Source organism: Pseudokineococcus basanitobsidens, assembly GCF_037482545.1.
Lineage (GTDB): Bacteria > Actinomycetota > Actinomycetes > Actinomycetales > Quadrisphaeraceae > Pseudokineococcus > Pseudokineococcus basanitobsidens.
The window spans coordinates 1-54,415 of record NZ_JBBIAA010000007.1 but is presented as its reverse complement, the minus strand read 5'-3'; the positions used below and the strand labels follow the sequence as shown (position 1 = coordinate 54,415).

Below are 54,415 nucleotides of genomic sequence, written 5' to 3'. Positions count from 1 at the left end.
GACGTCCTCGGACGTCCGCCGGAGCGCCGGTCGCTCATCGCCGAGCTCGCGTCCTGAGCAGGATGTCGTCGACGACGCGCGCCAGCGGTGCGGTGGCGTCGACGGCGATGCCGTCGGGCGTGGCCTGCCCGGACCGGTGGAGCCGTTCCACCAGCTCGCGCTCAGCCGGCCGCGCGCCGAACTCCCCCTCGGGGCGGTGGTCGAGGCGCCGGGCGAGGGTGTCGCGGTCGACGGTGAGGACGAAGACGGCGTCGAAGAGATCGACGAACGTCGGGACGTTGCGGGAGCCCCCGCAGACGAACGTCGCCTCGTGGTGCTCGTCGGCGACGAGGGCCTCGACCTGGGCCACGTCCCAGAGGTGGTGCTCGTGGCCGCCGACGTCGACCGGTGCGCCGGTGGCCGGGTCCCCGCGGTAGGCCAGCTCTCTGTCGCCGTGGACGACGTGGTGGCCACGACGCTCCAGCTCCTCGCCGACGGAGGTCTTGCCGCTGGTGGAGACGCCGTCGACGAGGTAGTTCCTCCTGGCCACGCGCCGACGCTAGACCTCGGCGCCGCGGACGACGCCGACGTCCCGGTACCGCGGCCGTGCGGATGACCCTGCTCCTGCTGTCCCTGGCCGCAGCAGTGGTGCTGCTCGCAGTCAGCCGAGTCGTCGTCGGCTGGTGAGGGCGAGCACGAGCAGGCAGGTGCTGACGGCGGTCAGGAGCGCGAAGCCGCCCCGGGCGCCGACTGTGTCGATGAGGACGCCGGCCAGCGCTCCTGCGGCGGCGCTGCCGGCGGCGCTGGCCGAGCTGGCCCACGTCAGCGCTTGGGTCAGGACCGCCCGGGCCAGACCGGCTTCGGTCAGGACGGTCAGCTGCACGACGACCACGGGCACCATGACGCCGGTCAGGGCGATGCAGGCGCCGAGGGCGAGTGCCCGCGTCACCAGGGGTGCGTCGTGGTCGTCGAGGCCGCTGACGGCGGCCGCGCCGGCGCAGCCGAGCGCCATGACCGCGGCAGCGCAGCAGAGCTGGACGACGGGCGGCGCCTGCCAGCGGCGCAGGCCGTACGCCCAGGCTCCGATCGGGCCCGCTGCGCTGGAGGCCCCGATCAAGCCCGTGGCCGTCGCTGCGCTGCCCTGCTCGGTGGCCCAGGCGGTCATCGACAGCGTCACCGCACCGAAGTGCAGTCCCAGCACCCCGGTGAGGGTGACCAGCAGCGCGAGGCGAGCACTGCGCAGGCCGTGGCCGACGGCGTGCCCGCTGCTCCGCCCGTCACCGGTGCACGGGCCGGTGGTCGGTGTCGCGACGGGGGGCGCGGTGCGGGGCTGGAGCGCCAGCGCTGAGCCGCCGCCGACGACCACGACGGCCGCACCTGCCGTGCCGGCCCACGCGGGCCCGGTGGTCGCGGCCACGCTGACCAGGACCGGGCCGAGGAGGAAGGCGACCGCGTTGGCCAGGGACTCCAGGGCGAAGGCGCGCGGCAACCACCCGCGACGGTCGGCCAGCAGGGCGGCCCACCTGGCCGTGGACAGCGCCCCGAGCTGGGGGGTGCTGGCGCCGGCGACCGCGCCGGCCATGAGCAGGACGACGACGGGGGACCCTGCGAGCACGGCGGTCACCGTCGCCACCACGGCCGCGGCGTGGACGGTGAGGACCCACGGCAGGACGCGGGTCTGCCCCCACCGGTCGACCAGTCGCGCGACCTGCGGGCCGATGAGCGCCTCGGCGGCGGCGAAGGCGCCGACGACGAGGCCCGCGACGGCGAAGGCGCCACCAGTCCCGGTGACGAGCCAGATCAAGCCCAGGCCGGTGGCGGCCACACCGACCCGGCCGCTGTTCGCGGCGAAGAAGAATCCGGCCGCACCGGGCAGGGCCAGCAGCGCGCGGTAGGAGCCGTCGCCCTGCACGGCAGGCACAGAGGGCGAGTCAGAGCTCGGGGACGTCGTCGACACGGGCGGAGGCCTCTCGCGGCCCGGCCGGACGTGAAGGGTCGCCAGCGCTCGAGGGCGCTGGGTCTCACGTCAGGAGCCACCACGGCGACGACGCTGACGACGCAGCGGACGGCGCGCAGGCTCCCTGGCCGGGCGGTCTCGATGCGGCCAGGCAGACACCTGACGCCGCCGAGCATGCCACTCGCCGCGAGCAGCGGGACAGGTGACCTCGAGGTGCTCGGCGACCGTCGACCACGCCGCCCGTCGGCTGGGGCGCCGACGCGTGGAGGCCGCCCACGTCGACGCGGGCCTGGAGCCGGTGGCGCACCACAGCGTCCGGGGCGTCCCCGACCTGGTGCCCGACGCCGGCCGAGAGCACGGACCGGGCGTCGACGCCGGCCGCCTCCGTCTCGAGCCGGCCCTGTGCGACCGCGACCCCTTCGCCGGACGGTGCTCACCGGCGGGTCGGCGTCACGGCGGCGGACGTCGCCCGCGGCCGCGACCCCGACCACCGCAGGTCGGCCGCCCGTGACCGCCCGAGGGTCTCCGCCGTGAGCTGGTCGAGCAGCCCGGTGCCGGCGGCCCCGGCGGCGAGCACGGGCAGCCACAGGACGGCCACCGTGGTGGCGAGGTGCTCCAGCGCCGCGCCGACGTCCGTGCCGAGGCCGGCGACGGACAGCAGGCCGCCCGCGGCCGCGGCCCCGCCGACGGCGGCCGCCGCACCGCGCGAGGCCCGTCGCAGGGCCCGGGAGCAGGCGGACCACCCGACCTGCAGCATCGCCCAGGCCGCCGCGCCGAAGCCGACGACGGCGGAGCTCGTGTGGACGAGGTCCTGCGCGGTCGCGCCGGTCGTGAGCGGGACCGGGCACCCGGCCGTGCAGGTCACGCGGGAGGCGGCGGCGAAGGCGAGGCACGCGGCGGCGAGCGTGGCGCTCGTCGACCACGTCCTCAGCAGGGGCTCGCAGGCGCGGTGACCGCGGACGGACCAGGCGACGAGCCCGCCTCCCACGGCCAGCGCGAGCAGCGCGGTGTTGAAGGCGGCCGCCGTCGGCATGCCGTCGGCGCCCAGCTGGCTGACGTAGACGCCCTCCCCGTCCACCTGCAGGCGCGCGACCCAGAGGACCGCCAGCGCTGCGAGAGCGGTGAGGGCCCCCAGACCCGCCGCGGCGCGGCGCCGGACGAGCGCGGGCGGCAGGACGAGCGCGGGCGGCCGGGCGGGAGCGGGCGGCAGGGCGGGAGCGGGCGCCACGGCGGCGCGGCGTCGGGCGACCGGGCGCGGGGCACGGGGGCCGACGGTGGTGGGCAGGTCCTGGTTCATGCCCTCGACGCTCTGCAGCAGGCCCGGACCGCGTCGTCGGCCGTACGGCCGTCGCGGCAGGGCCGCGGGGCGCTCGCGCGCGGGCCGGGCGGGGGAGACGTCCCGCCGTCCGGACCGCTCCCTCGTCGCGGCCGCCCGAGGCAGGGCGGAGGAGGTCCGACCGGACCGGGTCCGTAGCCGTCCGGACGCAGCGCGCGGCCGACGCGGCGTCCTACCGTCGCGCTGTGCCGACGCGCGTGCCGACGACCGACCCGATCCCGAGGACCGGGGGGACCCGCCCACGGACCGGCCACAGCGGCGGCGGGCCGTGCGTGAGGTGGTCGTCGTGGGCCTCCCGGCGCTCTCGATGACCTTCTCGCTGGGGATCGAGCCGCGCGAGGAGGTGGCACCACGGCTCGCGACCGCCGCCGTCGTCGTCGTGCTGCTGCTCCTGCGGCGACGGGCGCCCCTGCTCGTGACGGCCGGGACGGCGTCCCTCATGCCCACCGGCCAACCGGTGCAGGTCGCGGCCCTGGTGGTGCTCCTCGGCGTCGCCGTCCGCAGCAGCTGGCGCCGGACGCTCGTGGCGGCGGGCGTGCTCCTGCTCGGGTACACGGCCACGCTCGCCCTGCGCCGGACGCTGCCGTGGGCGGCGTGGCTCGAGAGCACCTCCGTCCTCGTCACGGTCGCCGCGCTGCTGCTGGGCGCCACGGCCGGTGTCGGCCTCTACGTCGGTGCCCGGCGCCAGCTGCTCGTCGAGGCGCGAGAGCGGGCCCACCGGGCCGAGGCCGACCTGGCGCGGCACGCCGAGCAGGCGCGCGACCGCGAGCGCAGGCGGATCGCCCGCGAGATGCACGACGTGCTGGCGCACCGCCTCTCGGTGCTCGCGCTCCACGCCGGGGCCCTGGAGTACCGGGTGGGCGCCGCCGGTGGCGAGGTGGCGGGAGCGGCCGGTGTCGTCCGGGAGAGCGCGCACCAGGCGCTGCAGGAGCTGCGGGACGTCCTCGGCGTCCTGCGCGCCGCGTCCGACGACGGCCGCGTCGAGGACGTCGAGGACGGCGCCGGCCTGCGTCCCCGGCCCGCGCTGCCCGAGGTCGCCGCGCTCGTCGACGAGGCCGCGGCCGCCTCGGGCTCGCCGGTCCGCCTCGCCGTGGACGGCGAGCTCGCGACCGTCCCCGCGGCGACAGGTCGGGCGGCGTACCGGGTGGTGCAGGAGGGGCTCACCAACGCCCGCCGCCACGCGCCGGGCGCCCCCGTCCTCGTGACGGTCCGCGTGGCACCCGGTGATGGGGACGTCGCCGTCGCGGTGCGCAACGACCGCCCCCCGCGGGCCGCGGGTGCCCCGCGCGCCCCGCTCGGGGGGCGGGGCAGCGGGCTGCTCGGCGTCGCCGAGCGGGCGGCCCTGCTGGGCGGCCACGTCGAGCACGGCGCCACGCCCGACGGCGGCTTCCGCCTCGCCGTCCTGCTGCCCGGGGCGGGGCACCCGGTCGCCGCGGGCCCCGGCGGCGACCCGGCCCCGACGCCCGAGGGGTCCGGCGCGTGAGCCTGCGGGTGCTGCTCGTCGACGACGACGCCCTCGTCCGGTCCGCCCTCCGGATGGTGCTCGCCGGGGCGGACGACGTCGAGGTCGTCGGGGAGGCCGTCGACGGCGCCCGGGCCGTGGCCGCGGCCCGCGACCTCGAGCCGGACGTCGTGCTCATGGACATCCGGATGCCCGGCACCGACGGCCTCGCCGCCACCGAGGAGCTCCTGCTGCGCGGCCCGCGGGACGGGCACCGACCGGTGGTCGTCGTCCTGACCACGTTCGACGCCGACGACCACGTCCTGCGGGCCCTGCGCGCGGGGGCCGCCGGCTTCCTCCTCAAGGACACCCCGCCGGCGCTCCTCGTCGAGGGGCTGCGCACGGCCGTCGCGGGCGCGCCCGTCCTCTCGCCGTCCGTGACGCGGCTGCTCATCGCCCGCGCCGTCCGGGAGAGCGGCGACGACCGTGCACGGGCCGTCGTCGCCGGCCTCAGCCCGCGCGAGCGCGACGTCGTCGCCGGCGTCGGGCGAGGGCTCTCGAACGCCGAGGTCGGCGCCGAGCTGCACCTGTCTCCCGCGACCGTCAAGGCGCACGTCTCGCGGCTGCTGACGCGCCTGGACCTCGAGGGGCGCGTGCAGCTCGCCGTGCTCGCGCGCGACGCCGACCTGCTGTGACGGCGCTGCGAGGACCACCGCACGCTCCGAGCACCCCGGTCGGGCCGCCGCCCTGGACCGCCGGCGACGTGCTCGGAGGCCCCCGCCACGGTGCTCGCGACCGTAGTGCTGCCGGAGCGCCGAAGGGCGCCCAGGTGCCGGTGGCACCATGCCGGACGTGAGCACGCCGCCGTCCGACCCCGCCGCACCGGAGCGGGGCGGGCCCGCGCAGCGCCGGGTCGTCGTCCTCGGCTCGACGGGCTCGATCGGCGTGCAGGCGCTCGCCGTCGTCGCGGCCGCGCCGGAGCGCTTCCGCGTCACCGCGCTCGCCGCCGGCGGGTCCGACCCCGCGCTGCTGGCCCGCCAGGCGCTCGCCACCGGGGCCGAGCACGTCGCCGTCGCCGACGAGGCGGCGCTGCCCGCCCTGCGGGAGCACCTCGCCGCCGCCGCCCGTGCGGCCGGGCGGACGGGCTGGTCGCCCGAGGTCGACGCCGGGGCGGACGCCGTCGTCCGGACCGCCGCCCTGCCCGCCGACGTCGTCCTCAACGGCATCACCGGCAGCGTGGGCCTGGCCCCCTCCCTGGCCGCGCTCGAGGCCGCGGCGCCCGGCGGGGCCGCCGAGGGGGCGGTCCTCGCGCTCGCCAACAAGGAGTCGCTCGTCGTCGGCGGCCCGCTGGTGCTGTCCGCCGCCGAGCGGGCGGGGGGGATGGCGCGTGCCGTCGTGCCCGTGGACTCCGAGCACTCGGCGATCGCCCAGTGCCTGCGCGGCGGACGCGCCGACGAGGTGCGTCGCCTCGTCCTCACCGCCAGCGGCGGCCCCTTCCGCGGCCGGACCCGCGCGCAGCTCGAGGGCGTCACGCCCGAGCAGGCGCTCGCGCACCCCAACTTCGCGATGGGCCGGGTCATCACGACGAACTCGGCGACCCTCGTCAACAAGGGGCTCGAGGTCGTCGAGGCCCACCTGCTCTTCGGCGTGCCGATGAGCCGTGTCGACGTCGTCGTCCACCCGCAGCAGGTCGTGCACTCCATGGTCGAGTTCGTCGACGGCGCGACGCTCGCCCAGGCCTCGCCGCCGAGCATGCTCATCCCCGTGGCCCTCGGCCTGGGCTGGCCCGACCGGGTGCCGGACGCCGGTCCGGGCTGCGACTGGACCCGGGCGCAGAGCTGGGACTTCGAGCCGCTCGACGACGACGCCTTCCCGGCCGTGCGCCTGGCCCGGGAGGTCGGTGCCGCCGGCGGCACCGCCCCGGCCGTCTACAACGCCGCGAACGAGGAGTGCGTCGAGGCCTTCCTCGCCGGCAGGGCCCGCTTCACGAGCATCGTCGACACCGTGGCGCGGGTGGTCGACGACGCCGCCTCGGCCCCGGACGCCTCGGCCGGCGTCCCCGACGGGCGGCTCGCCCTGGACGACGTCCTCGCCGCGGAGCGCTGGGCCCGGGCCCGGGCGCACGAGCTGCTCGGCACCGCGACGAGCGCCGGGGCGGGCCGGTGACCGGCGGCACGGTGCTCGCCGCGGCGACCGCCGGCAGCGGCCTGACGATCACCTGGTCCGTCGGGACGGTCGTCCTCGCCGTGGTCGCGGTGCTCGTGTTCGCCCTCGGGCTGGCGGCCTCGATCGCGCTCCACGAGATCGGCCACCTCGTGCCGGCGAAGCGCTTCGGCGTCAAGGTCACCCAGTACATGGTCGGCTTCGGCCCGACGGTGTGGTCGCGGCGCCGGGGCGAGACCGAGTACGGGGTCAAGGGCGTCCCGCTGGGCGGGTACATCCGGATGCTCGGCATGTTCCCGCCGCACCGCGGGGAGGACCCCTCCGTCGTCCGGGAGTCCTCGACCGGGATCTTCCAGACGATGGCCGACGACGCCCGCCGCCTGTCCGCCGAGGAGGTCGGCCCCGACGACGACCACCGCGTCTTCTGGCGCCTGCCGGTCTGGAAGCGGGTCGTCGTCATGCTCGGCGGGCCCGCCATGAACCTCCTCCTGGCGGTGGCGCTGCTGGGCGGGGTGGCCGTCACCGCGGGCACCGTCGTCGTGCCGACGACGACCGTCGCCGTGGTGCAGGAGTGCGTCCTGCCGGCCGGCACCGGCCGGGACACCTGCCCCGAGGACGCCCCGCCCACGCCCGCCGCCGAGGCCGGCCTGCTCGCGGGGGACCGGCTCGTCTCCTTCGACGGGCGCCCCGTGACCGGGTGGGACGCCGTCCGCGACGACATCCGGGACGCCGCGGGCCGCCGCGTCCCGCTCGTCGTCGAGCGTGACGGCCGGGAGGTCACGACGACCATCACGCCGATCGCGACGCGGGTCGCGCGCGTCGACGAGGACGGCGAGGTGCTCCTGGCGGACGACGGCCGGCCCCTGACGGAGGAGGTCGGCTTCATCGGCGTCCGCCCCGAGCAGGTGCAGCCCGCCCAGCCGCTGTCCGACGTCCCGGGCGTCGTCCTCGACGCCTTCACGGGCACGGCCTCGGTCGTCGTGACCCTCCCGGTGCGGATGATCGACGTCGCGCAGGCCGCCTTCGGCGACGCGCCGCGGGACCCGGACGGGCCCATCGGCATCGTCGGCGTCGGTCGTCTCTCCGGCGAGATCGCCGCCATCGACCAGATCTCCTCCGTGGACAAGGTGACCGGGCTGGTGTCGATTATGGGCAGCCTCAACATGGCGCTGTTCGTCTTCAACCTGCTGCCGCTGCTGCCCCTGGACGGCGGCCACGTCGCCGGGGCCCTCTACGAGGGCGCGCGCCGCCGCGTGGCCGCGCTGCGCCGCCGCCCCGACCCCGGCCCCTTCGACGTCGCCCGCCTCATGCCCGTCGCCTACGTCGTCGGCGGCCTGCTCGTCGCCATGTCGGTGCTCCTGCTCTACGCCGACATCGTCCGCCCGATCTCGCTCCTGGGCTGACCCGCTCCTGGGCTGACCCGCTCCTGGGCTGATGCAGACCTAGACCCAGCAGCATCTCCTCCGGCGACGCGGGACGAGCGGGACGGGTCGGCCGCGGCGCCAGAGCCACGCGCGCGAGAGGTCGGGCCGGGTGACGCCCCGGGCACGTCAGGCCGGCGCCCCGCGCCTCCCGTGACCGGACCACCGCGCGCCGAGGCAGTGCCCGGGGCGCCACGCGGCCCGACCGGCCCCAGCCCGGCGACAGCACCGCACGGCCCGCTCAGGGAGAGCCGGCCGCCGGAGGGGGATACTGCGCCCATGAGCCCTTCGGTCCCGATCTCCCTCGGCATGCCCGCCGCCCCGCCGCCGGTGCTGGCCCCGCGGCGCAGGAGCCGCAAGATCAAGGTGGGCACCGTGGACGTCGGGGGGGACGCGCCGGTGAGCGTCCAGTCGATGACGACGACGCCGACGACCGACATCAACGCGACGCTGCAGCAGATCGCGGAGCTGACGGCGACGGGCTGCGACATCGTCCGGGTCGCCTGCCCGAGCCAGGACGACGCCGACGCGCTGCCCGCCATCGCGCAGAAGTCGCAGATCCCGGTGATCGCCGACATCCACTTCCAGCCGAAGTACGTCTTCGCGGCGATCGACGCCGGCTGCGCCGCGGTGCGCGTCAACCCCGGCAACATCCGCAAGTTCGACGACCAGGTGGCGTCCATCGCGAAGGCCGCCAAGGACGCCGGGGTGAGCATCCGCATCGGGGTCAACGCCGGCTCGCTCGACAAGCGGATCATGGACAAGCACGGGAAGGCGACGCCCGAGGCGCTCGTGGAGTCCGCCGTCTGGGAGGCGTCGCTGTTCGAGGAGCACGACTTCCACGACTTCAAGATCTCCGTCAAGCACAACGACCCGGTCGTCATGGTGCGGGCCTACGAGCTGCTCGCGGAGCGGGGCGACTGGCCGCTGCACCTCGGCGTCACCGAGGCCGGGCCAGCCTTCCAGGGCACCATCAAGTCCGCCACGGCCTTCGGCGCGCTGCTGTCGCGCGGGATCGGCGACACCATCCGGGTCTCCCTGTCGGCCCCGCCGGTCGAGGAGGTGAAGGTCGGTGCGCAGATCCTGCAGTCGCTGAACCTGCGCCCGCGCAAGCTGGAGATCGTCTCCTGCCCCTCCTGCGGGCGCGCGCAGGTGGACGTCTACACCCTCGCCGACCAGGTGACGGCCGGGCTCGAGGGCATGACCGTGCCGCTGCGCGTGGCCGTCATGGGCTGCGTCGTCAACGGCCCGGGGGAGGCCCGCGAGGCGGACCTCGGCGTCGCCTCCGGCAACGGCAAGGGCCAGATCTTCGTCAAGGGCGAGGTCGTCCGCACCGTGCCGGAGGACCAGATCGTCGAGACGCTGATCGCCGAGGCCGAGCGCCTCGCCGAGGAGATGGGCGAGCCGGCGGGCGAGGCCGCGGGCGCGGGCGCGCCGTCGGTCCGCGTGGGCTGAGCGTGCCGCTGCGCTCGTCCGCCCGGACCGCCCTGCGCGGGCTCGCGGTCACCGACCACGTCGTCGACGTCCCCCTGCGGTGGGACGTGGGGCACGGGCGTCCCGTACCGGCCACCGGGCCCGTCGCGGCCGCGGACCCCGGCCCGACGCTGCAGGTGCTGGCGCGCGAGGTCGTCGACGTGCGCCGCGAGCACGACGACCTGCCCGTGCTCCTGTTCCTCCAGGGCGGTCCCGGCGGGAAGTCGCCCAGGCCGGTGCCCGGGCAGGGCTGGCTGGCGCGGGCGACCCGCACGCACCGGGTCGTCCTGCTCGACCAGCGGGGGACCGGGCGCAGCACCCGCGTCGACGCCAGCCGGGTCGACGAGCTCGGGCCCCCCGGACCCGGTCGGGACGCCGCCCTCGCCGAGCACCTGCGCCACCACCGCGCGGACGCCGTCGTGGCGGACGCCGAGCACGTGCGCCACTCCGTCTACGGCGGTCGGCGCTGGGAGTCCCTCGGCCAGAGCTACGGCGGGTTCCTCACCCTCACCTACCTCTCCCGCGCCCCGCACGGCCTCGCCGCCTGCTACGTCACCGGCGGCCTCGCCGGGCTGACCGCGAGCGCGGACGAGGTCTACGCGCGGCTGTACCCGCGGGTCCTCGAGCGGGGCGAGCGCCACCGGGCGCGCTTCCCGGGCGACGGCCCGCTGCTGGACGCGCTGGCCGAGCGGCTCGACGCCGAGGACGTCCGGCTGCCGTCGGGGGACCGGCTGACGACGCGGCGGCTCCAGTCGCTCGGCATCGCGCTGGGCCGCGGGGACGGCTCCGACGAGCTCCACTGGATGCTCGACGAGGCCTTCCGGGACGGCCCCGCGCCCACGGACGGCCCGCTGGCGCCGTCCTTCCTCGCCGCGGTCGAGCAGGCGACGTCGCACGCCGACGGGCCGCTCTACGTCGTCGTGCACGAGTCCATCTACGCCCAGGGCCGCGAGCGCGGGCAGGGGCCGACGGCGTGGGCGGCGCAGCGGCTGCTCCCGGACGCCCTGCGCCCCGGCTCCCGCCCGCTGGGCCTGCTGGGGGAGACGACCTACCCCTGGCAGCTGGAGGAGACCCGCGCCCTGCGCCCCTTCCGCGGCGCCGCCGAGCTGCTGCACGCGGCCGACGACTGGGAGCCGCTCTACGACCTCGACGTGCTCGTGGCCAACGAGGTGCCCCTCGCGGCGCTGGCCTACCACGACGACCTCTACGTCGACGTGGACCTGTCGCTCACCACGGCCCGGGCCGTCGGGTCCACCGACGTGTGGGTCACCAACGAGTGGCAGCACGACGGGCTGCGGGCCTCCGGCGGCGCCGTCCTCGACCGGCTGCTCGCCTCCGTCGCCGACCGCGGCGGCCCGCTGCGCTGACGCCCTGCTGCGCCGCGGCCCGCTGCGTCGCGCGCGGCCCGGACGGCGGGGTGGTGGGATGACCGGCGTGCTGCGGACCGGGGCGAGGGTGCTCGACGACGGCGACCGCGAGGAGCTGCTCGCGCTGTGCGCCCGCGACCCCGTCGCCAACGTCTTCGTCGCCGGCCGGGTCGAGGCGCACGGGCTCGACCCCCGCCGTGTCGGCGGCGAGGTCTGGGGCCACGGTCGCCCTGGCTCGCTCGAGGCCGCCTGCTGGTCCGGGGCGAACCTCGTCCCGGTCGAGGCGGGCGAGGACGCCCTGGACTCCTTCGCGGCCCGCGCCCGCTCCCAGGGCCGCCGCTGCTCGTCCATCCTGGGCGCGGCCCCGGCCGCCCTGGGGCTCTGGGACCGGCTCTCGCCGTCGTGGGGCCGCGCCCGGGAGGTGCGCGAGCGCCAGCCGCTGCTCGTCCTCGACGGACCTGCGGCGGTCGAGCCCGACCCGCTGGTGCGCCGCTCGCTCGAGGAGGACCTCGACGTCCTCGTCCCGGCCTGCGTCGCGATGTTCACCGAGGAGGTCGGGTACTCGCCCGTCGCCGCCGACGGCGGGCGCGCCTACCGCGCCCGGGTGGGCGAGCTCGTCCGCGCGGGGCGCTCCTTCGTCCGGCTGGACGCGGGCGAGGGGGACGAGCTGCACCCCGTGCTGGAGCCGCGGGCGGCGCGCCGCGTCGCCTACAAGGCCGAGCTCGGAGCCGTGTCCTCCACCGCCGTGCAGGTGCAGGGGGTCTTCGTGGACCCGCGGCTGCGAGGACTCGGCCTGGCGGCGCCGGGGACGGCCGCGGTGGCGGCGCTCGCCCGCGAGCGGTCACGCGTCGCCGTCAGCCTCTACGTCAACGACTTCAACACCGCCGCCGTCGCCGCCTACCGGCGGGCCGGCTTCCGCGAGGTCGGCACCCTGGCCACGGTCCTGTTCTGACCGGCACGCGCGAGGCGGGCGCACCTCCACCAATCCGGCACGGCCCGCGGGCCGAACCGGGGGCGACCAGCCGTCCGGCGGACGCACGACCCCGCAGCGTGACGGGCGGTCGCCCGAGGGGCGGCCGTCCACCCGCACGGGTGACGCGGAGCGTCGGACCGGCGGTTCTCTCGACGGCGGCGTGACCCCCGTGTGACCATGGGTCATACGGAGCGTCGAGGAAGCCGCTGCATCAGAGCACGACTCTCGCTCCACGGAGGCTCCTCGACATGGCTGACGCCGCGAGCCCGACACCGGGCTTCCCGCGCACGAGCACGGCCCACCGCTCCGACACGACCACGCACCGCGACCTCCTCCCCGGTCCGCGCAGCCGCGCCGCCTCCCGTCTGGCGGGCATCGTCGAGCGCTCCGCCGGCCGGGAGGAGACCGCCCGCAGCGCCGACGCGGAGGGCATGCTCGCCGCGGCCGCCGCGACGGGCGGGCGTCGCCGCCAGCCCTTCGACGTCCGCGCCGTGGCCGCCCTCGGCGTCGACCTCGCCGTCGCGGTCGGGGCGGGCTTCGCCGTCGAGCTGCACAGCCTCATGGCGGTGCTCACGACCGCCCTGCTCGTCTTCGCCCGCACGACCCTGGGCCTCTACCAGCGCCGGCTCGGGCTGAGCGTCCTCGACGAGTTCCCCCGCGCCGTGCAGAGCACCGTGCTGACGCTCGGGGTCGCGAGCATCTCGGTCGTCCTGGCGGGCAGCGCCCAGCTGCTGGCGCCGACGACGGTGTTCCTGGCGCTGTTCCTCCTCGTCACGACGGTCCTGCGCGCCGGCCTGTACGCGGCGCTGCGCCGGCGGTTCCGGCACGACCCGTCCACGCGGCGGCGGACGCTGGTGCTGGGCGCCGGGGCGGTGGGCCGCGACCTGGTCGCGGCGATGCAGCAGCACCCGGAGCGCGGGCTGCTGCCCGTCGGCTTCATCGACGGCCACAGCCGCAGCCGCGGCGCCGAGCAGGACGTGCCCGTCCTGCTGGAGGATGAATCCCGCCTGCACGAGGCGCTCGACCGCCACCGGGTGGACACCGTCGTGGTCGCCTACTCCAGCCAGCCGGAGGCGGAGGTCGTCGACAGCGTCATCGTCGCGGCCTCCCACGGCTGCGAGGTCCTCGTCGTGCCGCGCCTGTTCGAGCTGCAGCACGACGGGCAGGACGTCGAGAGCCTGCGCGGCACGCCCCTCGTGCGGCTGCGCACGGACGTCATGTCCTCGCCCACCTGGTTCGTCAAGCGCCTCGTCGACCGGGGCCTGGCCGCGCTGGCGATCCTGGTGCTGTCGCCCGTCCTGCTCGCCGTCGCCGTCGCCGTCGTCGTCGACTCCGGCTTCCCCGTCCTGTTCCGGCAGGAGCGCGTGGGCCTGTGGTCCCGACCCATCACCGTGCTGAAGTTCCGCTCGATGCGTCCCGCCACCGAGGAGGAGAGCCGCACCAACTGGAACATCGCGAACGACGCGCGGCTGTCCGGCATCGGGAAGTTCCTGCGCAAGACCTCGCTCGACGAGCTGCCGCAGCTGTTCAACATCCTGCGCGGGGACATGAGCCTCGTCGGCCCGCGGCCCGAGCGCCCGACGTTCGTGCGCCAGTTCTCCCGCGACCACGACCGCTACTGGGCCCGCCACCGCGTCCCGGTCGGGCTCACCGGCTGGTCGCAGGTCAACGGGCTGCGGGGGGACACCTCGATCCAGGACCGCTCGCGCTACGACAACTACTACATCGCCAACTGGTCGCTGTGGCTGGACGCCAAGATCGTGCTCCTGACGCTGCGCGAGGTCCTGCGCGGTGGCGGCGGGTGAGCGCGGCGACCACCCGTCCGGCGCCCGGCGCCTCGGACCCCGCCCCTCCGCGTCGCCGCCGGCGGGCGCTGCTCGTCGGGACGGCGGCGGTCGTCCTGCTCGCCGTCGTGGCGGTCGTCGCCTGGCTGGCGACCCGCCCCGAGGAGGTCCGTCCCGAGGACTTCGGCGCCGTCGGCGACGGCAGCGCGGACGACACCGCCGCGGTGCAGGAGGCCCTCGACGCGCTCGAGCCCGGTCAGCGCCTCGAGCTCGCCGACGGCGCCGTCTACGCGACGTCGGACGTCCTCGTGCTCTCCGTGCCGGACGTCGAGGTCACCGGCGACGCCGAGCTGCGGGCCACGGACGAGGAGCGCTCCTCCTTCCGGGTCGAGGGCGACGACGTGACGATCTCGGACGTCACCCTCACCACCCCGCAGACCACGCGGCGGTGGGACGCGCTCGAGCAGCAGCGCCTGCTGCTGGAGGGGACGCGCGGCGTCGAGCTGCGCGACGTCACCGTCCGCGGGTCGGCCGCCGCCGGGGTCTTCGTGGCCGGCGGGTCGAGCGACTTCCTCCTCGACGGTGTCGTCGTCCAGGGCACGAGGGCGGACGGGATCCACATCACCCAGGGCTCCTCGGACGGCCGGCTCGTCGACGTCCGCACGCAGGACACGGGGGACGACGGCGTCGCCGTCGTCTCCTACGCCCAGGACGGCGCCCCCAGCGCCCGCATCGAGGTCGACTCGCCGGTCGTCGACGGCACCGACGCCCGCGGGATCTCCGTGGTGGGCGGCGAGGACGTGACGTGGACGGACGTCGACGTCTCCGGCACGGCCGCCGCGGGGATCTACGTGGCGACCGAGGGCGACCCGTACTTCACGACGGACACCCGCGGCGTCGTCGTCGACGGCGGGCGGGTGACGGACGCGAACACCGACGAGGGGACCGACCACGGCGCGGTCCTCCTCTTCGACGGCAGCGACGACTCCTCCCTGGCCGACGTCGTCGTGCGCGACGTCGACGTGCGGGGGACGCGGGAGAGCGCCAGCCGCCAGGTCGGCGTCATCGGCGAGCAGCCGGTCGAGGGGGTCGAGCTGGACGGGATCTCGCTGGAGGGCGGGCCCTCGGACCTGCTGTCGGCCCCGGCGGCGCAGGACCTCCAGGTCGAGGGCTGGACCCACGACGGCGAGCCCGTCGACCCCGTGGACGGCGGCGGCTGACGCCCGGCGGCTGCACCCGTCCGGGGGTGCCCGCGCTCGCCGCGCCCCCCGGCGCAGCCCCGCGGGCTACCCTCGCCCTTCCGGGAGCCGCGACCGCAGGCACGACCGCCGCCGGGACCGCGACCCGCACGCCGCCGCGACACGCAGGCACCACGACCCGCCAGACCGGGCCGGCCCCACCCCCCGAGAGGACACCCACCGTGCGCCGACCGACCGCCACCCGGCTGGGGGCGACCCAGGTCGCCCTCGTCGCCGTGCTCCTGGCCGCCCTCGTCGGCGCCCTCGTCGGCGGTCTCGTGGGCGCCTCGCGAGCCGTCAGCTCCACGGCGACCACCCTGCTCGCGCTGCAGCCCGACAGCTCGGTCAGCTCGGACGCGGACGCCAGCCTGGACCCCTCCGTGGACGTCTCGGACGCCTTCCTGCAGACCGAGCTGGTCTACCTCAACTCGGACCGCTTCGTGTCGTCCGTCGAGGACACGGTCGGCGACGACGTCGACGTCGAGGCCACCCGCGTCAACCAGTCCAACGTCGTCCAGGTGTCCGCCACCGCGGACTCGCCGGAGGTGGCGCTCGCCGCGTCCGAGGCGGCGGCGAGCAGCTACGTCGACCAGCGCACCCAGGCGGCCTCGGACCGCCTCGACACGCAGGCCGCGGCGGTCCAGGACCAGCTCGACATCGTGCTGCAGCAGATCGCCAGCGCGACCGACGGCGCGGTGCTCCCGCCGGACTCGAGCCAGTCGACGGCGCTGCAGGGTCGCTACGAGAACCTGCTGACCCTCTCGAGCAGCATCGCCCTCGCCCGTCAGGCGTCGGACCAGGGCGCGACGGTGCTCCAGCCGGCCGTCCTCGCCGAGCCCGACGGCGTCTCGCCCACCGCTCTCGGCGTCGTCCTCGGCGCCCTGCTCGGCGCCCTCGTGGGTGCGGGCGGCGCGCTCGTGTGGCGCCAGCGCTCGACGACCCTGCGGGGGGAGTCCGACCTCGTCGGCGTCGAGCGCGTCCTGGCCCCCCGGGCGCCGGCCACGGGGGCCGACCTCCTGCTCCCGGCCGGGGCCGGCGCGACCTCCGCCCTGGCCCGGGCCGCGCAGCGCCAGTCGGCGCAGCTGCTCGCGGGGCGGGACGACGCACCGGTCGTCGTCGCCTTCGTCGGGGCGACGGAGGGCGCCGGGACGAGCGTCGTCGCCGTCCACCACGCGGCGGCGATGGCGCGACGGGCCCCCGTCCTCCTCGTCTGCGCCGGTGACGCCGCCCCCGACGCGGGCCCCGCGCCCGCCGGCCGGCTGCCCGGCGTCGACCGGCACGCGCGCGGGCTGCTCGACCTGGGGGTGGCCGGGCGCGAGCCGCTCACCGCGCAGGACGTCATGGCCGTCGTCCAGGCCAGCGAGGTGGACGGCCTCCTCGTCGTCACGGCCGGCACGCGGCCCGGGAGGGTCGGCGACCTCGAGCACCTCGTCGGACGGGGTCTCGTCGCGGCGCTGCGCGGCACCGGTCACGACGTCGTCGTGGACGCCCCCTCCCTGGACCGCTCCGGCGCCGGGCCGCGCCTCGCGGACGCCGCCGACGTGACGGCGCTGGTGGTCGGCGTCGGCGCCTCCAGCCGCGACGACGTGCAGGTCGGCGTGCGGGCGCTGACCCGCGACGGCGTCGCGCCGGCGGTGCTCCTCGACGAGCCCATTACCGGTCGGCGGCACCGCTCGCCCGGGCGACCGGCGCCGGCGGCGGCCGAGCCCGCCGGGGGCGCGCGGCCCGCGCCCCGGGCGGACCGCGGCGGCGCCGGGGGTCTGCGCGGCGACCTCGGGCTCGCCCCGGGTGACGCGGAGGTGTCCGAGGGGTCGGCCGGCCCGCAGGACCGCGGCCAGGACCCGCGCCACGAGCGCACCGGCAGCGGCGGGCGTCGATGACGGAGCCCGCGCTGTCGTTGGTCGTCACGACGGTCGGCCGTCCCCAGGAGTTCGAGCGGCTCGTCCGGTCGGTCCTCGCCTCCGAGGCGGCCGACCGCGTCGAGCTCGTGCTCGTGGACCAGAGCGCGGACCAGTCGTGCGCCGCGGTGCTCGACCGGCTCGCCCCGCCGTCGGCGCCGGGACGGCTGGCCCGCACCGCGAGGACGACGTCCGGCCGCGGCGCCTCGCACGGCCGCAACACGGGCATGGGCCTCGTCACCGCACCGGTGGTCGGCTTCCCCGACGACAACTGCTGGTACCCGCCGGGGACACTCCTCCAGGTCGTCGACGCCTTCACCGGCGAGCCCGGGCTGGCCGGCCTCTCCGGCCGTCAGCTCACCGAGGGCGGGGCGCCGTCCATGCTGCGGTGGAAGGCCTCGGCCGGGCCGATCACGCGCCACAACTTCCTGCGCACCTCCATCATGTCGACGATGTTCTTCCGCCGGGCGGACATGGACGCCGTCGGCCACTTCGACGAGACGATGGGCGTCGGGTCCTTCGGCTGGTACGGCGCGGGGGAGGAGTCCGACCTCGTGCTCCGTGTCCTCGCGGCCGGCGGGCGGGTCCGCTACGACCCCGCCCTCGTCGTGCTGCAGGAGGAGCCGCGCGACGCCCCGGACGACCGCTTCGTCGCGAAGATGCTCAGCTACGGCTGCGGCATGGGGAACCTCTGGCGCCTGCACGGGCTCTCCCGCGTGCAGCTCGCGTACTACGCGGTGCGCAAGGTCGGCGCCGTGGTGCTGCGCGGCGCGCGCGGCCGACGGGTCACGGCCCGGGCCGACGCCGCCTACCTGCGCGGCCTGCTCGCGGGCCTCGTGGACCGTCCGCCGCGCGAGCTCCGGGAGCGCGCGGAGGTCGCCGGCACGGCCCGCCCACGCCCGCGCCCCGAGGTCGGCGGTGCCTGAGCCGCGGGCGGCGGCCGGCCGGTCCCTCGCCCGACCGGGGGCGACGTCGTGGCTGCCGGGGGGGCTGTGGTGGGTGTCCCCGGTGGGCGCCATCGCGCTGATCGTGCCGGCCTCGCTCTGGTACGCCTCCTCCCTCGGCGACGAGACGTACCGCCTGCTGTGGCGCACGCCCAAGGTGCTCACGGGGGACACGACGGCGCTCGCGGCGGCCGCGGCCCTCGCCTTCGTCGCCGGGGCCGCGGTCGTCCGCGCGCTGGCCCGCCGTCGCGTCGTCCGCCCCTGGCCGGGGCTGGACCCCGAGGGCCTGCGCCGGCTGGAGAAGGGCTCCTCGGTGGTCTTCTGGCTGACCGCCGTCGGCTACCTCGCCTTCGCCGCGGCGGCGGCGGCGCGCGGGCTCTCCCTCTCGGCGCTCGTCCGGTCGGTCGTCGACCAGGACAACTACGGGTCGGAGTTCCGCGAGCAGCTCGCCCCCGTGCCCGGCGTCACGACCCTCACGCAGTGCGGCCTCGCGTACGTCGCGATGGCCGGGATCCTGCTCGTGCACCGCTGGGACGCGCGGACGGCGCGCCGCCTCGGCGTCGTCCTGCTCCTCGCGCTGGTGCGCTCCTTCGTCAACACCGAGCGGCTCGCGCTGCTGGAGCTCCTCGTCCCCCTCGTCGTGGTCGGCGCGGTCGCGCTCCGGCGCCGGGGACCGGTGGTCGCGCGCCGCGCGGTCGTCCTCGCCCCGGTGGTGCTGCTGCCCGTCGTCGTCGCGATCTTCGGCGCCTTCGAGTACTCGCGGAGCTGGCAGTTCTTCCAGGGCCGCACCGACCAGGGCTTCTGGGGCTTCGTCCTGGCGCGCATCGCCGGGTACTACGCCACCGCGTACAACAACGGGGCCATCCGCCTCGACGAGGGCACCTACCCCGGACGGCTGCCCTACGAGAGCGTCCAGCTGCTCTGGGACGCCCCGGGCGTCTCGTCGCTCGGCCTGTACGAGCGCTGGTCGGCGGCCACGCCGCTGGCCGCGCAGGACCTCCTCGAGCGCTTCGGCAACCCGGAGTTCAACAACCCGGGAGGGCTGACGGTGCCGCTCGTCGACCTGGGCGTCGTCGGGGGCCTCGTCTACCTCGCGGTCGCCGGCGTGCTGATCGGCCTCGCCTACCAGGCCTTCGTGGAGGGCCGCCTGATCGGCCTGCTGCTGTACCCGATCGCCGCCACCGGCGCCTTCGAGCTGCCGCGGTACGTCTACTGGAGCCAGGGGAGGGTCCTGCCCGCCGTGCTGTGCGTCGTCGTCGTCACGCTCTACGTCGCCCGGGCCGGACGCCGGCGTCCGGCCGGACGGACGGCGCCGGCCGTCGCGGGCCCGCGCGAGCGGGTGCCCTCGTGAGCGCGTCGCCGCAGGGTGCGAGCGGGCCGCCCCCGCTGCGCTGGCTGCTCATGGCGGCGCACGTCGGCCCGGACGGCCAGGGCGGCGGCATCGTCCGCTACACCACCCAGCTGGCGGCAGCGCTGGAGCGGCGGGACGACGTCGAGCTGCACGTGCTCGCGGGCGAGGCGGCGGACTGGTTCCGCGCGTGGCTGCCCGCGGACCGAGTGCACGCCGCACCGAGGCTGCCGCGGGTCGCCACCGCCCTCGTGGAGCGCCTCGGCGGCGGCCCGCTGGGCCGCGAGGGCCTCGACGTCGTCCAGGGCACGAAGCACCTGCTGCCGCTGCGCCGCCGAACCGGCCGGGCGACGTCCGTGCTCACCGTGCACGACATGATCCTGCTCGACCGGCCCCGCGACTTCGACCGCGCCAAGCGGACGCTGCTGCGCCGCCCGTACCTGGCCAGCCTGCGCGAGGCCGACGTGCTGGCCGCCGTGAGCCGGGCCACCGCCGACGCCGCCGCCCGGTGGGTGCCGACGGCGCCCGCCCGCACGGCCGTCGTCCCCCTGGCCACCTCGCCGACGCTGCTCGACGCCGTGCCGGAGCCGGTGCCCGGGCTCGAGGGGCGCCCCTTTGCCCTCGTCGTCGGCGACCCGAGCCCGCGCAAGAACCTGCCGCTCGTCGTGGACGCCTGGCCGGACGTCGTCCGTCAGGTGCCCGGCGCGGTGCTCGTCGTCGTGGGTCCCGACAGCTGGGGGGCGACCGTCCACGGGGCCCGCTTCGCCGAGCTCGCGGCCGAGGGCAGCCTCGTGCGCCTCACCGGCCTGCCGGACGCGCCGCTGCGGTGGTGCTACGAGCACGCGGCCGTCGTGCTGTGCCCCAGCGTGGCCGAGGGCTTCGGCCTGCCGGCGCTGGAGGGCCTCGACCTCGGCGCGCCCGTCGTCACCTCCCGCGACGCCGCGCTCGTCGAGGCCACGGGCGACGCCGCCCCGCACCTGCCCGCCGACGACCCCGGCCCCTGGGTCGAGGCGACGGTCGCCGCCCTGCGTCGGGGCCGGGCGGCCCACGACGTGGCGCGCGGAGCCGTGCGCCGCCCCCGCACGTGGGACGACGTCGCGGCGGAGACCGTCGCCGCCGTCCGGGCCCGCCGGGACCGCTAGCCGCGTCGCCCCGCCCGGGGACCGGGCCCGGGGATGGCGTGCGAGGTGGTCACCTCCCGCGGTCGCCGGACGGCCGGAGCCCCGGGGCGCCGGCCGGACAGACGGAGCAGTCGCTCGTCCGGCTCCGAGGGGCCGCGCCGCAGCAGCTGGAGCCCCAGCAGCACCGCAGCCTTCCCCGCAGCGGCGGTGCCGCGACCGTCGCCGCGCCGGGCCTGCTCCGCCGTGTCCCGGGCGGAGGCCAGCACGAGGCGGTGCTGGAGGGCCCGCCACGCCCGCGCCGCGGTCCGGCGCTGGGCGGGTGTGTTGTGCTCCGACATCCACGTCTTGCGCCGGACCACGTCCTGGAAGAAGACGCTGCGGGCGGTGTCGCGGGTGATGTTGCTCCCGTGCTGGCGGTACCACGCGACCTGCTCGTCGACGAAGACGAAGTCGCCCGCACGGCTGCTGCGCAGGTAGAGGTCCCAGTCCTCGTGGAGCGGGAGGTCCTCGTCGAAGCCGCCCGCCTCCTCCACGACGCGGCGGTGCAGGAGGACGACGGCGGCGGGCCAGATCGCCCCCGAGACGACGAGCGAGCCGAACCCCGTCGTCGCCTCGGCGGCCGGCACGCTCTCCAGGTCGAGCCCCCGCACACGACGGCGGTCGCGCTGACGCGACGGGTGCTCGCCCGGTCGGACCGGCGTCCCCTCCTCGTCGACGTACTCCGCGGTCCCGTAGGCGCCGACGGCCGAGGGCGCCGCCCGGACGGCGGCCACGAGGCGCCCGAGGGCGTCGGGGAGCCACACGTCGTCGCCGTCGAGGAAGGCGAGCAGCTCCACGCCCGGGGCCAGCTCCGCGATGCCCCGGTTGCGCGCGGCTGCTGCGCCGGCGCCGGTGTGGCGGACCACGGAGAAGCGCGCGTCGCGACGGTAGGACTGCGCCACCTCCCACGTCCCGTCCGTGGAGCCGTCGTCGACGACGACGCAGTGCCACCGCGCGTGGTGCTGGGCGAGCACCGAGTCCAGCGCCGCGGCCAGGTACCGCTCGCCGTCACGCACGGCGACGACGACGCCGACGCAGGGTTCGTCCTCACTCCCCGTACGACGGGGACACAGGTCTTCCGTCCCGGTGTGGCGCTTCCGCCGGCTGCTCATGTGACGCAGAGTAGGCGTCGCCGCGCGCGGCGGGGGAGCGGTTCAGGTCCTTCCGCTCCGACGGGTGAGGACGAGAACCCGGTCGGCGGCACGCGCGGCGCCCGGGAGAGGGGCCGGCCTCAGAGCGCCCGTCCGGTCCGAGCGATCGCGTCCGCGTCCGGCAGCGGGGGCCGGGAGCCGAGCATCTGCGCGCAGAGGGTCAGCGTCGCGCGGAGGGAGTGCGCGGTCGCCCGTCGGTCGCGTCGCTCGAGCGCGGCACGACCGCGCCGCGCGGAGGCGAGGACCCGCCGAGCCTGCAGCGCCCGCCAGGCGCGCACGGCCTCGTGCCGCTGCGCGGCCGAGTTGGCGGCGTCGGCCCAGGTCTTGCGGCGCACGGCGTCCTGGAAGTAGACCCGCTGGACGGTGCGGTGGGTCACGTTCGTCCCGTGCTGGCGGTACCAGGCCACCTGCTCGTCCAGGACGGTGAAGTGGCCCGATCGGCTCTGGCGGATGTAGAGGTCCCAGTCCTGCTGGAGCCGCAGGCGCTCGTCGAAGCCCCCGACCCGACGGACCACGTCGTGGCGGTGCAGGGCCACGGCCGAGGGCCAGATCGGGCCGGAGACGAGCAGGACACCGAAGTCGGTGTCCTCACCCCGCGGCACGGAGGCGATGCGGTGGCCCCGCATCCGCCGCCGGTCGCGCTGCCGCCACGGGTGCTCGCCGACGCGGACGGGCCGCGACGCCTCGTCCATGTACTCGGCGAGGCCGTAGGCGCCGACCGCGCGGGGGTCGGCCAGGAGCGCGTCGGCCAGCCGCTCCAGGGCGTCGGGGAGCCAGGTGTCGTCGCCGTCCAAGAAGGCCACCAGAGGCACCTCGGGCGCGACGGCCGCGAGCCCGGCGTTGCGCGCGGCCGCGGACCCGGCCTGCGGCTGCTGGAGGAGCCGGACGCGCTGGTCGTGCAGGTAGGGGGCCAGTGCCTCGGCGGTGCCGTCGCGGGAGCCGTCGTCGACGACGACGCAGGACCACCGGGGCCAGGTCTGGGCGAGCAGCGAGTCCATCGTCTCGGCCACGTACTGCTCCACGTCGTGGACGGCGATGACGACGGCGATCTCGGGGGCCCCGTCAGCCCCGTCCGCCTCGTGCGCAGGTGGGCCGAGACGGTCGCCAGCGGGGCGGCCCGCGTGCGGACGTCGGTGGTGCGGGGGCTCCGTCATGTCTCGTCCTCGGAAGTCGGCCTGCGGGCCGGTCGCCCACGGAGAGGGCCACCGGTAGTGGCCGCCGCGGCTGCTGCACGGCGGGCGACACGCTAGTGCGGGCTTCGCCCGCCACGGACGTCCCCCGGCAGCAGCTCGCCGACGAGGTCCGCGACGGCGCGGGTGGACGCCTCGGGGCGGAACCGGGCCTCGTACAGCCCACGGGCGCGCGCCGCCATCTCCTCGGCGCCCCGCGGGTCGCGGTGCAGGTCGAGGAGCGCGTCGGCGGCGGCGTCTGCGCTCTCGCGCACCAGGAGGTGCTCGCCGTCGCTGGCGCCGACCCCCTCGCAGCCGAGCGCCGTCGAGACGACCGGCACGCGGTGCGCGAAGGCCTCGAGGACCTTCAGGCGCGTCCCGCCGCCGAAGCGCATGGGCACCACGACCGCGGTTGCTCCGGCCAGCTCCCCGGCGACGGAGTCGACCGGACCGACGAGGTCGAGCCCGTCGAGACCGCGGAGGTCGTCGAGGCGGTCGGCCTCCCGGCCGACCAGCCGCAGCCGTGCCGCCGGGGCGCGCGAGCGCAGCGCGGGGAGCACCCCGAGCGCGGCCGCCCGGGCGGCGTCGAGGTTCTGCGGGGTCGCGTAGTTCGCCACGACGAGGGCCACGGGGTCCGGCGGCGGGCGGCGCGCGACGAGTGGTCCCGGGTCCGGGTAGGTGTTCGGCACCACGGCGACCCTCGCCGGCCCGCCGAGCCGCTCGGCGTCGACGTCGCTGCACACGACGACCGCGTCCGCCCAGGAGGTCACGTCCCGCTGGACACGGCCCCACAGCGGCAGCTCCAGTCGCCGCTGCACCCGCTCGGAGCGGTCGACGCCCGTCGAGGGTCCCCGCAGGTAGGCGCGCCACTTCTCCGTCTCGACGTCGTCGCAGTCGACGACGCGCACGGGCGCCCGCAGGTCCGCCCGCAGCGCGGCGGCGTGGTCGAGCCCTCCGAACCACACGAGGTCGTAATGCTCGTCGGCCCAGGGCGCGAGGTCGGCCCGGACCTCGTCCCATCGCTGCGCCGAGACGTGGACGGGAAGCCGGTGCCGTAGGGCGCGCCCGGCGGCTCGGGGACGGGGCAGCGGCGGTGGGGAGGAGCGCAGCCACCGCCGTACCCGGACGTCGGGGGGCACGGGCGCGACGTCTACGGGCGCCCGGGAGTGCAGGACCGCGAGGTCGACGTCGGCGACCTCGGCGAGACCGCGGAGGACGCCTGCGCAGCGCAGCCGCTTGCCCCCGTCCAGGGGCCACGCGACGTCGGGGAGGGTCACGAGGGCGTGGGGGCGTCGTGACGGCACGCCGGGACGGTACCGGTCGTCGGGAGCGCGACCCGCCGGTCGGCGCGTCCCCGACCGGGTGGTGGGGACCGCGTGCGGGGCGGCCGGGTCCGGGCGCGGCGTACGTTGCGCCGCGTGGTCAACGGTGACGCGCACGAGAGCGGACCGGCGAGCCGGCCCCTGCGACGGGCCGCGAGGACGGCGCGGGCGGTGGCGCGGCTCGTCGAGCTGGAGCAGGCGCAACGGGCGGCGGCCGGGTCGCGCGAGCCGGCGCTGTGGCGACGGGGGTTCGTGTCCAGCCGCCGCGCCCTGTACCCGGGCATCGAAGATCGACGGGTGCGGTACCTGAGCGACCTGGACGTCGAGGAGAAGCTGCGCCGCGTCAACACCGCGACGGGCCGGACGCTGCTGGAGGACAAGCTCGTCTTCGCCGAGGCGCTGGCGGCGAGGGGGCTCGCCGACCGTGCCCCCGAGGTGTACGGGACCGTCCTGCGCGGCACCTTCCGACCCCGCGCCGGTGGTGCGCTCGAGCGCCTCCACGAGCAGGAGCGTGTGGTGCTCAAGCCGGTGCGGGGACGCGGCGGGCGGGGAGTCCGGCTCGTGCGACCGCAGGAGCTGGGGCAGGGGGCCGCCCGCGGGCTCGGCGAGGACGTGCTCGTGCAGGAGGTCGTCGCACCGGACCCGGCGTGGTCGGCGATCAACCCGGCCTCGCTCAACACCGTGCGCGTGATGGCCCTGCGTCCCGTGGGCGCGCCCCCGGTGCTGGCCGCGGCGGTCCACCGCTTCGGCACGGCGGCGTCCGGGGCGGTCGACAACCTGACGTCCGGCGGCGTCGCGTGCCGGGTCGACCTGGCCTCCGGCGTCCTCGGGCCGGCCGTGGGGATGCCGTCCGCGGGGCGTCGCGTCGAGCACGACGCGCACCCCGACACCGGGGTGGTGCTCCGCGGACGGGTCGTGCCGGGATGGGCAGCCGTCCGGGACCTCGTGCACGAGCTCATGGCCGCCTTCCCCGAGGTCGACCACGCGGGGTGGGACGTGTGTGTCTCGACGACAGGACCCCTGGTGGTCGAGGGCAACGGCGGGACGCCGAACCTCAACCTCGTCCAGATGCACGGCTCCTTCCTGGACGATCCCCGTGTCCGCGGGTTCTACGCCGCGCACGGCCTCCGGCCCGCGTAGCGCTGCGCCGACCACCCCGCCCGCGACGGACGAAGCTCCGTGTCCCCACCACCACCCGAGGAGCGCAGTGCTGCCCTTGCCCACGGCCGTCGTCAACCGCCTGCCCGTCGCCTGGCGCCGGGCCCGGCAGTTCCGGGAGGTGCACGGCTACCGGCCGAGCACCCGGTCGCCGTCCACCTTCAGCGAGAAGGTCAACCACCGCGTCCTGCGCGACCGTCGCGCGCTCCTGGTCCCGCTCTGCGACAAGCTGGCGATGAAGGATGTGGCCGCCGCCAGCGGGGCGGACGTGCGGATCCCCCGCACGTACTGGGCGGGGGCGGACGCAGGCGAGCTCGCGGGCGTCGAGGTGCCGGGGGGATGGGTCCTGAAGCCGAACCACAGCACGAACGGCCGCGTCCTGCTCGGGACCGGGGCCCTGCCCGCGGCCGACGACCTGCGTGCCGCGACCGCGGGCTGGTTGGACGAGGACGGGCACGCCCGCGGGCAGGGCGAGTGGGCCTACGCCTTCGCGCGGCGGCTGCTCTTGCTGGAGGAGAGGGTCGGTCCCGGCGACGGGACCCCGGCCGACCTCAAGGTCTTCGTCTTCGACGGCGAACCCGCTCTGGTGCAGGTGCACGACGACCGCTTCGGGACCCACACCAAGCGCCTCTACCGCGCGGACTGGACGCCGCTGCCGGACCAGCCCGGCTACCCCGTGAGCGAGCCGTCCTCTCCGCCGCCGGAGCTGGACGCCCTGCTGGAGGCCGCGTCCGTGCTCGCCGCCGGGTACGACTTCATGCGCGTCGACCTCTACGTGTGGCGGGGGGAGGTCTGGTTCGGCGAGTACACGCCCTACCCCTCCAGCGGCCTGCGGCGGCTCGCCCCGGCCGCCCTCGAGGACGAGCTCGGGGCCCTGTGGAGGCTGCCGGCGAGGGGGCGCCGCCGGCCGGCGGACGTGCTCAGGGCAGCAACCCGTGGGAGCGGTAGAACTCGCGCACTCCGGGATCGTGCGTGAAAGGCCCGTGGAGCTGGTAGAGCTTCACGCCGACGAACCGGGCGTTGCCCTCGACGACGACCGGGCCGTCCTCGGAGACCGCCATGTCCCAGCCCACGTGGACGGCGTCGGGGAAGGCGTCCATCAATCGGTGGACGAGCGCGACGAGGTCGCGCCAGCACGGGACGGTGCGGCCCGTGATGCGCACGCCGGTCTCGGGGTGGTCCTCGAAGAGGACGCGACCGGGCCGCCGCACCCGGCTCATGACAGGCCCGAGGACGCCGTCGGCCGGGTCGACCGGGACCACCATGCCGCCCGAGCTGTAGTTGTCCACGGCACCCGTGGTGCTGCGCCCCACGCGCTGCACGGCGCTCGGCAGCACGACGCGGCCGTCGGCGGTCCGCACGGCCAGCACCCGGACGGTGTTGAGGCTCCCCGGCCACAGCGCGGCCGAGCCAGGGTGCTGGCGCACCGCCTCCTGCAGGAGGTGGTCGGTCGAGAGGTCCGTCGCGGCGACCGCCGCCGGGACGTCGTCGAAGCGGCGGACGCCCCGCCCGCCCGACCCGCCGGTGGGCTTGGCGACGCACGGCCCACGGGCACCTGGGGTGATCTGCCAGCGCCCGCCGCGCAGGGTGCCGAGGGTGCGGGGGGCGGCGTCCACCAGTCCTCGGTCGGCCAGGGCCGCGGCGAAGGCGGTCTTGTCGGTGAGCAGCTCCTGGAGCGCGTCCGGGTTCATCCGGTGGGCGACCCGCGCGTAGGGCAGGTCGGCGATGTAGCCGGTGCGCCGGGACGCGCCCTCGGGCAGCAGCCACCGGCGGTCGGAGTGGAAGCCGCGCGCGAGCATCGACGGTGACCGGAACGCCACGTCGAGGGCCCGCTCCGTGCGCAGGAAGTAGCGCACGGCGCCGGCCGTGTCCCGCAGCTCGTGCCGCAGCCGCCGTCGGTGCCGGGATGGGCTCACGCCGCAGGACTCTAGGGACCCGCCGCGCCGGTCGTCCCGTCGTCCGTGGCCCCGTCCGTCCCGTCCGTCGACGGGCCCCGCCGCGACCGGTCGCGCAGCAGGCGCAACGGCCAGACGAGGGCCTTCGTCATCTGCACGCCGGCGGGCAGCAGGGCGCCCCCGCCGACGCCGCGGCGCCCGCCCACGAAGGTGAACAGGTAGGACGAGACGACGTACGAGGCGACCGTGGCGACGGCCGCACCGCGGATGCCCGCCGCGGGTATGAGCACGAGGTTGAGGCCGACGTTGACCAGCGCGCCGGCCGCCTGCCGGGAGAGCGTCTGCAGCAGGTGGCCCTCCGCGACCACCCACTTGCCGAGGACCGCCGACATGAAGACGAAAGGCAGCGCCAGCACGTGGATGCGCAGCACGCCGGCGGCCTCCCCGTACCGGCTCCCGTACAGCAGGTCGATGACGGGCGGGCCGAGGACGAACGTGACGGCGGCGATGGCGACGCCGGCCCAGCACGCCCGGTCGTAGGACCGCTGCACCGTCGCGCGATAGCGGGCGCTGCCCGCGCCCCACTCGCGGCGGGCGGCGAGCAGCGCCGGGAAGGTCGCCGTCGTGAAGACGATGGGCAGGAAGTAGGCGATCTCGCTGAGGCGCGCGGCGACGGTGTAGATCCCCGCCGCTCCCGTTCCCGCGAGCCCGACGAGGAGCACCACGTCCGCGCGCAGGTTGATCTGCCGGGCGAGGTTGGCGAGCAGCAGTGGCCACGAGCGGACGACGACCCCCCACGCGCGGCGCGGCTGCGGCCGCCCGAACCCCGGGCTGCCCGCGGACCGCAGGTAGGTGAGCGCGACGGCCCCCGCGGACAGCACGGCCTCGGCGACGTAGAGCAGGAGGAACGTCGTGATGGTGGGGGAGACGAGGGCCGCCACGACGCGGGCGGCGAGCAGGACGAGCACGACGCCGATGCGGACCAGGGAGACGGCCCCCGTCCGCACGCGGGACTGGAACCAGGCGTCGGTGCAGTCCAGCCCTTTGGCGAAGAGGGCCAGGCCGGCGACCGCCGCGGGCACGGTCGTCGCGGGGTCGGTCAGCTGCGCGACGCCGACCAGCGCGAGGAAGGCGACAACGGCGAGCAGCTCGCGGAGCAGGAGGAAGGCGCTGACGGACCGGTTCTGGGCGTCGGGGTCGTCGAGCAGGATCTTGATGCCGAGGGTGCCGATGCCGCCGTTCGCGACGGCCGTGCCGATCGCGACGAGCGAGACGACCGCGCTGTAGAGGCCGAAGTCGGACGTCGTCAGCGCCCGCGCCACGACGACGCCGACGACGGCGCTCGCGACGAGCGAGACCGTCTGCTGGGCGCTCCCGAAGCTCGCGCTGCGCAGCTCGCGGCGGCCGAGCACCCGACGGACCCGCTGCCACCACGCGGCCGCCGTCACCGTGGCGCCGTCCCGGTCCCGCCGGCGACGACGGCGGGGGGCGGACGCACGCGGACGACCGTACCGCCGGTACGGCGGCGTCCCGGCCGGCTCCTCACCGGGTGCCCCGGCCCGGGTCTAGCGCCGGCTCACCGCGGGCAGCAGCCGGCCCAGCGGGCCCGGGAGCACCTCGGCCAGCCAGCGGCCGTCCTCAGCGCCGAGAGGGCGGAGCACCCGTGCGGCGGCGGCGAGGACCACCACGAAGAGGGCGCCGCCGACCACGACCGCGGGCCAGGGCGCAAGGAGCGCCGCCGGAACCGCAGCCGCGCCGCCGGCCGCCGCGGCGACCACGAGGGGCCGCAGGAGCAGGGACGGCCGCAGGGAGCGGGTGGACGGCTCGCGACGCGAGGCGAGAACGAGCGTTGACAGGTAGACCACCTGAGCCGTCACGCTGGCGACGACCGCTCCCGCGGCCGCCAGGGCGGGGACGAGGGCGAGGCACAGGCCCACGTCCGTCGCGGCGGCCGCGAGACCGGCGCGCACGACGACGTGCACGCGCCCGACCCCCAGGTGGACGGCGGCGAGCGCCCCCGCCAGCGGGGCGGCCAGAAGGACCAGAGCCAGCCCGCGCAGGAGAGGGCCGGCGTCGGCGAGCCCCGGCCCGTAGAGGGCGACGACGGCGCTGGGCCCCAGCACGACGAGGCCGACGACCAGGACCGGGCTCCCGGCGGCGAGCACCCGCAGCGCTCGTCCCACGAGGACGTCGAGCTGCTGGGCGCCGCCCGCCGCGTGGGTGCGGGCCACGGCGGGCATCGCGGCGCCGGTCACCGCCGCGCTGGCGGCCACGGCGACGGAGACCAGCGTGAAGGCGGCCGAGAAGAGGCCGACCTGCCGGGCGCCGGAGAACAGGTCGAGGAAGACGAGCTCGACCCTGCGCTCGACGACCTGCGTCAGCGCGAGGGTGAGGACGAAGCCGAGCCACACGCGGGCCACGGGCGCTACCGGTGGCCGCGGGCCCCCGGCCGGGGCGCGGGGCACGCGCCGCTGGAGGACCAGGAGCGCGACGAGGAGGTAGAGGGAGCCGACGGCCTGGCCGACGAAGACGCCGGTGATCCCCAGCCCGCCGAGGACCGCGGCGACGCCGAGCAGCGGCCCCAGCCCCTGGCTCACGAGCCGTCGCCGGCTCACCCGGGCCCAGCCGTCGTAGGTGACGACCCGCACCGTGAACGCGTACGCCACGGCGTCGACGAGCGCCGTCCCGGCGATGACCCCCCAGAGCAGCGGGGACTCGTCCCGCAGCCCGCCGAGGCCGAGCAGGAGCCCGGCGAGGACGACGCCGACGATGGCGTGCACCTGGAGCGACCAGCGGCGCAGCCAGTGCAGCGCGGCCCGGTCGTCAGCCCCGCGCGCCCGCGACAGGAGCTGGATGCCGGCCTGCGAGAGCGAGAGCACGAAGGTGTTGAGGACGAAGCCCTGGATGTACGACAGGAGGCTCTGGAGGCCGAGCGCCTCGGCCCCGAGCGTGCGGCTCACCGCGACGGACAGCGCGAGGGCCGACACCATCGGCAGGAGAGTGGCGGCGGCCCGCCAGAGGCCGCCGAGGACGACCTCCCGGCTGCCGGTGGCCCGGGACCGCCCGCCCGGCCCCGGCGGGGCAGGAGCAGCCACTACGGGAGGCCCGGGCGGGAGCGCAGCAGGTCCTCGAGGAAGCCCGCGAGGACGCGGGCGCGCCCGCTCCAGTCCATGCTCCGGGCCGCGGCGACCCCTTCGGCGTTGACCTGCGCGGACAGGGCCCGCTCCACGACGCCGTCGTCGGCCCCCGGCTCGTGGACGTGCACGCCGGGAGGCTTCGGCGTCACGGACGGGGGGATGGTCGTGAGGACCTGGAGCCCGGAGGCGAGGTACTCGAACAGCTTCATCGGGCTCCGCCCCCGGTTGGCCGGCGTCGACGCGAAGGGCAGGAGCCCGACGCGCGCCCGCCGCAGCAGCGAGGGCGTTCGGTCGTAGGCGACCTGGCCGTGCACCTCGACGTTGGCGGGCAGCGGGGGCACAGGCACGGTGGGGGGCCCGTAGACGTCGACGGGCTCGTCCGGGCGCTCCTGCGCGACGTCCCGGACGGCCTCCCAGTCGAAGCGCTCGTCGATCGCGCCCACGTAGACGCTGCCCCGGCGCTCCTGCGTCCCCGTGGCCTCGAAGCGCGAGAAGTCGACGCCGTTGTCGAGGACGAGGTGCGGCAGGTCGGGCCGCCGCGCGCGCAGGATCTCGAGCACGGCGGCCGAGGTGGCCACGAGGGCGTCGGCGCGGCGCAGGAGCCGCTCCTCCGCCCGCCGCTTGGCCGTGCCGGCGACGACGTCGGTCGACCGGTACACGACGAGGCGCGCGCGGACGATGCTCTCGATCCCGGCGGCCAGGGGCTGGTCGACGAGCAGGACGTCGACCTCGTCGACCCCGGCGGACCGCAGGGTCCGGCGCAGGGACGGCAGCGCCGTCCTCAGGGCGAGGCGCCCGGTCGCGAGCGGGCCGACCGACAGGGGCAGCAGCGTGAGAGGGAGCAGGCCGGCGGCGCCGGGCGCCGCCTCGTGGGCGGTGCGGGACAGGCGCACCCGGCGCCGCACCTCCGGGTCCCTCCACCTCAGCAGGTGCACGAGCGAGACGGGCGACGAGAGGTGGACGACGTCGTGGCCCTGGAGTGCCAGCTCCCGGGCGAGGTGGTGGCTGCCGACCGTGAAGACGCCGCCCGGGGCGGTGTGGCCGACGATGAGGACGCGCACTCAGCCACCTCGTCGGGGGGACAGGAGGGTGAGGGCGCGGGCGGCGGGCGCGGGGAGGGTGCCGGCGAGCCACTCGCGGTCGTCCTCGACGACGAGGCCGACGAGCCGGAGGCCGACGGCGGTGACGAGGACGAAGACGGCACCGCCGAGCAGGAGGGCGGGCCAGGCGCCGAAGGGCAGCTCGACGGCGGTGGCCAGGCCGGCGGCCACGACGGCGACGGCCGCGACCCGGGCGACCGGTGCCGCGCGCACCCTCAGCCGCAGCCCGGTACGGACGGTGTGGGCGATGATCAGCAGCGCCGCCGTCCCCTGGCCGCTCAGCGTGGCCACGAGTGCCCCGCCCGTGCCCAGCGACGGGATGAGGACCGCCGCCAGGGTGATGTCGATGACGGCCCCGGTGCCCCCGGCGACGAGGACGGGCCTCAGTCGGCCCGTGCCGATCCAGTAGGCGTTGCAGAGCGCACCCGTCGGGGTGATGAGGAGCGCGACGGCCAGCACGCGGACGATCGCGGACGCCTCGGCGAACTCCTGGCCCCAGAAGGCCAGCACGACGGAGGGGCCGACGGCGACGACGGCGGCGCACATGAGGACGCTCACCGCGACGACGACCCGGGCGGCACGGCTGAGCCCCGAGACGACGCGGTCGTGCTCCCCGGCCCCGTGCGCGGCGGCGACCGCGGGCACCGCCGCGGCGATGAGGGCGGTACCGACCACGAGGGCGATCCCCACGATGTTGAACGCCACGGAGTACTGCGCGACCTCGACGGGCGTCCGGTAGAGGTCGAGGAAGACGAGCTCGAGCCGTCGGTCGACCACCTGGGTGACGACCGCCGACAGGGCGAAGAGCGACCACAGGCGCACGACCGGGCCGACGGGTGGGGCGGCCAGCCCCGCCGGTGCCGGCAGCGGGTCGCCCCGCTCGAGGCGCCGCAGGGCGACCAGCAGCCCCACGGAGACGAGGAGCTGCGCGGCGAAGACGCCCTGCACCCCGGCGCCCAGCAGCACCGCGGCGATGCCGAGCAGCGGGGTGAGCGCTTGGGAGACGAGGCGGCGCGCGGAGGTGCCGCTCCAGCCGTGGCGGGCCACGTGCCGGCTCGCGTAGCCCCAGCCCACGGCGTCGACGAGGGCGGTCGCGGCGGCGAGGAACCAGATCGAGCCGAAGGAGTCGCGGCTGAGACCTCCGACGACGAGCACGACCACGGCGACGCCGCCGCCGACGAGGTGCGCCGTCATCGACCAGCGCGCGAGGTGGGCGAGACGAGCGGTGTCCTTGGCCCCGCCCGCCGAGGCGATGAGCTGGATGCTCGCGACCGTGAAGGAGTAGATGAGCACGGACACCAGCAGCGAGGCGACGTAGGCCACCAGGCTCTGCTCGCCGAGCACGTCGGCTCCCAGCACGCGGCTGATGACGACCGACAGCGCGAGCGTGGACACCATCGGCAGCAGGTTGCTGGCCGCCGACCACACGCCCCCCGTGAAGACGGCCCGGCGGTCTGCCCCGCCGAACCTCGGCGCCGTGCTGGCCGGGAGCGGGTCGTCGTCGATCGCGCCCGCGGTCGCGGTCGCGTCGTCCGGCTCCTCGGGCACCGCGCCACCTCTCGTCCTGCTGCTCGCCCGAGCGACGTGCCGGACGGGCCCGAGGTTACGGGCCCGTCCGGTGGTGCGGGTGCAGCCGACCCCAGGTGGAGCAGCCGCTCCCGCGCGTCACCGCTCGACGCACACGGCGCGCCCGTCGACGACCCATCCCTTCGCCTCGTAGTCACCGGGGGGCGCCTGCGCCACGAGCAGGTTCGTCGGCCCGCCGGTGATCGAGAAGCGGTTGAGATGCACCCCTGTGGCGGTGGAGCCGAGGCCCCGCAGGAAGCCGACCTGCCGGCTCGCGGAGCTGCGGGTGCCGGTGATCGAGAGCCCCTCGACGACGACGTCCCGCATCTGCCCCGGACCGGCGACCCAGCCGTCCCAGACGAGCACGGCGCCGTGGTCGACGGTCCGCGACTGGTTCGCGTCCACGACCGTGCCGCCGACGACGCGCACGCGGACGGGGGCGAACGTCCTCCAGCCCGGCTCTTTGGCGATGTAGACGGCGGCGGCGTTGGACCGCTCGACGCGGATGTCGCTGTAGGTGATGTCCTCCCCGCCGACGACCGTGACCCCCCGGCCCCAGGTCGTGCCGAGGACGGTGGGCGAGGTGACCGTCACCCGGCGGACCGGCTGGCCGTCCTGGGCGTAGGAGACGACGGCGACGCCGTCGTCCCCAGAGCCGGTCACGACGGGTCGGGTGATGGTGCCGTCCGAGGACGGGCCGGTGACGTGGATGCCGTCGGCGCGGGTGCCGCTGACGGACAGGTCGGTGGCCGTGAAGCGCTCCGCGCCCCAGAAGTAGACGCCGGCGCCGGCGGAGCCCCGCACCCGGACCCGCTCGAGCGTGACGTCCTTCGCGCCCAGGACCGTGAGCTTCATGTCCTCCCAGGTGCCGATGCGCCGCGTTGACCCCACGAGCTCCAGCGTGACGTCGCGCACGGTCGTCCGGTCGCCGGACACGAGGAGCGACGACTTCTCCTCCCGGGTGGCGCGCAGCGTGCCGGTGCCCGCGAGCGTCAGGTCAGGCCGCTTGAGGCGCAGGACGTCCGTGTGCCGGAAGATCTTGCCGGCGGGGACGACGAGCGTGGTCCCTGCCCTCGCGGTGTCGAACGCCCGCTGGATCGCGGCCGTGTCGTCGGTGACGCCGTCGCCCACCGCCCCGAACGCCGTCAGCGGGGTGCCGGACACGGCGGAGGTCACGGGGACGGCGGGCGCGGGTGCGCCCGTCGGGGTGGGCGTGGGTGTCGGCGTCTGGGTGGGCACAGCGGGCGTGGGGGGCGTCGGCGCCGGGGTGGGAGTGGCGGGCGTGGGGATCGGCGCGGGGGCGGCTGTGGCTGCGGGTGCCGGGGTGGGGGCCGCGACGGGCGCCGCCGCGACGCGGAAGGTCGCCTCGAGGCGGTGCGTCGACCCGCTCGGGTACGTCAGGTGGGCGACGAGCTTCGTCGACGAGCCCGCGAGCGCCGCGAGGTCGACGCGCAGCGCCGCCACGTGCTGCCCGAGCGAGTCGCGGCCCACTGCGGTGGTCGAGGTGAGCGTCCTCGACCTCGCGTCGGCGAGACGGACCGCGGTGATGCGCTGCGGCGAGGTCACGACGACGTCCACGACGCCGGCCGGCTGGGTGCTGCCGAAGAGCTTCCGGCCGCCGGCCGTCAGCGAGTAGCCGCTGCCGACGGCAGGGGTGGTGGCGACCGCGCCGGCGTCGGCGGCGGCAGCCGTCGGCACGAGCGGGGGGACGAGGCCCTGGGGCAGGAGACCGAGGCCGAGGCCCAGGCCGAGCACGACGACGAGCGAGCGGTTCCGGCGCGGATGGTGCGCGGCGGCAGAGGAGGTGGCCATGGCCCGCCATCGGGGCCGCCGCTCGGAGCGCTGGAGCGGGTGGACGGGGCTGTCACCCGCGCGCACGGGCCGTGCTCACCCGCTCGTCCCAGCGCGGTCGGCCGGTCGGATGGTGCTGCGGCCGGTGACCTCAGGCCGTGGTCCGGCGCGTGGGTGACCGGGCCGTGCTCACACGCTGTCGAGCACGACCTGCCGCATCTGCTCGCGGAACCGGGCGCGGGAGAAGCCCTCGGCGTGCGTGCGCACGTCGGCCGGGTCCAGGTCGCCGTCGAAGGCGGCGAGCGCCTCGGCCCAGCGCTCGACCGCGCCCTCCGGCTCCTCGGCCACGAGCGCGCCCGTGCGGCCGGGCACCACCGTGTCCAGCGCCCCGCCCTCGCCCGCGGCGACGACGGGTGCCCCTGTCGCCTGCGCCTCGACCGGGACGATCCCGAAGTCCTCGACACCGGGCATGAGCAGGGCGCGGCATCGGCGGTACAGGTCGAGCTGCTCGGCGTCGGTCGTGCGGCCCACGAAGCGCACGGTGGGGCCGGCGACGCGCTCGCAGTCGGCGCGGGCGCGCCCGTCCCCGGCGACGACGAGCGGCACGCCCGCAGCCGTCGCGGCGCGCACGGCCAGCTCGGGACGCTTGTAGGGGACGAGCCGGCCCGCGAGGAGGAAGAAGTCCTCGCGCTCGACCGACGGGTCGGGCGTGTAGCTCTCGACGTCCACGGGCGGGTGGACGACGACGGACTCCCGCCCCCACCACCGCTGGATGCGTCCCGCGACCGCCGAGGAGTTGGCGACCAGCGTCCGCACCCGCTGCGCGGCGCGGCGGTCGGCCGGCCGGAATGCCGCGGAGAAGCCTCCGAGCAGCGCCTCGCCGGCCCGCCCGCCCACCTCGCCCCGACGCATCGCCGGGTCCCAGACCCAGCGCGCAGGGCTGTGCACGTAGGCGACGACGGGGGCCTCGGTGGCGTGCACGACCTGCGTGGCGAAGGCGTGGTGGCTCGCGACGACGACGTCGACGTCGGGCAGCCGGGTGCGGGCGTGGGCGACCGGCAGGGCCGGGAGGAGGTGGGCGTAGCCGCCGCCCGGACGGGCCAGCGGCGACAGGCGACCGGGGCGCAGGCGGGGGCGCAGCTCGGCGGGCACGACGTCCTCCTGGACGACCGGCGCGTGGATCGTCGCCGCGGGCCACTCGTGCGCGAGCTGCTCCACCACCATCTCGGAGCCGGCCCACTCGGTGAAGCGCTCGTGCACGAGCGCGACGGTCGGTGCGGGGGTCGCCATGGGCGGCAGTCTGGTGCAGGCCGCGGGAAGACTCCCCCCCGGCGGACGTGCGGCACCCGGTCGAGGGACGCAACGGCCGCTGCGCCCGGCCGTGCCGCTCCGCGGTCCCGGCGACGCCGTCGCGGCCGTAGCATCGGCACTGCCCGAGGACGAGCCAGGCCCTCGTCGTCCTCGGCGTCCGCGCCCGGCCCGCCGCGACCTGACGGACTGCTGCGACGAGGTGCCTCCTGTGCTCACCGACCTGCGCACCGCTTCCCTCCCCGCCGACGCGGGCGACGCCGTCGTCGTCGTCGGCTCCGGGGCCGCCGGCATCGCCCTCGCCCTGGCGCTCGGCGACGCCGGTCGGCGAGTCCTCCTCCTGGAGTCCGGTGGTGACGTGGCCGACCCCACCGCCCTCGGGCGGGGGGAGGCTCTCAACGGCGGCGTCGCCGACGCGCTGCCCTACGAGGGGCTCGACGTGGGCCGCGCCCGTGTCCTCGGTGGGACCACGCAGCTGTGGCACGGGCAGTGCATGCGCCTGCACGACCTCGACCTGCGGCCCCGCTCGTGGGTGGCCCGCAGCGGCTGGCCGCTCCGCCCGGCCGAGCTCGAACCCTGGTATGTGCGCGCCGAGCGGTGGCTCGACGTCTCGGGCGAGGGCTACGGCGAGGCGCGCTGGGCCGAGCACCCGCACCTGCCGCCGCTGGGGTGGGACCCCTCGCACCTGCTGCACGACTTCACCGAATACCTGCGGCAGCCCCACCTCGGCACCGAGCACCGCGACCGCCTGGCCGGCCACCAGGGCGTGGAGGTGCTGCTGCACGCGACCGTCGCGAGGATCCGCACCGAGGGCGGGGCCACGGCGGGGCTCGAGGTCGTCCTGCCCGACGGGACGCGCCGTGACCTGGCCGCGGCCGAGGTCGTCCTCGCGGCGGGCACGATCGAGAACGCCCGCCTGCTCCAGCTCAGCGACCCCGACGGTGTGGGGCTCGGCGACGGCCGGGAGCACACCGGCCGGTACCTGCAGGACCACCCGATCATCCGCACCGCGGAGGTCCTGCCGCACGACTTCCACGTGCTGCAGGACCGCTACGTCGTCTTGCGCCGGGGCGGTCGGCGGCTGTTCCCCAAGGTGCGCCTGTCCCCGCTGGCCCAGGAGGAGCACGGTCTGCTGGACGCCACGGCCGTGTTCGTCCACGAGCACGACAGCCCCGGTCTGGAGGCGAGCCGACGGCTGCTGCACGCCGCCCGCGAGCGCCGGCTCCCGCCTCGTGCCCTGCGCGAGCTGGCGATCGCGGCCACCGCGGCGCCCGGGGTGGCGCGCACGGCCTACCGGCGGCTCGCGAAGGGGATGGCGATCGGGGAGCGCCCGTCGAATGTGTGGCTGCAGCTGTGGGTCGAGCAGGCGCCCGACCCGGCGCGGCGCGTGCGGCTCGCCGACGAGCTCGACGCGCACGGGCTGCCCCGGGCCCGCGTCACGTGGACGTGCGACGACCTCGAGCTGGAGACGACGCGGCGGATGACCCGCTGGGTGGCCCAGGACCTGGAGCGCCTGGGCGTCGCCGCGGTGCGCGAGCTGCCGGCGATGACCGACGACGCCGCCTGGCGCTCCACGGTGACGGACGCGGCGCACCCCGCCGGGACCACGGCTATGGCGGAGCACGCCGCCGCCGGCGTCGTGGGCACCGACCTGGAGGTCCACGGCGTGCGCGGTCTCTCGGTCGTCGGCGGGAGCGTCTTCCCGACGTCGGGCTACGCCAACCCGACGCTGACCATCGTCGCCCTCGCTCTGCGGCTCGCCGAGCGGCTCGGCGCGCGTGAGGCGGTCGCCGCCGGCTGACGCCGCGGATCCGGTCGGGCGCTCGTCACCGCCGGGCGGCGGCGGCCGCGGCGTCGACGACCTCGAGGACCGCGGGCGGCAGCGCCACGTCGCCGCGGGCGAGGGAGACGCTGCGCGGCAGGCGGTCCGGTCGCGAGGTCGCCACGAGCACCTCGTCGACCGGCAGGTGCGCGGCCCGGGCGAGCAGCGCCTCGGGGAGACCGACCGGACCGTCGAAGGGCGTGCCGGACACCGCCTCCCGCCACCGGTCGGCGAGCACCGGTTCCCGCAGGGCGTCCCGCAGCGCGGCGAGGTGCGTCCCGCCCCCGCCGAGGAGGCCGTGCCCGACGCGCGTGGTGACGGACGCGGGCAGCGTCACGGGCGGCGACAGCGGACCGACCTCGTGGTGGACCACCGTGAGGAGCCCCTCCCCACGGGCCACGGCGGCCGCCGTGAGCGCGTTCGCCGTGGCAGTGCCGACGGCGCCGACGTCGCCGCTCTCGAGCAGGCGTCGCAGCAGGGCGAGCAGCTCCTCGTCGAGGTCGTGCGGCGAGACCTCGTGCAGGAGGAGCCGGTCCACGCGCCCGTGCAGCCGGCGCAGCGACCGCTCGACGGACGCGCGGACCGCCTCGCTGCCGAAGCGGCCCGTCGGGCGCGTCGCCCGGCGGTCGAGCGCGGCGTCGAGCGCCCCGGACGCCCGCCCGGGCAGCAGGCGCCGCGCCGCGCCGCGGGCGAGGTGCCGCGGGCTGCGCCGCCCGGTGCGCGCTTCCAGCCCGACCTTCGTCGTGACCGAGCGCACGCCGTCGCGGCCGTCGAGGAAGTCGCCGACCTCGGGCTCGGACCGCCCGCCGCCGTAGAGGGGAGCCGTGTCGAGGCGCCGGGCCCCGGCGTCCCAGCCCCTCTGCAGCAGCCGGCGGGAGGTCGCCTCGTCGGCGAGGCCGAACAGGTGCGCGGTGCCCAGGACGACGTCGGTCATCCCCGGACCCTAGGGACACGAGCCGGCGACGGGGCGGGGTGCACGCGGGCGGCCCCCACGAGGGCGGTGCCGGTCGCCCCGGCCCAGTAGCCTCGCGGCCGTGCTGCTGCGGATGTCGTCCCTGTTCGTCCGGACCCTGCGGGACGACCCCGCCGAGGCGGAGGTCGCCAGCCACCGGCTGCTGGTGCGTGCCGGGTACATCCGCCGGGCCGCGCCCGGCATCTACACGTGGCTGCCGCTGGGCCTGCGCGTCCTGCGCAACGTCGAGCGGGTCGTCCGCGAGGAGATGGACGCCGTCGGCGGCCAGGAGGTCCTCTTCCCGGCGCTGCTGCCGCGCGAGCCCTACGAGGCCAGCGGGCGCTGGACCGCGTACGGCGAGGGCATCTTCCGCCTGCGGGACCGCAAGGAGGCGGACTACCTGCTCGCCCCCACGCACGAGGAGGTCTTCACCCTGCTGGTGAAGGACCTGTACTCCTCCTACAAGGACCTGCCGCTCCTGGCCTACCAGGTGCAGACGAAGTACCGCGACGAGGCCCGCCCCCGCGCGGGGCTGCTGCGCGGGCGCGAGTTCGTCATGAAGGACGCCTACTCCTTCGACGTCGACGACGCCGGCCTCGAGCGCAGCTACGCGCGCCAGCGCGAGGCGTACCTGCGCATCTTCGCCCGCCTGGGCCTCGAGGTCGTCGCGGTCCGCGCGACCTCGGGGATGATGGGGGGGTCGCTGTCGGAGGAGTTCCTGCACCCGACGCCCGTCGGCGAGGACACCTTCGTCCGCTCGCCCGGCGGGTACGCGGCCAACGTCGAGGCAGTGACGACGCCCGTGCCGGAGGCGGTCCCGTTCGACGGGCTGCCCGCGGCGCACGTCGAGGACACGCCGGGCACGCCGACCATCGAGACGCTCGTGGCGCGCCTGCAGGAGGCCTACCCGCGCGAGGACCGCCCGTGGACGGCGGCGGACACGCTGAAGAACGTCCTCGTCGTGCTGCGGCACCCCGACGGGCGGCGCGAGCCGCTCGCCGTCGGGCTGCCCGGGGACCGCGAGCTCGACACCACCCGCCTGGAGGCGGCGCTGACCCCGGCGGAGGTGGACGCCTTCGGCGCGGAGGACTTCGCCGCGCACCCCGAGCTCGCCAAGGGCTACATCGGCCCGGGCGCCCTGGGGCCGAACGCGCCGCTCGGCGCGGACGGCGAGCGGGCGCCGTCGACCGTCCGGTACCTGCTCGACCCGCGGGTCGTGGACGGGACGTCGTGGGTCACGGGCGCCGACACCGACGGGCGGCACGTCCTGGACCTCGTCGCGGGCCGGGACTTCACGGCCGACGGCGTCGTCGAGGCCGCCGCGGTGCGTGCCGGGGACCCGGCGCCGGACGGCTCCGGCCCGCTGGAGCTGGCCCGCGGCATGGAGATGGGCCACATCTTCGCCCTGGGCCGGCACTTCGCGCAGACCCTCGGGCTCACGGTGCTCGACGCGAACGGCAAGCAGGTCGTCGTCACGATGGGCTCCTACGGCATCGGGGTGAGCCGCGCGCTCGCGGCGATCGCCGAGCAGGGCGCCGACGCCAAGGGGCTCGTGTGGCCGGCCTCGGTCGCGCCGGCGCAGGTGCACGTCGTCGCCGCGGGCAAGGGCGAGGACGTCACGGCCTACGCCGAGCAGCTCGCCGCCGACCTCGTGGCCTCGGGCCTGGACGTGCTGCTCGACGACCGGCCCAAGGTCTCGCCCGGCGTGAAGTTCACCGACGCCGAGCTGCTGGGGATGCCCGTGGTCGTGCGGGTCGGGCGCCGGCTCGCCGACGGGGTGGTCGAGGTCGAGGACCGCCGGACGGGCGAGTCCGTCGACGTGCCCGTCGGCGGGGCCACGACCGGCGCCGTCCTCGCCGCCGTCCGGGGCGAGGCGCGGGGGCCCGGCGCCGAGACCGGCAGCGACCGCTGAGCGCCGCGGCTCCGGTGCTCGCCGCCGCGGCGGCGCTGCCGACGGCCGCGGCGACCGGGAGCGGCGGCTGGCTGCCCGCGGGGCTGACGCCCGGCACGCTCGTCCTGCTCCTGCTGGCGGCGCTCGCCGCGGGCTGGGTCGACGCCGTGGTGGGCGGCGGTGGGCTCGTGCAGCTGCCGGCCCTGCTCCTCGTGCCCGGGATCGCGCCCGTGCAGGCGCTCGCGACCAACAAGCTCGCCGGCATCGCGGGCACGTCGGTGAGCGCGGCCACGTACCTGCGGCACGTCCCGGACGGCCAGCGGCCACCACCGGCCGTCGCCCTGCCGATGGCGCTGCTCGCGCTCGGCGGGGCGGCGGGCGGCGCCGCGCTCGCGTCCTCCCTGCCGGGGGAGGCGCTCACCCCTCTCGTGCTGGGCGCGCTCGTCGTCGTCCTCGTCGTCGTGGTGGCCCGACCACGGCTGGGGGAGACCTCCTCCCAGCGGCTCACCGGCCTGGGGCAGGTCGGTGCCGCGGCCACGCTGGGGGCCGTCCTGGGCGCCTACGACGGCCTGCTGGGCCCCGGCACGGGCAGCTTCCTCGTCTTCGCCCTCGTCGGCGTGCTCGGCCTCGCCTTCCTGCGCGCGACGGCGACGGCGAAGGTCGTCAACGTCGCGACCAACCTGGGGGCGCTGCTCGTCTTCGCCCCGCAGGGCCACGTGCTCTGGGGCCTGGGGGCGCTCATGGCGCTCGCCAACGTCACCGGCGGCTACCTCGGGGCCCGCACCGCCGTGGCCCGCGGGAGCCGCTTCGTGCGCCTCGTCTTCCTCGTCGTCGTCGGCGCGCTCGTCCTGCGCCTCGGCGCCGACGTGCTGGGCCTCACGTAGGCGCCCGCGGGCGACCGACGGCCGCGGGGGTGCCTCAGGCCGGCGCCGTGCCGGGCAGCGCGGCGGTGCCGACGTCCGCGCCGCCGGGGCGCCAGGTGCGGGCGGCGAGCGCGGTCCGGACGAGGACGCCGGCGGGCGGCGTCCGTTCCTCGCCGTCGAGCGCGGGCACGGCGGCGAGGGCCGTCGCGGCGAGCCGGTCGAGGACCGTGACGACGAGGGCGACGGCGTCCTGCGGCCCGCCGAGGGGAGCGGGCAGGACGTAGCCCGGCGCCGGGACGGGGTCGGTCGCGCCGGACGCCCGCAGGGCCGGGGCGAGCGCGCCCGCCTCGGCGGCCAGGGCGTCCCGCAGCGCGAGCGCCCGCGCCCGGGCGTCGTCCTCCAGGGACGCCGCGGCGACCTCGACCCCCCGGGCCGCGGCGAGCGCGCCGGCCGCGACGGGCACCAGGGGCGACCCGGGCGGTCCGGAGGGGTCCGGGGACGGTGTCCGCGTCCCGGTGGGGGACGGGGTCGGGGCCGCCGTTCCCGGTGCGCCGGAGGAGACCGGTGCCGGCGCCGCCGGGGCGGGCAGCCCCGCGGCGTCGGCGACGACCGCGGCGAGGACGGACCGGGACGCGGCGACCGCGGCGAGCAGGCGGGCGAGCCCGGCGGACGTGGTCGTCAGGTCCTCGCCCGCCTCGGTCGCGGCGGCGACGAGGAGGTCGACGAGCCCGGCGGCGTCCGCCACGGCGGGCTCCCCCGGGGCCCCGCTGCGCCGGGGGCCGCCGGTGGGGACGCCGGTGGGGACGCCGGTGGGGACGCCGGTCGGGCTCGGCTCGTCCGTCGCGCCCAGCTCCGCGAGGTGGCGGTCGGCCACGGCTACGACGAGGTCCCTGCTCGACGCCGTGCCCGCGGCGGACGGGGCCGCGCCGTCCTGCACCGCGGCACGCACCCGGCGGGCGCTCGCCACGGCCCGGCGACGGGCGAGCTCGTCGGCGTCGGGGGTCGGCGGGGCCGGCGTCCCCGGCCAGTCGGGGTCGACGCGGACGTCCTGCAGGGCGGTGCAGCCGGCGGCGGGGAGGGTGGGGGCGAGCACGAGCAGCGCCAGGACCGAGCGCCGGGTCGGCGACCGGTCGGGCGGTCGTCTCGGCACGGCGGCGATGCTGCCACGGCGCCACCGCTCCCCGCGGCGCCGAGCCCCCGGTGCCGAGCCCGCGGTGCCCGGGGAGTGCCGGGCGCCGGGGTGGGAGCCGGGGTGGCAGCCGGGGTGGGAGCAGGGGCTCGCGCCGGGCTAGTCTCGACCGCCCCGCCCGGCAGGTGCCGCGACGGGGAGGACGCACCGACAACTGGACACGGGAGGACGTCGTGGCGAGCAGCGCCCCGAGCAGGCCGGAGGAGCTGACCCGGCTCCTGGACCCCGTCGTCCGCGGTGCGGGGCTGGTGCTGGAGGGCGTCGCCGTCACCCCGGCCGGCCGTCGTCGCGTCGTGCGCGTGACGGTGGACCTCCCCGACGACGAGGTCGGCTCGGTGCCCCACGAGCGCGTCGCCGACGTCAGCCGCACCGTGTCGACCGCGCTGGACGACGCCGGCGCCTTCGGCGAGCAGCCCTACCTCCTCGAGGTCGGCAGCCCCGGGGTCGGCCGGCCGCTCACCGAGCCCCGCCACTGGCGCCGCGCCCGCACGCGGCTCGTCGAGGTCGACGTCACCGGGGACGACGGCACGGTCCGCCGCACCCGCGCCCGGGTGGTGGACGCGGACGCCGGCGGCGTCGTGCTCGCCGACGGCGACGGGCGGACCCGCCTGACGTGGGAGCGGCTCGGCGCCGGCGCGGTCCAGGTCGAGTTCCGCCGGCCCGCCGACGAGGACGACGGGCCCACTGGCGACGAGCCCGAGGACGACGAGCCCACTGACGACGAGCCCACTGACGACGGGCTCGAGGACGACGAGGCCGGCGACGACGACGGCTCGGCCCAGGACGACACGCACGACGAGGACGAGGGCAGGCCCTGATGGACATCGACATGGCGGCGCTGAGAGCGCTCGAGCGCGAGCGGGAGATCCCGCTGGACGTGCTCGTGGGCGCGATCGAGAACGCGCTGCTGCTGGCCTACCAGCGCACCGACGGCTCGGCGTCCCGGGCCCGCGTGGAGCTCGACCGGGCGTCGGGCCGCGTCACCGTCTGGGCGCAGGAGCCGCGCCCCGAGGCGCCCGAGGTGGCCGAGGGGGAGGAGCCGCCCGCCCCGCCGCCCGTCCGCGAGTACGACGACACCCCCTCCGGCTTCGGGCGGATCGCCACGTCCACCGCTCGCCAGGTGATCTTCCAGCGCCTGCGGGAGGCCGAGGACGCCGCCGTGCTCGGCGACTTCGCCGGCCGCGAGGGCGACGTGATCTCCGGCGTCGTCCAGCAGGGCCGCGACCGCTCCGTCGTCCACGTCGACCTCGGCCCGGTCGAGGGCGTCATGCCGCCGGCCGAGCAGGTGCCGGGGGAGTCGTACCCGCACGGGTCGCGCGTGCGGGCGCTCGTGGTCTCGGTGCGGCGGGGGATGCGGGGGCCGTCGATCACGCTCTCCCGCACGCACCCCGACCTGGTGCGCAAGCTCTTCGCGCTCGAGGTGCCGGAGGTCGCGGACGGCGACGTCGAGATCGTCGCGCTCGCCCGGGAGGCCGGGCACCGCAGCAAGGTCGCGGTCCGCAGCCGCGTGGCCGGGCTCAACCCCAAGGGCGCCTGCATCGGGCCGATGGGCCAGCGCGTGCGGGCCGTGATGTCCGAGCTGCGGGACGAGAAGATCGACGTCGTCGACTGGGACGACGACCCCGCACGCTTCGTCGCCGCCGCCCTCTCGCCGGCGCGGGTCAGCGCCGTCGAGGTCGTGGACGAGGTCGGACGCGCGTGCCGCGTCGTCGTGCCCGACTACCAGCTGTCCCTCGCCATCGGCAAGGAGGGGCAGAACGCCCGGCTCGCCGCCCGGCTCACCGGGTGGCGGATCGACATCCGCAGCGACACCGCCCCCGAGCCGCCGTCCTTCGAGCCCGAGGCCGGGCGCCGCGAGCCGCTGCGCGGCGGTCCTCGGACCCCGCCCCGGACGGGCGCGCCGCGCCAGGACGCCCGCGGCGGCCCGCGCGCCGGGGTCTCCCGCGCCGGGGGCCCGCGCTCCGGGGGCCCGCGCTCTGGGCCTCCGCGGTCGGGTCCCCCGCGGTCGGACACCTCGCCCGGCGGCCGTCCGCCCGGCGGGCCCCGCTCCTGACCGGCGCGGTCGTGACGGGCCCCGGCGCCTCCGAGCGGGGCGCCGCGACCGGCGCGGGTGCTCCGGGAGGCCCTGCGCCGCACCGGCCCCGGCGTACCTGCGTGGGCTGCCGCACGACGACGGACGCCGCCGACCTCCTGCGGCTCGCCCTCGTCCCGGAGCCGGCGGGCGCCGGGGGGCCGGGCGGCGGCGCACCGGCGGCCGTCGTCGACGTGCGCCGGCGGCTCGGCGGTCGCGGTGCCTGGCTGCACCCGGACCCGGCGTGCCTCGCCCTCGCCGAGCGCCGCCGCGCCGTGCCCCGCGCGCTGCGCGTGCCGGGCCCGGTCGACCTCACCGCCGTCGCCGAGCACCTGGCGGCGGCCGAACGTCCCGAGGACCTCGCACGCCCCGAGGACCCGGCACGCTCTGAAGACCCCGCACGCCCCGAGGACCCCGGCGCGCCCTGACCGAGGACGCCGGCCCGCCCGGAGGGCCCGGCAGGCGGCGTCCTCGGCGCTCACTCGCAGTGGTCGGGTGTGGCAGGACGTGCTCGTCGGGCCGCGGGGTGTCACGCCGGTCCCCGGAGGGGGCACAATGGACGGGCGCGCGTCGGTCTCCCGGTCGACGTCGGCGCCCCCTCCGCCCCCGCCGTCCGTCGACGCCGGTGGCCGTGAGCGGGGCCGCGCAGCACCGGCACCACCCCGGGACGACGGTCGAGATCGAGAGCGGGTCGGCATCTGATGGGCACCCGATGAGCTCCCAGCGATGAGCACCCCCCAGCAGCAGTAGGCCCGCGCCTGTCCAGGCGAGGGCCAGGACAGGAGAGATGTGGCAAAGCCCCGGGTTCACGAGATCGCCAAGGATCTCGGCGTGGAGAGCAAGGTCGTGCTGGCCAAGCTCCAGGAGATGGGCGAGTTCGTCCGGTCGGCGTCGTCGACCGTCGAGGCCCCCGTCATCCGGCGCCTGAAGGAGGCCTTCCCCGCCGCAGACGGCGCGGGCTCCTCCACCCCCAGCAGCTCCGGCAACGGCCGGAGCAGCACCGGCGCACGGCCGGGCGCCCCGCGCCCCGCGGCCTCCGCGCCCGGTGCGGCAGCCCCCGGTCCCGTGGCCCCCGCGGCCCGCCCGGGTGCTCCCACCCCGAGCGCCCCGTCGCCCGGATCGCAGTCGCCCGGCCCGCAGTCGTCCGGCCCGCAGTCGCCCGGCCCGCAGCCGGCCGACCGGCGCCCCGAGCCGCAGACGCCGGCCCCGCAGGCCCCGGCCGCGCGCTCCGAGGCCCCGACGCCCGGCGCCCGTCCGGGCCCCGCACGGCCCGCGCCGCAGGCGCCGGCCGCGCGTGGCGCCGACCGTCCCGCCGGTCGCCCCGCGCAGGGGGACCGCAGCACCCGCCCCGGCAGCGCCAACCGACCGGGCAACAACCCCTTCGCCACCAGCCAGGGCATGCCCCGTCCCGGCGCGCGCCCCGCGCCGACCGACCGCGGCGACGCGGGCGGCGGCGAGACCGCCGGCCGTCCGGCCGAGCGCAGCGGCGGCCCGCGCCCCGGCGCCCCCCGCCCGGGCAACAACCCCTTCGCCACCAGCCAGGGCATGCCCCGCGGTGGCGGCCCCCGTCCGGGCGGTGCCGCCGGCGCGGCGGCCGGTGCCGGCGAGCGCCCCGGTGGTCCCCGTCCCGCGCCGCGGCCCGGCGGTGCGAGCGGTCCCGGCGGCCCGCGCCCGAACCCGGGCATGATGCCCGGCCGCTCGACGGTCGGTCGTCCGGGCGCCCCGGCGCGCGGTCGTCCGGGCGCCGGCGGACGCCCCGGCGCGGGTGGTCGTCCCGGCGGCGGTCCCGGTGGTCCCCCCGGCGGCGGTGGCTTCCGCGGCCGCGGCGGCGGTCGCGGCACCACCGCGGGCGCCTTCGGCCGCAGCGGCGGACGTCCCGTCCGCGGGCGCAAGAGCAAGCGCGCCAAGCGCCAGGAGTACGAGGCGATGCAGGCGCCGAGCGTCGGCGGCGTGACCGTCCCGCGCGGCGACGGCTCGACGCTCATCCGGATCCGTCAGGGCGCGACCCTGACGGACTTCGCGGAGCGCATCGACGCCAACCCGGCGAGCCTCGTCACGGTGCTCTTCCACCTCGGCGAGATGGCCACGGCCACGCAGTCGCTCGACGAGGACACGTTCAAGGTGCTCGGCACCGAGCTCGGCTACGACATCCAGCTCGTGTCGCCGGAGGAGGAGGAGCGCGAGCTCTTCGCCGACTTCGACATCGACCTGGCCGGCGAGCTCGAGGGCGAGGGCGACGACGTCCTGACGGCGCGGCCGCCGGTCGTCACCGTCATGGGCCACGTCGACCACGGCAAGACGCGGCTGCTGGACGCCATCCGCTCCGCGGACGTCGTCTCCGGCGAGGCCGGCGGCATCACCCAGGCCATCGGCGCCTACCAGGTGGTGCGCGAGCACGAGGGCGAGGACCGCGCCATCACGTTCATCGACACCCCGGGCCACGAGGCGTTCACCGCCATGCGGGCCCGCGGTGCCGACGTGACCGACATCGTCGTGCTCGTCGTGGCCGCCGACGACGGCGTCATGCCGCAGACCATCGAGGCGCTCAACCACGCCCAGGCGGCCGGCGTCCCGATCGTCGTGGCCGTCAACAAGATCGACAAGGACGGCGCCAACCCGGACAAGGTCAAGCAGCAGCTGACCGAGTACAACCTCGTCGCCGAGGAGTACGGCGGCGAGACGATGTTCGTCGAGGTCTCCGCCCGGGAGAACGTCAACATCGAGGGCCTGCTCGACGCCGTCCTGCTCACGGCGGACGCGGCGCTGGACCTGCGGGCGAACCCGGACAAGGACGCGCGCGGCGTCGCCATCGAGGGCCACCTCGACAAGGGCCGCGGCTCCGTGGCGACGGTGCTCGTGCAGTCCGGGACGCTCAAGGTCGGCGACGCGATCGTCGCCGGCGGGGCGCACGGCCGCGTGCGCGCCATGCTCGACGAGCGCGGCGGGAGCGTCGCCGAGGCGGGTCCGTCCCGCCCGGTGCAGGTGCTGGGCCTCACGCAGGTCCCCGGCGCCGGCGACACGTTCCTCGTGGCGTCCGACGACCGCACCGCCCGGCAGATCGCCGAGCGCCGCGAGGCGAGCGAGCGCGCCGCGCTCCTGGCCAAGCGTCGCAAGCGCATCAGCCTCGAGGACCTCACCGCCGCCCTGGCGGAGGGGAAGGTCGACAACCTCAACCTCATCCTCAAGGGCGACGGCTCGGGCTCGGTCGAGGCGCTCGAGGAGGCGCTGCTCAAGATCGACGTGGGTGACGAGGTCGCGCTGCGGATCATCCACCGCGGCGTCGGCGCCATCACCCAGAACGACGTCAACCTCGCGACCGTCGACAACGCCATCATCGTCGGCTACAACGTCCGGCCCGCCCCGCGGGTCGCGGACCTGGCCGAGCGCGAGGGCGTGGACCTGCGGTTCTACTCGGTCATCTACGCGGTGATCGACGAGGTCGAGCAGTCGCTCAAGGGCATGCTCAAGCCCGAGTTCGAGGAGGCGCAGCTCGGCACCGCCGAGGTGCGGGAGGTCTTCCGCTCCTCGAAGTTCGGCAACATCGCCGGGTGCCTCGTGCGCACCGGCGAGGTGCGCCGCAACGCGAAGGCCCGTGTCCTGCGGGACGGCGTGGTCGTGGGCAACGACCTGTCGATCCAGTCGCTGCGACGGTTCAAGGACGACGCCACCGAGGTCCGCGAGGGCTTCGAGTGCGGTATCGGCCTCGGGACGTTCAACGACATCAAGACCGACGACGTCATCGAGACCTACGAGATGCGCGAGAAGCCGCGCGCCTGACCGCGAGCGGCACGGTGCGCGGGGAGGGAGGGGCTGCGTGTTCGTCGCCGCGCTCGTGTGCGACCTGCTGCTGCCGGCGGAGGTCGGCTCGCTCAAGGGCAAGCGGTCGGTCGTCCGACCGCTGATCGCGGACCTGCGGCGCCTCGAGGTGGCCGTCGGCGAGACGGGGCACCAGGACCTGCACCGTCGCGCCGAGGTCTCCGTCGCCGTCGTCAGCGCGACGGCGGGCCGCTGCGAGGAGGTCCTGGACGCCGCCGAGCGCCTCGTCGCGTCCCGGCCGGAGGTGCAGCTGCTGGCGGCGCACCGGCTGCTGCGCTCGGACTCCGACGACTGAGCGGCCCCCGGGCCCCCCCGCCCCGGACCCGGGCCCCGCCCTCCCGCACGACCGCACGACCCGCACGAGAGGCGGTGGCGCCCCGCGCCGCCGCGGAGCCGAGGAGGACCGATGGCCGACCCCGCGAGGGCCCGCAAGCTCGCCGACCGCATCAAGGTGGTGGTCGCCGAGACGCTCGAGCGCCGCATCAAGGACCCGCGCCTGGGCTTCATCACCATCACCGCGGCCCGGGTGACCGGGGACCTGCAGCACGCGACGGTCTTCTACACCGTGCTCGGCGACCCCGTGGAGAAGGAGGGCACGGCCGCCGCGCTCGCGAGCGCCCGCGGCGTCCTGCGCTCCGAGGTCGGTCGCCGCACCGGTGTCCGGCTGACCCCGACGCTGGAGTTCCTCGAGGACGCGGTCCCCGAGAACGCCCAGGCCATCGAGGACCTCCTGCGCGCAGCCCGCGAGCAGGACGCGTCCGTCGCCGCGCTGGCCGCCTCGGCGCAGCCCGCGGGGGAGGCGGACCCGTACCGCCACGACCCCGCGCTGCTCGACGAGGACGACGACTCGGACGACCTGGAGGACGAGGACGTCGAGGACCCGGACGACGTCCGCGACGAGGACGTCCGGGCGCGTCGGCGGTGACCGTCGCGTGAGCCGTCGCGGGTCCGGCCCTGCCCCGCCGGGGGGCCTCGTCGTCGTCGACAAGCCGGCCGGGTGGACGAGCCACGACGTCGTCGCGCGGGTGCGCCGGCTCGCCGGGACCCGTCGCGTCGGCCACGCCGGCACCCTCGACCCGATGGCGACGGGCGTGCTCGTCCTGGGCGTCGACCGGGCGACGAAGCTCCTCACGCACCTGGTCGGCGTCGACAAGGAGTACCGCGCGGTCGTCCGGCTCGGCGAGGCCACGACGACCGACGACGCCGAGGGGGGGACGACGTCGTCGGCCGGCGCCGGTGGGGTCGACCCCGCTGCGCTGGAGGCCGCGGCGGCGCCGCTGCGGGGAGCGGTCGACCAGGTGCCGAGCTCGGTGAGCGCGGTGAAGGTCGACGGACGGCGCGCCTACGCCCGCGTCCGCGCGGGGGAGGACGTCGTGCTGGCGGCCCGCCGCGTCGAGGTCTCCGTGCTCGAGCTCGGCGAGCCCCGGCCCGCGCGCGGGACCTCGGGCGCCGACGTCCTCGACGTCGACCTGCGCTGCGTCGTCAGCTCGGGGACGTACGTGCGCGCGCTGGCGCGCGACCTCGGGGCGGCGCTGGGGTGCGGCGGGCACCTCACCGCGCTGCGCCGCACGCGGGTCGGCCCGTACCGCCTCGACGGCCCGCCGCCGGGCGTGGCCCGCACGCCGGCCGAGCTCGAGGAGTCCTTCACGCTGCTGCCCCTCGCCGACGCCGCCCGTGCCGCCTTCCCGGTGCGCGAGCTGACGGCGGCCGAGGCCGTCGACCTCTCGCACGGGAGGGCGCTGGAGCCCGCCGGACCCGTGGGGACGCCGGCCGCGCCCGTCGCCGCCCTCGGCCCCGACGGCGCCCTCGTCGCGCTCGTCCACGACGACCGCGGGCGCACGCGACCCTCGCTCGTCCTGGCCCCGGCGTGAGCGCCCGCGCGGGCCGGCGACGCTGGGCGGTCCTCGTCACGCCCGTGGCCAACCGTGCCTACGCCGGCGACGCGCCGCGGCTGCTGGCCGTCGAGCTGGCGACCGTGCTCGGGGAGCGGGCGCGGGACGTCGTGGTCGAGGACCTCGCGGGCACCCGCTTCGTCACCCTCACGACCCCCGGCCCCCTCGACGACGCGTCGCTGCAGGCCGTCGCGGCGGCCTCGACCGCCCACGCCCTCTTCGGGCGCCGCACGCTGGACGACGGCCAGGACGCGCTGGTACCGGTGCGGCTGCCCGCGGTCGACCGCTACGACGACGACCTCGTCACGATCCCGCGCTACCCGGGCAAGACCAACGAGCACCTCACGCGCATGATGCTCGGCCTGGCGACCAGCGCCCTCGACCTCCCCTCCGGCGCGCACCACCGCCGGGTGCTGCTCGACCCGCTGGCGGGCCGGGGGACCACCCTGAGCCTGGGGCTGCTCGCGGGCCTCGACGTCGTCGGCGTCGAGGTCGACGCCGCGGACGTCGACGCCTACCGCGCGCTGCTGACGCGGTGGCTGCGGGAGAAGCGGCTCAAGCACTCGGTCTCCGCGTCGCGCCTGCGCGTCGGGGGGCGGACGCTCGGGACCCGGCTCGACGCGACCCTGTCGCCGTCGAAGGAGGCGGCGCGGGCCGGCGACGTGCAGACCCTGGCGCTGCTCGGCGCGGACGCCCTGGACGTCGGCCCGGTCCTCGGTCGGGCGGGCGTCGACCTGCTCGTCACGGACCTCCCCTACGGCGTCGCCCACGGCAGCGTCCGCGGCGGTGCGCTGGCGCGCAGCCCCCGGGAGCTGCTCGCCGCCGGGCTCCCGGTGTGGGTGCCGTCGCTGCGGCGCGGGGGCGCCGTCGCCATGTCGTGGAACACGCACGTGCTGCCGCGCGCCGAGCTCGAGCGGCTCCTGGTCGCGAACGGGCTCGACGTCACGGACGTCGGCGCCGACGGCGCCCTGGCGCACCGCGTGGACCAGGCGGTCCACCGGGACGTCGTCGTCGCACGCAGGCCGCGGGGCTCGTCGGCCCCCTGACGTCTTGTCCCTGACGTCCTGCCCCTGACGTCCTGCCCCTGACGTCCTGCCCCTGACGTCCTGCCCGTGACGTCCTGCCCGTGACCTCGTGCCCCGGGCCTCCCGCCCATGATCTTCCGGGCTGCGGAGCGGACGCCCGGGGCGTAGAACGGTCCGCGCGGCGCGCAGCACGCGGCGCCGCGAGCAGCAGCGGCGGACGGGAGCACGGCATGAGCAGCAGCGACGAGCCCGCGGGGACGGCCCCGCCGGCCCGCCGGGACAGCAACCGCAAGGCCGTGGCGCTGGCGCTGGCGGCGGCCGTCGGCGGCTTCCTGTTCGGGTTCGACTCCTCGGTCATCAACGGGGCCGTCTCGGCCATCCAGGGGCAGTACGAGCTGTCGTCCTTCGTCATCGGCTTCGTCGTCGCGGTCGCCCTCCTCGGCTCCGCCGTCGGCGCCTGGGTCGCCGGGCCGATGGCGGACCGCATCGGTCGCACGCGGGTGATGCTCGTCTCCTCCGTGCTCTTCCTCGCCTCCGCCGTCGGGTCCGGCTTCGCCTTCACCCCCTGGGACCTGACGTTCTGGCGCGTCGTCGGCGGTGTCGCCATCGGCGTGGCCTCCGTCATCGCACCCGCCTACATCGCGGAGATCTCCCCCAGCGCCATCCGGGGGCGGCTCGCGTCCTTCCAGCAGCTGGCCATCACGCTCGGCATCTTCGCCGCGCTCCTGTCCGACGCCTTCTTCGCCGGTGCGGCCGACGGCGGGGCCGGCGGCACCTTCGCGGGCCTGGACACCTGGCGCTGGATGCTCCTCGCCGAGGCCGTCCCGGCGGTCGCCTTCGGCGTCCTCGCGCTGCTCATCCCGGAGTCGCCGCGCTACCTCGTGGCGAAGGGGGAGACGCAGCGGGCGATCGCGGTCTTCCGGGACTCGTTGCACGCGCGGAACGCCGACCGTCTCGTGCAGGCCGTCCGCACGAGCCTCCAGCGCGAGGACGAGCCGTCGATGCGGGACCTGCGCGGCCCGCGGCTGGGCCTCCAGCCCATCGTGTGGGTCGGGATCATCCTGTCGGTCCTGCAGCAGTTCGTCGGGATCAACGTGATCTTCTACTACGTCCACGACGTTGTGGCAGTCCGTCGGCTTCGACGAGTCCGACTCCTTCACGATCTCCGTCTTCACCGCCGTGCTCAACGTCCTGGTCACCTTCGTGTCCGTGGCCTTCGTCGACAAGGTGGGCCGCCGGAGGCTGCTCATGGCGGGCTCCGCGGGCATGGTGCTGGGGCTCGGCGCCGTCACCCTCGCCTTCACGCAGGCCGCCGTCGTGCCCGGGCAGGACGACGTCTCGCTCCCCACGGGGTGGGGCCCGGTCGCGCTCGTCGGCGCCAACCTCTTCGTCATCTGCTTCGGCGCCTCCTGGGGCCCCGTCGTCTGGGTGCTCCTCGGCGAGATGTTCCCCAACCGCATCCGGGCCGCCGCCCTGGCGGTCGCCGCGTCGGCGCAGTGGGTGGCGAACTTCGTCGTGACCGTGACCTTCCCGGTGCTGTCCCAGGACGTCTCCCTGTGGGCGACGTACCTGATCTACACGGTGTTCGCCGCGCTCTCCTTCTTCTTCGTCCGGTCGAAGGTCCCCGAGACGAACGGCATGGAGCTCGAGGAGATGGGCGCCGACGCGCAGCGCAGCGCCGCGACCGCCCGCGGCGCCTGAGGTGACCCGCGGGCCCGGCGCGGGCCCGCGGCGAACCCCTGGCACAGTGGGGCCGACCGGGAGCGGCCCGGAGGAGGAGGGCTGCCCCGCGTGGAGCGCTGGTACGGCTCGCAGGCGGTGCCGGCGGCGCCGCAGGGCTCGGTCGTCGCCGTCGGCAACTTCGACGGGGTCCACCGGGGTCACCGGGTGCTCCTCGACGAGGTCGTCCGGCAGGCACGCGCCCGGGGCATGCGGTCGCTGGCGGTGACCTTCGACCCGCACCCGCTGCACGTCCTGCACCCGGACCGGGCGCCCGCGCTGCTCACCGGGCTGGACGAGCGTCTGACCCTCCTGGGCGACGTGGGCCTCGACGGCGTCGTCGTCCTCCCCTTCACCCCGGCGCTCGCCGCGCGGACGCCGCGCGAGTGGGTCGTCGAGGACCTCGCCCGCGACCTCGGCATGCGCGCCACCGTCGTCGGCCACGACGTGCGCTTCGGCGTCCGCAACTCCGGCGACCTGGCGGCGCTGCGCGCCCTCGCGCTGGAGGTCGGCGTCGACGTCGTGGTCCTCGACGACGCCCGGAGCCGGGGCCGCCGCTGGTCGTCGTCCTGGGTGCGCGAGCTCCTCGCGGCGGGTGACGTCCGCGGTGCCGCCGAGGTGCTGGGCCGCGCCCACCGTGTGGTCGGCGAGGTCGTCCACGGCGACCACCGCGGCCGCGAGCTCGGCTACCCGACCGCCAACCTCGCCCCGGACGCCGAGGGCCTCGTCCCGGCCGACGGCGTCTACGCGGGGTGGCTCACGCCGCTCGCCGACGGCCCGGGCGGCCCGGTCGCGAGCGGGGTCCGGGCCGGGGACCGGCGTCCCGCGGCCGTCTCGATCGGCACGAACCCGACGTTCGACGGGCTCGAGCGCCGCGTCGAGGCCTTCGTCCTCGGGGTGCCGGACGGGGCGCCGCTCGACCTCTACGGCGTCCGCGTCCGCGTCGAGCTCGTCGAGCACCTCCGGCCGACGCTGCGCTTCGACGGCGTCGAGGAGCTCTGCACGCAGATGGCGCAGGACGTCGCACGGGCGCGCGACGTGCTCGAGGCGCCCACCGGCTAATGGGGGCTACCGGACCGGTTCCGCAAGGGGCAGG

General features: G+C 77.0%; 41 protein-coding genes and 2 pseudogenes. 28 read left to right on the top strand and 15 right to left on the bottom strand.

The features are described 5' to 3' along the window. Positions 1-34: 34 nt before the first annotated feature. From WDZ17_RS08470 to WDZ17_RS08460, 3 genes are all read right to left on the bottom strand, one after another. Positions 35-529 carry an AAA family ATPase gene (locus WDZ17_RS08470; protein ID WP_339574710.1) on the bottom strand — a complete coding sequence of 165 codons (495 nt, stop codon included), beginning with the start codon at positions 527-529 and terminating at the stop codon, positions 35-37. Positions 530-640: 111 nt separating this feature from the next. Then, complete coding sequence (locus WDZ17_RS08465; RefSeq protein ID WP_339574709.1) at positions 641-1,900, bottom strand: MFS transporter; 1,260 nt, start codon at positions 1,898-1,900, stop codon at positions 641-643. 469 nt (positions 1,901-2,369) lie between these two features. Continuing rightward, entirely contained in the window at positions 2,370-3,233 is an 864-nt protein-coding gene (locus tag WDZ17_RS08460; protein ID WP_339574708.1) for a DUF998 domain-containing protein, read from the bottom strand. Positions 3,234-3,558: 325 nt separating this feature from the next. Here WDZ17_RS08460 and WDZ17_RS08455 point away from each other — a divergent pair, with 325 nt between their 5' ends. The 13 genes from WDZ17_RS08455 (at position 3,559) to WDZ17_RS08395 (ending at position 20,464) form a co-directional block, all read left to right on the top strand. Next, a complete protein-coding gene (locus WDZ17_RS08455; RefSeq protein WP_339574707.1) occupies positions 3,559-4,755 on the top strand; it encodes a sensor histidine kinase in 1,197 nt (398 codons plus the stop codon). A gap of 53 nt (positions 4,756-4,808) precedes the next feature. Beyond that, complete coding sequence (locus WDZ17_RS08450) at positions 4,809-5,408, top strand: response regulator (protein WP_422631906.1); 600 nt, start codon at positions 4,809-4,811, stop codon at positions 5,406-5,408. 148 nt (positions 5,409-5,556) lie between these two features. Beyond that, complete coding sequence (gene dxr, locus WDZ17_RS08445; RefSeq protein ID WP_422631900.1) at positions 5,557-6,879, top strand: 1-deoxy-D-xylulose-5-phosphate reductoisomerase; 1,323 nt, start codon at positions 5,557-5,559, stop codon at positions 6,877-6,879. Positions 6,880-6,926: 47 nt separating this feature from the next. Beyond that, positions 6,927-8,279 (top strand): M50 family metallopeptidase, encoded by a 1,353-nt coding sequence (locus WDZ17_RS08440; protein WP_422631905.1) that lies wholly within the window; start codon positions 6,927-6,929, stop codon positions 8,277-8,279. 297 nt (positions 8,280-8,576) lie between these two features. Continuing rightward, the gene (gene ispG / locus WDZ17_RS08435; protein ID WP_339574703.1) at positions 8,577-9,752 is read left to right on the top strand and encodes a flavodoxin-dependent (E)-4-hydroxy-3-methylbut-2-enyl-diphosphate synthase; all 1,176 of its coding nucleotides are present in this window, start codon (positions 8,577-8,579) and stop codon (positions 9,750-9,752) included. Positions 9,753-9,760: 8 nt separating this feature from the next. After that, positions 9,761-11,137: an alpha/beta fold hydrolase gene (locus WDZ17_RS08430; protein ID WP_422631904.1), complete on the top strand. Its 1,377-nt coding sequence runs from the start codon at positions 9,761-9,763 to the stop codon at positions 11,135-11,137. A 67-nt stretch (positions 11,138-11,204) separates the two neighbouring features. Then, positions 11,205-12,089, top strand: a complete 885-nt coding sequence (locus WDZ17_RS08425) for a GNAT family N-acetyltransferase (protein ID WP_422631903.1) — start codon at positions 11,205-11,207, stop codon at positions 12,087-12,089. 269 nt (positions 12,090-12,358) lie between these two features. Continuing rightward, a complete protein-coding gene (locus WDZ17_RS08420) occupies positions 12,359-13,915 on the top strand; it encodes a sugar transferase (protein WP_339574700.1) in 1,557 nt (518 codons plus the stop codon). Next, a complete protein-coding gene (locus WDZ17_RS08415; protein ID WP_339574699.1) occupies positions 13,912-15,114 on the top strand; it encodes a right-handed parallel beta-helix repeat-containing protein in 1,203 nt (400 codons plus the stop codon). The genes WDZ17_RS08420 and WDZ17_RS08415 overlap by 4 nt, the downstream gene beginning before the upstream one ends. 200 nt (positions 15,115-15,314) lie before the next feature. Next, the gene (locus WDZ17_RS08410; protein WP_339574698.1) at positions 15,315-17,012 is read left to right on the top strand and encodes a GumC domain-containing protein; all 1,698 of its coding nucleotides are present in this window, start codon (positions 15,315-15,317) and stop codon (positions 17,010-17,012) included. After that, positions 17,009-17,956, top strand: a complete 948-nt coding sequence (locus WDZ17_RS08405) for a glycosyltransferase family 2 protein (RefSeq protein WP_339574697.1) — start codon at positions 17,009-17,011, stop codon at positions 17,954-17,956. The genes WDZ17_RS08410 and WDZ17_RS08405 overlap by 4 nt, the downstream gene beginning before the upstream one ends. Continuing rightward, positions 17,949-19,325, top strand: a complete 1,377-nt coding sequence (locus tag WDZ17_RS08400) for a hypothetical protein (RefSeq protein ID WP_339574696.1) — start codon at positions 17,949-17,951, stop codon at positions 19,323-19,325. The genes WDZ17_RS08405 and WDZ17_RS08400 overlap by 8 nt, the downstream gene beginning before the upstream one ends. Beyond that, positions 19,322-20,464 carry a glycosyltransferase family 4 protein gene (locus WDZ17_RS08395; protein WP_339574695.1) on the top strand — a complete coding sequence of 381 codons (1,143 nt, stop codon included), beginning with the start codon at positions 19,322-19,324 and terminating at the stop codon, positions 20,462-20,464. The genes WDZ17_RS08400 and WDZ17_RS08395 overlap by 4 nt, the downstream gene beginning before the upstream one ends. Here WDZ17_RS08395 and WDZ17_RS08390 read toward each other — a convergent pair. The 3 genes from WDZ17_RS08390 to WDZ17_RS08380 all read right to left on the bottom strand — a co-directional run bounded on the left by WDZ17_RS08390 (position 20,461) and on the right by WDZ17_RS08380 (position 24,106). Further along, positions 20,461-21,594, bottom strand: coding sequence for a glycosyltransferase (locus WDZ17_RS08390; protein ID WP_339574694.1), 1,134 nt, complete (start codon positions 21,592-21,594; stop codon positions 20,461-20,463). The genes WDZ17_RS08395 and WDZ17_RS08390 overlap by 4 nt on opposite strands. Positions 21,595-21,713: 119 nt before the next feature. Then, complete coding sequence (locus WDZ17_RS08385; protein ID WP_339574693.1) at positions 21,714-22,787, bottom strand: glycosyltransferase; 1,074 nt, start codon at positions 22,785-22,787, stop codon at positions 21,714-21,716. A gap of 92 nt (positions 22,788-22,879) precedes the next feature. Beyond that, positions 22,880-24,106 (bottom strand): glycosyltransferase, encoded by a 1,227-nt coding sequence (locus WDZ17_RS08380; protein WP_339574692.1) that lies wholly within the window; start codon positions 24,104-24,106, stop codon positions 22,880-22,882. A 114-nt stretch (positions 24,107-24,220) separates the two neighbouring features. Here WDZ17_RS08380 and WDZ17_RS08375 point away from each other — a divergent pair, with 114 nt between their 5' ends. Continuing rightward, positions 24,221-25,264 (top strand): sugar-transfer associated ATP-grasp domain-containing protein, encoded by a 1,044-nt coding sequence (locus WDZ17_RS08375; protein ID WP_339574691.1) that lies wholly within the window; start codon positions 24,221-24,223, stop codon positions 25,262-25,264. Positions 25,265-25,331: 67 nt separating this feature from the next. Next, positions 25,332-26,258 (top strand): ATP-grasp fold amidoligase family protein, encoded by a 927-nt coding sequence (locus tag WDZ17_RS08370; protein ID WP_339574690.1) that lies wholly within the window; start codon positions 25,332-25,334, stop codon positions 26,256-26,258. Here WDZ17_RS08370 and WDZ17_RS08365 read toward each other — a convergent pair. The 7 genes from WDZ17_RS08365 to WDZ17_RS08335 form a co-directional block, all read right to left on the bottom strand. Then, positions 26,203-27,198 carry a sugar-transfer associated ATP-grasp domain-containing protein gene (locus WDZ17_RS08365; RefSeq protein WP_339574689.1) on the bottom strand — a complete coding sequence of 332 codons (996 nt, stop codon included), beginning with the start codon at positions 27,196-27,198 and terminating at the stop codon, positions 26,203-26,205. The two genes, WDZ17_RS08370 and WDZ17_RS08365, sit on opposite strands and share 56 nt — an antisense overlap. An 11-nt stretch (positions 27,199-27,209) precedes the next feature. Continuing rightward, a complete protein-coding gene (locus WDZ17_RS08360; RefSeq protein WP_339574688.1) occupies positions 27,210-28,625 on the bottom strand; it encodes a flippase in 1,416 nt (471 codons plus the stop codon). Between the two features lie 117 nt (positions 28,626-28,742). After that, positions 28,743-30,167, bottom strand: coding sequence for a lipopolysaccharide biosynthesis protein (locus tag WDZ17_RS08355; RefSeq protein WP_339574687.1), 1,425 nt, complete (start codon positions 30,165-30,167; stop codon positions 28,743-28,745). A 104-nt stretch (positions 30,168-30,271) separates the two neighbouring features. Beyond that, a complete protein-coding gene (locus WDZ17_RS08350) occupies positions 30,272-31,375 on the bottom strand; it encodes a glycosyltransferase family protein (RefSeq protein WP_339574686.1) in 1,104 nt (367 codons plus the stop codon). Beyond that, a complete protein-coding gene (locus WDZ17_RS08345) occupies positions 31,376-32,962 on the bottom strand; it encodes a lipopolysaccharide biosynthesis protein (RefSeq protein ID WP_339574685.1) in 1,587 nt (528 codons plus the stop codon). A gap of 117 nt (positions 32,963-33,079) precedes the next feature. Continuing rightward, a complete protein-coding gene (locus WDZ17_RS08340; RefSeq protein ID WP_339574684.1) occupies positions 33,080-34,792 on the bottom strand; it encodes a glycosyl hydrolase family 28-related protein in 1,713 nt (570 codons plus the stop codon). A gap of 168 nt (positions 34,793-34,960) precedes the next feature. Then, a complete protein-coding gene (locus WDZ17_RS08335; RefSeq protein WP_339574683.1) occupies positions 34,961-36,061 on the bottom strand; it encodes a glycosyltransferase in 1,101 nt (366 codons plus the stop codon). A 229-nt stretch (positions 36,062-36,290) separates the two neighbouring features. On the opposite strand from WDZ17_RS08335, the gene WDZ17_RS08330 reads away from it, so the two are divergent. Then, complete coding sequence (locus WDZ17_RS08330; protein ID WP_339574682.1) at positions 36,291-37,880, top strand: FAD-dependent oxidoreductase; 1,590 nt, start codon at positions 36,291-36,293, stop codon at positions 37,878-37,880. A 25-nt stretch (positions 37,881-37,905) separates the two neighbouring features. On the opposite strand, the gene WDZ17_RS08325 is transcribed toward WDZ17_RS08330, so the two are convergent. Then, positions 37,906-38,835: an aldo/keto reductase gene (locus tag WDZ17_RS08325; RefSeq protein WP_339574681.1), complete on the bottom strand. Its 930-nt coding sequence runs from the start codon at positions 38,833-38,835 to the stop codon at positions 37,906-37,908. A 100-nt stretch (positions 38,836-38,935) separates the two neighbouring features. Here WDZ17_RS08325 and WDZ17_RS08320 point away from each other — a divergent pair, with 100 nt between their 5' ends. Together WDZ17_RS08320 and WDZ17_RS08315 are read left to right on the top strand one after the other, a co-directional pair. Further along, positions 38,936-40,765 (top strand): proline--tRNA ligase, encoded by a 1,830-nt coding sequence (locus WDZ17_RS08320; protein ID WP_339574680.1) that lies wholly within the window; start codon positions 38,936-38,938, stop codon positions 40,763-40,765. Between the two features lie 71 nt (positions 40,766-40,836). Beyond that, a complete protein-coding gene (locus tag WDZ17_RS08315) occupies positions 40,837-41,628 on the top strand; it encodes a TSUP family transporter (protein ID WP_422631902.1) in 792 nt (263 codons plus the stop codon). Between the two features lie 34 nt (positions 41,629-41,662). Here WDZ17_RS08315 and WDZ17_RS08310 read toward each other — a convergent pair whose 3' ends face one another. Further along, the gene (locus WDZ17_RS08310; protein ID WP_339574678.1) at positions 41,663-42,757 is read right to left on the bottom strand and encodes a DUF4439 domain-containing protein; all 1,095 of its coding nucleotides are present in this window, start codon (positions 42,755-42,757) and stop codon (positions 41,663-41,665) included. A gap of 212 nt (positions 42,758-42,969) precedes the next feature. On the opposite strand from WDZ17_RS08310, the pseudogene rimP reads away from it, so the two are divergent. The 10 genes and pseudogenes from rimP to WDZ17_RS08255 form a co-directional block, all read left to right on the top strand. Beyond that, positions 42,970-43,452 (top strand): annotated as a pseudogene (gene rimP / locus WDZ17_RS08305) (ribosome maturation factor RimP); the annotation flags it as partial. A 161-nt stretch (positions 43,453-43,613) separates the two neighbouring features. Beyond that, positions 43,614-44,849: a transcription termination factor NusA gene (gene nusA, locus WDZ17_RS08300; protein ID WP_339574676.1), complete on the top strand. Its 1,236-nt coding sequence runs from the start codon at positions 43,614-43,616 to the stop codon at positions 44,847-44,849. Positions 44,850-44,950: 101 nt separating this feature from the next. After that, entirely contained in the window at positions 44,951-45,295 is a 345-nt protein-coding gene (locus WDZ17_RS08295; protein WP_339574675.1) for a YlxR family protein, read from the top strand. Between the two features lie 361 nt (positions 45,296-45,656). After that, positions 45,657-48,644: a translation initiation factor IF-2 gene (gene infB, locus WDZ17_RS08290; RefSeq protein ID WP_339574674.1), complete on the top strand. Its 2,988-nt coding sequence runs from the start codon at positions 45,657-45,659 to the stop codon at positions 48,642-48,644. A gap of 37 nt (positions 48,645-48,681) precedes the next feature. Continuing rightward, entirely contained in the window at positions 48,682-48,978 is a 297-nt protein-coding gene (locus WDZ17_RS08285; protein WP_339574673.1) for a DUF503 domain-containing protein, read from the top strand. A gap of 111 nt (positions 48,979-49,089) precedes the next feature. Next, on the top strand, positions 49,090-49,608 hold the full coding sequence (rbfA, locus tag WDZ17_RS08280; protein WP_339574672.1) for a 30S ribosome-binding factor RbfA: 519 nt from the start codon (positions 49,090-49,092) through the stop codon (positions 49,606-49,608). 7 nt (positions 49,609-49,615) lie between these two features. After that, positions 49,616-50,554, top strand: coding sequence for a tRNA pseudouridine(55) synthase TruB (gene truB / locus WDZ17_RS08275; RefSeq protein WP_339574671.1), 939 nt, complete (start codon positions 49,616-49,618; stop codon positions 50,552-50,554). Next, complete coding sequence (locus tag WDZ17_RS08270) at positions 50,551-51,621, top strand: TRM11 family methyltransferase (protein ID WP_339574670.1); 1,071 nt, start codon at positions 50,551-50,553, stop codon at positions 51,619-51,621. Before truB ends, WDZ17_RS08270 begins: the two co-directional genes overlap by 4 nt. A gap of 209 nt (positions 51,622-51,830) precedes the next feature. Further along, positions 51,831-53,301 (top strand): annotated as a pseudogene (locus tag WDZ17_RS17475) (sugar porter family MFS transporter). A gap of 90 nt (positions 53,302-53,391) precedes the next feature. Further along, positions 53,392-54,381: a bifunctional riboflavin kinase/FAD synthetase gene (locus WDZ17_RS08255; protein WP_339574667.1), complete on the top strand. Its 990-nt coding sequence runs from the start codon at positions 53,392-53,394 to the stop codon at positions 54,379-54,381. The last annotated feature ends 34 nt before the right edge of the window (positions 54,382-54,415 follow it).

Bases quoted from the DNA above. Each gene is read 5' to 3' on its own strand.
- nusA (WP_339574676.1), top strand. From the start codon at position 43,614: ATGGACATCGACATGGCGGCGCTGAGAGCGCTCGAGCGCGAGCGGGAG.
- WDZ17_RS08340 (WP_339574684.1), bottom strand. From the start codon at position 34,792: ATGGCCACCTCCTCTGCCGCCGCGCACCATCCGCGCCGGAACCGCTCG.
- WDZ17_RS08325 (WP_339574681.1), bottom strand. From the start codon at position 38,835: ATGACCGACGTCGTCCTGGGCACCGCGCACCTGTTCGGCCTCGCCGAC.
- ispG (WP_339574703.1), top strand. From the start codon at position 8,577: ATGAGCCCTTCGGTCCCGATCTCCCTCGGCATGCCCGCCGCCCCGCCG.
- WDZ17_RS08450 (WP_422631906.1), top strand. From the start codon at position 4,809: ATGGTGCTCGCCGGGGCGGACGACGTCGAGGTCGTCGGGGAGGCCGTC.
- WDZ17_RS08355 (WP_339574687.1), bottom strand. From the start codon at position 30,167: ATGGTGTCGGCCCTCGCGCTGTCCGTCGCGGTGAGCCGCACGCTCGGG.
- WDZ17_RS08335 (WP_339574683.1), bottom strand. From the start codon at position 36,061: ATGGCGACCCCCGCACCGACCGTCGCGCTCGTGCACGAGCGCTTCACC.
- WDZ17_RS08420 (WP_339574700.1), top strand. From the start codon at position 12,359: ATGGCTGACGCCGCGAGCCCGACACCGGGCTTCCCGCGCACGAGCACG.
- rbfA (WP_339574672.1), top strand. From the start codon at position 49,090: ATGGCCGACCCCGCGAGGGCCCGCAAGCTCGCCGACCGCATCAAGGTG.
- WDZ17_RS08385 (WP_339574693.1), bottom strand. From the start codon at position 22,787: ATGACGGAGCCCCCGCACCACCGACGTCCGCACGCGGGCCGCCCCGCT.
- WDZ17_RS08405 (WP_339574697.1), top strand. From the start codon at position 17,009: ATGACGGAGCCCGCGCTGTCGTTGGTCGTCACGACGGTCGGCCGTCCC.
- WDZ17_RS08460 (WP_339574708.1), bottom strand. From the start codon at position 3,233: ATGAACCAGGACCTGCCCACCACCGTCGGCCCCCGTGCCCCGCGCCCG.
- dxr (WP_422631900.1), top strand. From the start codon at position 5,557: ATGCCGGACGTGAGCACGCCGCCGTCCGACCCCGCCGCACCGGAGCGG.
- WDZ17_RS08390 (WP_339574694.1), bottom strand. From the start codon at position 21,594: ATGAGCAGCCGGCGGAAGCGCCACACCGGGACGGAAGACCTGTGTCCC.